Origin of the sequence: Allorhizocola rhizosphaerae (genome assembly GCF_003426775.1) — a bacterium.
GTDB classification, from domain to species: domain Bacteria; phylum Actinomycetota; class Actinomycetes; order Mycobacteriales; family Micromonosporaceae; genus Allorhizocola; species Allorhizocola rhizosphaerae.
The window spans coordinates 1-57543 of record NZ_QJUG01000011.1 but is presented as its reverse complement, the minus strand read 5'-3'; the positions used below and the strand labels follow the sequence as shown (position 1 = coordinate 57543).

Genomic DNA, 57543 nt, shown 5'->3' with positions numbered 1-57543 from the left:
GCAGCAGAGCCGCGCATGAGGCGGTGCTGCACAACATGTCGGGCAGCCGCCGCGCGGCGCTGAGCCGCCAGGTGGTCGAGTTGCTCGTCCCGGCCGGCGCCAGCGCCGACGACCTGGCTTCCTGGCTGACCACCGTGGAAAACCTTGACCCGATCGGCGATGTCGTGCCGCCGCAGCCGCAGCGGCGGGTGAGCGCGAGCCGTTTCGTGCCCGTCAGCGTGCTGGAGATGCTCGGCGACGGCTCCGACTGCCATCCCGACTTCGCCGGGGCGGGCAGCACCCGCCGGCACTGGCAGATCGCCTCCGAGCAGTCGGGCATCGTCGAGCCGCGTTCCCTGTGGCATGCGACGGAGACCGTTGCCGCGCTGGAGGAGCAGATCGCCGGCCTGCCTCCGGATGCGTGCTTCGCCGTTGCCGATCTGCGGACACGCCTGTTGTCCATCTGCTGCGAATACCCGACCCTGCTGCCGTCGGCGCTGGCGCGGGTGCAGACCGACAGCTCGCGGCTGAGCACATATTCGCCGCGCTTTGCCGCGGTGCACTCGCTCTGCCGGGTGTTGCGGGGGCACGATCGGCAAACGGCGCTCGTGGCCGCCTGGGATGCGCTGGCCGCGATGGAGCGGGCGCGGGACAATTCGCGCGCCGTGGTCAGCGCGCTGACCACGCTCCTGCACGAAAACCAGCTTGAGCCGGCCGAGTCGTGGTGCGAGCGCTTCGGCTCGATCGCCCGCGGGCAGGGCGACGTCCCCGCGGTGGCGGAGCTGCTGGCGTTCCAGGCACAGATCACCATGCGGCGTGGTGACATGTCCAGGGCGATCGAGCGGGCCGAGCGTGCGCTGGAGCTGATTACGCCGGAGCAGTGGGGCATTCGGCTCGGCATGCCACTGTCCACGCTTCTGTTGTGCACCACGGCCATCGGCGACCGCGAGGCGGGCGTGACCTATTTCCGGCACCGGCTGCCGGAGGCCATGTTCGACAGCCGCTACGGGCTGCACTACCTCTACGCGCGGGGGCACTTCTACCTTGCCGCAGGCGAGCACCTGTTCGCGCTCGCCGATTATCTGCGCTGTGGGCGCCTGATGACGCTGTGGCAAATCGACTCGCAGGAGCTGGACAGGTGGCGGCTCGGGGTGGCCGCTTCATACATGGCAATGAATAACTACGACAAGGCGGTCAGCACCATCGCCGAGGCGGTGCCGCGGATGCCCGACGATCCGCTCGGCGTCGAGCACACCCGCAAGCGCGAGTTTATCTTCGAGGCGCTGCTGGAGTCGTTGACTGACAAGCCCGCGTTGCTGCACACCATCGAGCACCTCTGCCGAAACGTGTTCGCCAGGACGGCAACCGAGCCGGCCGCCAGATACAAGATCGTCGACCGGTATGCAGATTGCCTTGACCAGCTCACGCTGGCCGAGCGTCAGGTTGCCCTGTTGGCTGCGAAGGGTTCGACAAACCGGGCCATCGCTCGCGAGCTGTCGATCACCGTGAGCACCGTGGAGCAACATCTGACTCGCGCATATCGCAAGCTGCGAGTGACGGGCCGCAACGAGTTGCGGGTCAAGCTCGGCTGACCCGCCGGGGCGATGGCTGTCCGTCCCGTGCTGGTCCACCGATCTCGATTGATCTATGCGGCGGGGCCGCGTACGGCGGTCAAGCCCTCGACCGGTCCGCGGTGGGCTGGCGGGACACCGCCCGCCCACCGCCGGTTATCAGTCCGCGACCGCGATGCGGGTGCGGTGGTGCTGCGGGTTTTCGATTTCGTCGACGATGGCGACCGCGAGGTCGGCATAGGACAGGTGGCTCGTGCCGTCCTCCTTGGCCAGCAGCTGGTCGCCGCCGGTGCGATAGGTCCCCGTGCGAGCGGCGAGGTCCAGCACCATGGGCGGGGTCAGCACGACCCAGTCGAGCTCCGTCTCGGCCGCGCGCAGCGTGTCCAATCCCGCCGTGTGGCCCTGGGCGAACTCGCGGTATGCCTCCGGGAAGTCGGGCGTGTCCAGCATCCGCAGCCCTGGTGCAACCTCCAGATTGGACACCATGCCGATGACGACGGCCCGGCCGACGCCCGCCTTGGGCAGGCCCTCCAGGAACGCCTTGGCCGCGCCGACAAAGAAGTCGGCCGGCGCGCTCTGCGGGTCGTATGCGGCGTTGACGGCGGCGTCGTGGCCGGTCGCCAGGCTCGCCACCGAGGAGGCGTCGCAGACGTCGCCCGCGACGACTGTGACACCGAGATCCTCATACTTGGACGGGTCGCGCACGACCGCCGTCACGTCGTGGCCGCGGTTGACCGCCTCACTGATCACGGCGCGGCCCGCCTTGCCGCCCGCACCAAACACGATAATCCTGCTCATATTTTTACAGACCTTCCTTTTACCATCAGCGGATCCGGTCTTGCCGCGAAAGTCTAGAACGGAAGGTACTTGTTACCGCAACGGTACCTAAGTACCGTCAGGATAGTGAGTATGCCTTTGGATCCCAACATGTTTGATCCGGCTTGCCCTTCCAGCGCCATGCCGATCCGGATAGGCGACAAGTGGGCCGGGCTGATTATCTGTTGTCTTGAGCACGGCCCGCGACGGTTCACGGAGATTCAGGTTCCGCTGCGCGGGATCACCCCGAAGGTGCTGTCGCAGACATTGCGTGGCCTCGAGCGAGACGGGATGATAACCCGCACGATCTACCCCGAGATCCCACCACGGGTGGAATACGAGCTGACCGACCTCGGCCGGACGCTGCTGGCCCCGATCGCCGCCTGCCGGGTCTGGGCCAAGGAACACCTGCCGACCGTGCTCGCCGCCCGGGAGGAGTGGGAAAAGGCCGCAGCCAACGCGGGCAAGGCGATCTGACACCGCAGGCAAGGCGGCGTGCAGACCGTCCTTTCTGGACGCTGGAAGCCTCCGGTAAACTTGGTCGCTCGGGTCTGGCCGTTTGCGCCGGACCTGACTGGCGCAACAGGCGACCGTGCGAGTGCGGCGGATGCTGCCCGGCGGAAGCCGGCTCGCCGCAACGACCGTCCCCCATCCGACTCAAGACAAGGCGACGATGCATCCCGCCACGCTTTACGCCATCAGCGATCTGCATGTGGGCTTTGCCGACAACCGTGCCCTCCTCGACGGGCTGCGGCCGGTTTCGCCGCGAGACTGGCTCATCGTCGCCGGCGATGTCGGTGAGATGTTCGCCGACATCATCGGCACGCTGGCCCTGCTGCGGGAGCGGTTTGCCCGGGTGATCTGGGCGCCGGGCAACCACGAGCTGTGGACGCCCGCCGACGATCCGGTGCGGTCCCGTGGCGAAGCCCGATATCTGGAGCTGGTGCGGCGGTGCCGCGAGCTCGATGTGCTGACGCCGGAGGACGACTATGCCGTGTGGCAGGGCACCGGCGGTCCGGTGACCATCGCGCCGCTGTTTTTGCTGTACGACTACTCGTTCCGGATGCCGGGCATGCTGACCAAGGCGATGGCACTGCGGCACGCCTACGACACCGGGGTGGTGTGCACCGACGAGACGCTGTTGCACCCGGACCCCTACCGCAGCCGGGAGGAGTGGTGCTGGGCTCGTGTCGCGTACACCCGGGAGCGGCTGGACGGTTGCGATCCAGCGCTGCCGACGGTCCTTGTCAACCACTATCCTTTGGTACGGCAGCCGACCGACGTGTTGCGTTATCCGCAGTTCGCGCAGTGGTGCGGCACCGAGCTGACCGCCGACTGGCACGTGCGCTACCGCGCCGCCGTGGCGATCTACGGGCACCTGCACATCCCGCGCCTCACGTGGTATGACGGTGTGCCGTTCCAAGAAGTTTCGCTGGGCTACCCGCGCGAGTGGAAGGCGAGGTCCGCCCCGCCGTCGCTGCTGCGCCCGGTGTTGCTGCAGGGGGTGGGCGCGTGATGGCGTCGCTGCTGCCGCCCACCGCCACGGTGGTGGAGGCGTTCGACGACACCGTGCCCGCGCCGCTGTTCGCGCAGGAGGAGGAGCAGGTGGCGCGGGCGGTGGACAAACGCCGCCGAGAGTTCGCCACCGGGCGCCGCTGTGCCCGTGAGGCGTTGGCGGCGCACGGGTTCGCGCCGGCGCCACTGCTGACCGGTGAGCGGGGGCAGCCGATGTGGCCCACCGGGATGGTGGGCAGCATCACGCACTGTTTGGGCTACCGTGCCGCCGTCGTGGCGCGCTCCTGCGATGTCGCGGCGGTCGGGATCGATGCCGAGCCGCATCAGCCGTTGCCCGACGGTGTGTTGGAAACGGTAGCCCTGCCTTCCGAGCTTGCCCGTCTGCGACGGCTGGCCGACACCGATCCGGGCATCTGCTGGGATCGGGTGTTGTTCAGCGCCAAGGAATCCGTCTACAAAGCGTGGTATCCGGTCGCCCGGCGCTGGCTCGATTTCGCCGAGGCCGACGTCGTCTTCGCACCGGCGCAGACGGGCTTCACCGCCACCGTGCTGATCGACGCTCCCAGGCACGGGGAGGGCGTGCTGTCCCGCTTCGACGGACGCTTCGCCGTCTCCGCCGGCCTCGTGTTGACCGCCGTGACCGTGCTGCCGCCGACGCCTGGTGCCAACCCCAATCCGTGACGGCGCCGCGGTCTCGCATGTCGCGCGAACCGATCGCCGTGGGCAAGCTGCGGCGGGACTGTGTCAGGGCAACTGCGCCTCGGCCGTGATGAGCTGCGACGGCTGGTGCTGCGGGTCAACGGTCTCGGTGGGCGGGCGCTGGTAGACCTCCATGAGGGCTGCCTTGTCGAGCCGCCCGGTGGGCTGGTCGAGCACGATCTGCCCGGCGCGAAGGCCGATGATGCGGTGCGCCCAGTCCAATGCCATGTCGACCTGGTGCAGGCTGCAGATGACAGTGAGGTTTTCTTCGGCGCAGATTCGTTTGAGGATCGTCATGACCTGCACCGAGGATTCCGGGTCCAGCGAGGCGACGGGCTCGTCGGCAAGCAGCAGCTTCGGTTGCTGCATAAGAGCTCTGGCGATGGCGACGCGTTGCTGTTCGCCGCCGGAGAGGGTGTCGGCGCGCTGGAACGCCTTGTGCCCCAGCCCCACCCGATCGAGGTGATCCAGTGCCTCGTGCCGCAGCGCTTTGGGATAGGTGCCGATTCCCAACCTGGGCATCCGTAGGCGGCCCAGCGCACCCGAGAGCACATTCTCCATGCAGCTTATCCGCCCGACGAGGTGGAACTGCTGGAAGATGAACCCGATCTGGCCGCGCAGGTGCCGCAGCGTCCTGCCCTTGGCCTGGGTGACCCCGGTGCCCAGGACCGTGATGTTGCCGCACGACGGCGCGTGCAACCCGTTGAGCAGCCGCAGCAATGTGGACTTGCCGGATCCGGAAAGGCCGATGATTGCCAGGAACTCTCCTGTGCTGAGGCTGAAGCTGACGTCGTCGACCGCGTGATGGTCGCCGAACGACTTTGACACGCCTTCGACGCAGACGGCGAGCTCGGTGGGCTGGTTGGGCGTGGTCACAGGATCCTCTTTCTGATCGTGTCAGCGGCGCGCTCCACGCAGAAGACGGTGGTGAAGATGACGATCAGGACCGCGGTGGTCGTCTGGAATTGCAGGGTGTGCACGGACTGATAGGTGATGAAGCCGATTCCGCCCGCACCGACGACGCCGACGATGGTGGAGGAGCGGATGGTGCTGTCGAGCGTGAACAGCACCGTGGAGACAAAGGAGGGAGCGACCTGCGGTATGACGGCGGCCGCGTTTTGCTGCGGCCGGGTGGCTCCGACGGCCCGCAAGGCGGTGGCCGGGCCGGAGTCGAGGTGCTCGATCGCGTCCGCCATGAGCTTCGCGGTCATGCCGATCGTAGCCAGGCCCAGGGCGATGGCGCCGGCGAACGGACCCAACCCGAACGCGGACACGAAGATCAGCGCCAGGAGCAACGGCGGCAGGCCGCGGCACAGCACGATGAGCATACGTGCGGCGTGGTACAGCGCCGGATGCGGCGCGATGGTGCGGGCGGCGAACGCCGCGATGGGCACGCTGAGCAATGTGGCCATGGCGGTCGCGGTGATGGCGATGCTCAGGGTTTCGGTCATCGCCGCGGGCAGCAGATCGGCCACCGACGCAAAATCCGGTGGCCAGAAGTCGGCGAGGCCGACGAACAGCGCGGGAACGGCGGCCGCGAGGGTAAGCGGGCTGATCTCCAGGCCGGCGAAGCTCGCGATGATGACCGCGCCCGCGACGATGATGGCGATCTGACGCAGCACACGGGTCCTGGTCCAGGGTGCGCTCAGCCGCCGTTGGCCCCGGCTGGTGGGCCCGCCGGCGGATGGGCTGTCGTGATGGGTCGTCAGGCGGCTGCGCACGACGGCCGAGAGCCGTTCCACGGTGATGACCAGCGCGATGATGATCAGGGCGATACCGAGCCCCTTTTGGTACTGCAGGGTCCGCAGGGTGGTGTAGAGCTCGAACCCGATGCCGCCCGCACCGACGAATCCCAGCACCGCCGAGGCGGTGACGTTCATGTCGAGCCGGTAAAGCGACACCGACACCAGCGACGGCGAGACCTGGGGCAGGACACCGGTGGTGATGATCTGCAGGCGGCGGGCGCCCACCGCCTTGAGCGCCTGGCTGGTGCCGGGGTCGGTTTCCTCAATGGCGTCGGCGAACAGCTTGCCGACCATGCCGGTGGAGTAGACGGCGATGGCCAGCACCCCGGGCAGGATGCCCACGCCCAGCACGCGCACGAAGATCAGCGCGTAGATCAGGTCGGGGATGGAACGGGCGCCGAGGATGACCGCGCGGGCAACCGCGCGCGCCGCGGGGTGAGGCGAGGTGTTGGCCGCGGCCAGAAACGCCAACGGGACCGAGGCGACCACGGCCAGCGCGGTGCCCGCCACGGCCATCATAAGCGTGTCCAGCAGCGGCTTCGCCAGCTGTGCGAGGTTGGGCGCCTCGATCGGGGTCATGCGCTCCAGCAGGTTGCCCATGTCCTGCCAGCCGTCGATGAGCCGGTCCGGCTCCACACCCACCTGCAGCGCCGCAACGACAACGAGGCCGAGGGAGCCGGCCGCGGCGATCCACGCGATCACGCGGCGCGGTGTCCACGGTGGGCTCAGCCGCCGTCCGCCGCCGGCGGGAGCCGAGCCGGGCGGCGAGGCGGGAAGGGTTGCGCTGCTAGTGGGTGCGGGCAACGCCGCCATCCTTTCTGTTACCGGTCTGCGGGTCTCACTTGCCGATAGGTCCGCAGGCGTCGATGCGGGTGGCCTTGCACGCATCCCAGACCACTTGGTAATAGGTGGCCTCTACGGGGATGTAGCCGAAGTCGCCACTGGCGGAGATCAGGCACTTGTCGCCCTTGCAGTAGCCATTCTGCTCCAGCCACTCGGCGTTGATCTTGTTTATCGCGGTCTTCAGTTTGTCGCGCAGGTCTTGCGGCAGTTGGGTTCTGACGGCCAGAGGCGAGCCCGGCGCCTGGACCTGCCACACGACCTTGAGGTCGTCCTTTTTGACGTCGCCCTGGCGGATGGCGTTTTCGAGCTGGGCTTGCGACGCCATCCCGAGGTCGCAGTCGCCCTTGACGATGGTGCGGGGGATGGTCGACCCGGCCGGCACGGTCAGGCGCTTGAAATCCTTGTCCGGCTGCATGTTTACCTTGGAGAACTCGAACAGCGGGATCAGCGTGGTGGTGGAGGCCGGGTCGGGCAGGCAGACGGTCTTGCCCTTGATGTCTTGCAGTCCCGCGATGGTGGACGACGACTTGACCAAGCCGTAGATGGTGTAGCCGGCCTTGTCGCCCTTGAGATGGATGCGCACTCCCGACGGTTCCAGTTTGGCGCCGTTTTGCACGCCCAGGGCGTAGGAGAACGCGCCAAGTTGGGCGATGTCCACCTTGTCGGAGATCATTCCTTCGATGACGGCGGCGTAGTCGGCTGCCAGGAACGTTTCGATTTTGATGCCGACCTCTTTGGACAGTGCCGCGACGAACGGCCCGAAGTCGTCGTTGAAGGTGCGGGCTTCGCCGGAGGGTGTCGCCGCGAAGACAATCTTTTCAGGCCATTTGGTATCCGATGAGGGTGCGCCGGGCTCGTCGGAGCCGCACGCCGCGGTAGCCCATGCGGCGAGCGTGACGGTGAGCAGGATGGAAAGGCGAGCTGGTAAACGCATCGAGATGGGTGCTCCGTTTCGCGTAATGTGCGAGGGTCGGTCGGGGCCGGCTGCGGCGGCACCGGCCTCCGCGGCTAGTTGGCCAGCGGTCCGCAGGCGGTGACTTTGGTGGCTTTGCAGGCGTCCCAGATGATCTGGTAGTAGGAATGCTCGACCGGCAGGTAGCCGAAATCGCGGTTGGACGAGATCAGGCACTTGTCACCGGTGCAGACGCCTTTTGCGGCAAGGTAGTCGGCGTTGATTTTGACCGCGGCAGTCTTGATCTTCTCGCGCAGATCCTGCGGCAGGGCGGTGCGGGTCGCGATGGGCGAGCCGGGCGCCTGCATGGTCCAGAACACCTTCAGGTCGCCCGCGCCGATGTCACCGGCCTTGGTGGCCGACTCCATCTGCACGTCGGCGGCGAGCCCCACCTCACAGTCGCCCTTCTTCACGGTGCGCGGGATCGCGGTGCCGGCCGGGACGGTCAGTCGCTTGAAGTCCTTGTCCGGCACCATGTTGGCCTTGGCGAACTCGAACAGCGGGAGCAACGTGGTGGTGGAGGCCGGGTCGGGAAAACACACGGTCTTGCCGCGGAACCCCTCCAACGAGCTGACTGGCGATGCCGCCGGCGCGATGCCCTGAATCACGTAACCGGGCTTGTCGCCCTTGCGGTGATGCAGCACGCCGGACGGCTCGACGTTGGCACCGTTTTGGACGGCCAGGGCGTAGGAGAACGCGCCGAGCTGTGCGATGTCGACCTTGTCGGCGATCAGTGCTTCGATGACCCCGGCGTAGTCGGCCGCCAGGAACGTCTCAATCTTGATCCCGAGCTCCTCGGACAATGCATTGATGAACAGGCCGTAGTGCGCCTCGAACGTCTTGGCCTCGCCACTGGGCACAGCGGCGAAGACCAGCTTGTCCGGCCAGCCCGTGCCGCTCGACGCAGGGCCGGAATCGCCTTTGCCGCAAGCGGTCACGCTTGCGGCGGCGAGAAGGGCGGCAGCCATCGCCGCCCGGACCTTAAGCCGGCTCCGGGAAGTCACGACTCCTGCTCCTATATGGACCGTTGTTTGCGGATTGATGAGGTAATACGCCAGCTCGGCGACGCTGCTATCCGAAGACGTCGGCCGCCGGGGCGAGCACCGGCTCGCTGGTGAATCGGACGGCCTCGGTTTCGGTGGGCACCCGCTGGGTCACCACGGGATAGCCGTCGACCACGGTCAGCGGCAGCGGGCACGATTCCTTGAGCAGCCACAGCGCAACCACCACGTCCGGGAACTCCTCGGGGTGATCGTTGCTGAGCATTCTGGTGCGCATCGGGGTGCCGGGAAGGCCCGCGAACACGGCCTCGGCATCGCGTTGCTCCTCGGCGCTTTTCACGTAGACCACGATGCCCTTCATGTCGTCGGGCAGGGCCGACCGGCGGCTCTCCTCCCAGGGCAGCGCGGTGTTGGCAAGCGGGTGCGCCGGGTCGATCGGCCGGTGGTCGCAGCCCAGGTATTCCTCGTTGACGATCAGCTGACCGAAGGCGAACTCGACCGGGCGATGCCAATCGTCGCCACCCGCCGCGAAAACCCAGTGTTTCTCGGCGACCTGGGTGTGCGCGCCGTAGACGGGCCGACCGGGCCCACCCTGCTTGACCGTGCGCCAGCCCCTGCCCTCCACCATCGACGGTATGGCGTCGAACCGGTTTCGGGTCACGGTGTCTTCGCGGCGCATGTCGATGCCGAAGTGGTCCACGAACGGGCGCGGCAGGGTGACCGCCCCGCGGATGAGATCGTCCTGCGCCACCGGGAACGACGAGAAGATGATGTTGATCCCACCGAGCAGGCGGTATTTGACATAGCCCGGCGCCTTCCACCGCTCCAACTGGCCCCGAGCACCGAGCTCCGAGTGTGGGAGGTCGGCCAGGTCTTCCACCTTGACGTGCACGTGAAGCGATTCCGCTGCGGCCACGGCCGGGGCCAGTTCATATTCGGAGCCGATGAGCGTCAGGACCTGGTCCGGCTCGCGGCGGCCCAGCAGCTGCCTGCCGGTCAGGTATTCCAGCTGTGATTCTACTTGCGCGACATCGAAGACCATAATCTTCAGCCCCTCCTGGGAAAGTCGCGGCGCCCGCCCACCCACGAATACGGTCATTATCAACAATTTTTGATGTTATTGATTTTGGTTGAGGCTAGTGGTCGCCGGGCGAGGCGGGCAAGCCCGGCGAGCCAATCCAACCGAACAATGTGGTGTCGGATGCCCGTCACCATTGCCGGGCAACCTCTACGAAAGTGTCCTGATAGGACGAGCCGCCCGCTTCGGTCAGCTCGTCACCGGTGAGCAGATTCAGGCACGGCCCGCAGCCGGGCCCGTCACCGTTGCTCCAGGCGCCGAAGACGGCTGAGGCAACGCCCGGCGGGACGGTGCACGTGAGGCGTGCCTGAAAGGTGAGGCTGCCGTGCTGGTTGTGCACGGAAACCGGGTCGCCTTGTCCGATGGAGCGTGGTGCGGCGTCATCGGGATGCAGGTCGATCCAGGGTCCACCGCGCCGCTGCGCCCGGCCGGTGTCGGCGTAGGTGGAGTTGATCGAATGCAGACCCTTGACGCTGAGCAGCCGCAACGGAAACCGGTTGTCGGATGGGCCGGTGGGCGTCGTGGTGGCGGCGGCAGCCGCACCGGCGCTGAGCCGGGCACGCCCATCGGGTGTGGGAAAGCCGTTGGCGAAGGGGATCCATGGTTGCGGCAGCCGCAGTCGCTGCCAGCCTTGCGCCCGCAGGCTTTCGACCGTGATGCCGGCGAGGTATGGGTGGTCGGAGTCCAGGGCGGTCGCCAGCAGCTGCTCGTCGGTGTCGGCGAAACACGGCTCGGTGAAGCCCATGCGTGCGGCCAGCTGACGGAACAGCTCGGTGACACCGATGCAGCCCGGCGGTGGCGCGACCGCGGGAAGATTGAGGGTCAGATCGATGTGCCCCCACGACTTCATGATGTCGAGGTGTTCCACCTGGGTGGTTGCGGGCAGAACGATGTCCGCGTAGCGGGCGGTATCGGTGAGCACGTGCTCGTGCACCACCGTGTAAAGGTCGTCGCGCTGCAGACCCTGGCGCACGAGCGGTTGGCGGGGCACGATCACCGCGGGGTTGGAACCGTGCACGAACAAGGCCTTCACCGGCGGGTCCAGGTCGGGGTCGACCAGCGCCTGACCCAACCGCACCATGTTGATCTGCCGGCGCGGGCCCGGGGCCAGGTGGGGCATCTTCAGCCCGTCCATGTTGAAGGCGTTCATGAAATGCGGTGAGGTGTGGTATGCGATCCCGCCGCCGTGATGGCGCCAGGCGCCGGTCAGCGACGGCAGGCAGGCGATCGCGGAATACGCCGCGGCGCCGTGTGCCTGATGCTCCATGCCCACCAGCAGCCGGATCAGCGAGGGCGTGACCGTCCCATACTCCAGGGCCAGCGTTTCGATGTCCTGCTCGCGGAGCCCGGTGATCTGCGCGGTGCGGCAGACGGTGAACTCCTGCACGGCCTCGGCCAGTTCGGCGTAGCCGGTGGTGTGTTGCGAAATCCACTCCGCGTCGGTGAGGCCCTTGGCGATCAAGACATGGGCGATGCACAGGGCCAGCGCGGCGTCGGTGCCCGGCCGGGGGGCCAGGTGCCAGTCGGCCGCGTTCGCGGTGCGGGTGGCCACGGGGTCGATGACGACGATCTTCGCGCCCCGGGCGCGGGCCTTGAGCATCACCGGCCACAGGTGCTGGGTGGTGACCACCGGGTTGGCGCCCCACACCACGACATAGCGGGAATGGATCGCGTCTTCGGGCAGCACGCCCACGCTGGTCCCGTTGACCGCATTGATTCCCTTGCCACCGGTCGGCCCGCAGATCGTCTTGCCCAACTCGGTGGCGCCCAACCGGGCAAAGAAGCGCTCGCTCATCGACTTTGACTGCAGCAGCCCTTGTGTGCCCTCGTAACTGAACGGAACGATCGCCTCCGGGCCGTATTGCGCCGCCACCGCGCCCAACCGGTCGGCGACCTCGTCCAGAGCCTCGGCCAACCCGATCGGGGTGAACTGCCCGGACCCTTTGGGGCCACAGCGTTTGAGCGCCGTGGTCAGCCGATGGCGGCTGTACACCCGATCGTCCAAATAGCCTGCCACCTTGCCGCACAGCCGCCCGGCGGTCAGTGGATGATTCGCATTGCCCTGCAAGGCGATCGCCTTGCCTGTTTCTTCCTCCACCGTGACCACCCAACTGCACCGATCCGGACAGTCGTGCGGGCACGCACCAATAACCTTACGCAGCAAGGTTTCCCCCATTGATCGTCCGCTCATCCCCAGGCGGAACCGCGACCGCAGCGGGGCATTACGCACCCCGGGCCGGGAACAAAATTCGGCGAGGTGTCTACTCCGGCAGCAGACTCGGCGCCGGACCGTAGGTCTTGCCATTGGTCAGGCGCACCAGCTCGTCGAAGGTCGGCAGCCGGTGCGAGACCACCGGATGTCCATCCACGACGGTCAGCGGCAGCGGCCAGGAGCCCATGTGCGCGGCCACCTTTGCCACCACCTCGGGCAGGCCTGCGTCGGAATCGGTCAGTTGGCGGGTGCGCATCCGGCAGCAGTCCGGCGGGTTGTCCAGCCGGTCGAAAGTGGACAGAGCCTGCGTGCTCTCCGCGGTGTCGTTGACATAAACGATGAGTCCCTTGGACTCGTCGGCCGGCGCCTCGCACGCCTGCGACGCATCGGTCGACACTGCGGACACGGCCGCATCGGCCGGAGCGCAATCGGATGGCTTGCATCCGGCGGACACATCGGTGACTTGCAGTGAAAACTGTGGCGTGCTCATGCGGGCTCCCCCGGTCAGGCCAGAATCAGGCGGGAAACGACAAAGTTGCATCTATGCAGCATCAAGAGACGCTGATGTTAGCAAGACTGCCCGATGCTATCCGCCGCCCGCAAGGCGAATAAGTGCATCAACCAATTACCTACAGTAACGGCGGCAGGCCATATGCGATTGTCGGCTTTTCGTCGATCGCCTTGGGCATGCATGAGGTGCGCGCGAGGGGACTGTCAGCTTTCGGCAGGCTCTTGCGGGCAGGTGCACGCGGGGCCATAGGGACTGGTCATCGAGATCAGGCACTGCGTAAGGCACGACAGGGGGTCGATCTGAATCTCGTAGACGTTGCTGCGCCCTCGGGCGACGCTGGTGACAACGCCCTGCTCGCGCAGCAGCCGTAGGTGATGGCTCACCAGCGCCTGGTTGTGCCCCAGTGCCTCTTGCAGTTCTTTGACACTGCGTGGGCGCTGCGCCAGAAGCAGGGTAATCTCCAGGCGCACCGGGTCGCCCAGGGCCTTGAACACCGGCGCCCATTGCTCTGCGGTCTGGGAAGGGGAGGCTAGCACGTCCACCCGCACCACATCGGTCATATGCTCATTCAACCAGATCGCGGCGGCTCATAACAACAACATTCGCTGATAATACAAGTCATGGAAAATGATATTGACATCGGCTATTGAAAGCTGCGGCTGCGAGTGTCAAGATGTGGTTATGACCTCTCCGCAGGAGCTCGTCACGGCTTTCGATGTGCACGCCGTGCGCCGCGACTTTCCCACCGTCTCCGACGCGGTGGCCTACTTTGACAGCGTCGCATCCTCGCTGACGCCACTATCGGTCATCGAAGCGATGACCGACTATTACACCAGCTTCCGCGCCAACGTGCACCGCGGATCCTACGACCTGTCGATGCGGGCTTCCCAGCGTTTCGACGACTCGCTGACCACGATCGCACGGTTCCTCAACGCGTCGCCTGAGGAGATCGTGCTGACGTCCAACACCACCACGGCGATCAATCTGGTGGCCGCGACGCTCGACTTCGAGCCCGGTGACGAAATCGTGCTGTCCAATCTGGAGCACACCTCCAACATGGCGCCGTGGATGCGGCTGTCCAACAAGCACGGTGTGAAGGTGCGGTGGTTCAACGCAACCCGAGACGGCGAGTTCAACCTCGACACGTTCCGCAGCCTGCTTTCCGAGCGCACCAAGCTGGTGACCCTTGCCCACGTGACCAACATCCTGGGCAACCGGGCCCCGGTGGAGCAGATCGGCCAGATCTGCCGCGAGCGCGGCATCCTGTTCCTCATCGACGCCGCTCAGTCCGCGCCGCACCTGCGCCTCGATGTCACCAAGCTCAACTGCGACTTCCTGGCCTTCTCCGGTCACAAGATGCTCGGCCCCACCGGCATCGGCGTGCTCTACATCCGCCGCGAGCACGCCATCAGCCTGGTGCCGGGCGTGCTGGGCGGGGGCACCATCGACACCACCGCTTGCGCCGCACCGACTCTCGACGGGTGTGTGCTGTCGGACTGCTCGTTCACCACCCTGCCCGACAAGTGGCAGGCGGGCACCCCGCCGATCGCCGAAGCTCTGGGCCTGGCCGCCGCCATCGATTACCTCAACGGCATCGGGCTGGACAACATCGCCGCCCACGAGCACCAGCTGATGCAGCAGTTGCTCTCCGGCCTGTCGGCCATCGACGGCGTCGAGGTCTACGGGCCGGCCGATCCGGCCGACCGGGTCGCGGTGGTCTCGTTCAATATCGTGGGGCGCGATTTCGCCGAGGTCGGGCAGCTGCTCAACGACCGCTACGGTGTGGCCGTGCGCGCCGGGCAGCACTGCGCGCTGAACTACTTCTTCAACGAGCTGCACGAGGAAGACAACCGCGCCGGCAACGTGCGCGCCAGCCTCTATGTCTACAACACCGCCGAAGAGGTCAGCCGACTGCTCGACGCCGTGGCCGAGTTGGCCGCCGAGACGAAGGGACAACGATGAGCAGCCAGCCAACCGCGCAATCCCTGGCGCCGCTTGAATTTTTCCGCAGCGAGGGTTTCATCTCCGCTGACGAGCAGGCGCTGATCGCCTCGCTGTTCGAGCCCGGATTTGTGTTCGCCGATGCCCTGAGCATCGCCGAGTCGATTCACGTCCAAATCAAGTGCGACGACGTGACCGCCTTGCCGGTGGCCAAGATCGCCGCCCAGGGCGTCACCAGCCAGCGCACCATGAAGAACTTCCACAAGTTCTCCTTCCCGGGCGGCCTCGGGGTGATCTTCACCAGCGGCCCGATCGCCGAGGAAGACCTCATTCCCGGTGCCGTCACACGCGATCTGCCGTTCGTCGACCACCTGGGCATCGATCTGCGTGAGGACAGCGAGCACAGCCGCGCCATCTATGACGCATTGCCGGGCAAGGGGACCGCGGCCGGATGGCGGCATGTGCGCCAGGGCGGGCCTAATGAGCCGGTGCGCGGCTGCTCATGCGAGGTGCCGGAAAAGAGCTGGCTCTATCCGCCCGACGGGCCGGATGGTTTCGGCAGGCCGATCGAGTTCGCCTTCGGCGAGTTGGAGGTCGTCGCCGAGGACAACGGCTGCGACTACCGGCCCATCGATCCCGTGCACCCCTTGGCCAGGCTGGTGCCCAAGGTCAACGCGACCCGTGCCCCACAGCTGATCACCCTCTCGACCCGGCCGTAGTAGCGGCCGCCGGGAGTTCCGAGCCACGACAACATCGCCTGCAGCACCGGCGGCACCGCGCTGCCGCCGGGCGCGAGCATGCCCCGCAAACCAGGAGCCACCTGTGCAGTTCACCGTGTACGACATCACCTCCGCCACCGCCGACGGTGCCTCCGCGTGGCGGCCCGTGGACGGCAAATACCCGCATTCGGCCGCCTACCAGCACACCTTGGAGCAGGCACAGCTCGCCGACCAGGTCGGGCTGGACACCTACTTTCTGACCGAGCATCACTTCAATGCCGGCTTCCAGCTCGTGCCCTCGCCCCACCTGATGATCGCTGCCATGTCGCAACTGACCAGCCGTATCCGGCTCGGCGCGATGACCCTCAATCTCCCGCTGTATCACCCGGTGCGGGTGGCCGAGGAGATTCGCATGCTCGACGTGCTCACCGGTGGGCGCCTGGAGATCGGGCTCGGCCGCGGGCTGGCCGGGCACGAGCAGGCCGGGTTCGGCGTGCAGCGTGCCGAGAGCGAAATCCTGTTCGACCAGAGCTTCGCGCTGGTCCGCCAGCTGCTTGCCGAGGGCGGCGCCAGTGAGTACTCGACCGGACCGTGGCACGGCGAGGGGGTCGCGCTGATCCCGGAGGCCACTCAGCTTCCGCATCCTCCGATTTGGATGGCGGGCATCAGCGAGAAGTCCATCCGCAAGGCCGCCCGGCTTGGCGTCAACCTGTGCACGGCCTTCCTGGACACCGCCGACACGACCCGCACGGCGGCCATCTATCGCGAAGAATGGGCCTCCGCCCACCCCGACCGGCCGTGCGGCAAATACGGGACCTTGCAGCACATCTTCGTCGCCGAAACGGAGGAGGAGGCGCGCACCTACGGACAGGCTCACCTGGAGGCGTGGCTCAACGCCGGCCATGAGGCGTCCGTGATGATCAGCAGCAGCACACAGGTGGACAAGGGATACGAGGACCACAAGGCGTGGTTCGACAAAATCACCCGGCTGCCGTTCGACGCCGCGGTCGATGCGGGGCGGATCATCTTCGGCACCCCGCAGCAGTGCACCGAGCAGCTCCTGGACAAGGCCAAGGCCGGAGTCGACATGTTCCAGGGCTGGTTCCAGTTCGGCGGTCTTGACTTCGACGCGAGCAACCGGTCCATGCGCTTGTTCGGTGAACACGTCGCGCCGGCTGTCAAGGCGGCACTCCAGCCCAGCGCCACGTCCTGATCCACAGACATCAAAATCACCACCGAAGCAAGGAGTTTCGCGTCCATGTCCACCGTCACCCTGTGGTTCGACCCAGCTTGCTACTGGTCCTGGCGTGCCTCCCGCTGGCTGCTGGATGCGGCCGGTCAGCGTGGGTTCACCGTCGCCTGGCGCCCGTTCAGCCTCAAAGTCTTGTACGGCAAGGACATCAACCCCGACTGGGCGGACATGCTGGACAACTCACATCGGGGTCTACGGGTGGCCAGCGCGCTGGCGCAGGTCGACGCCACCAGTGAGCTCACCGGCTTCTGGACCGCCATCGGCACCGCCGCACACGAGCAGGGCCAGCCGATGAGCCGTGCCCTGATCGAAACCGCCGCCGAAACCGCCGGTGCCAAGAAGTATTTCGCCGCATTCGATGACGAGTCCTACGACGAGTACATCAAAGAGCAAACCCAATATGCGATCGGCTCCGCCGGTCCCGACATCGGCACGCCCGTCATCGAATTCCCCGGCGCCGCACGCGGTGTCCAGGGCCCCGTGCTGGCCGAGGTCCCCCCGCAGCAGGAGGCGGGCGAGCTGTATGACGCCATCAGCCGCCTGGCCGCCGCACCCTACTTCTACGAAGTCACCCGCGGCCGCGCCTGAGAAGGCCAACCCGTCAAGGAACCGTCATGTCCTCAACGCCTGCGGCCGGCAGCTTTCGGGATCTGCTGGCCCACTTTCCCACTGGGGTAGTAGCCATCACCGCTCTGTCGGCCGGGCAGCCCGTCGGTCTGGCCGCAGGCTCGTTCTTCTCCGTGTCGCTGGAGCCGCCGCTGATCGGCTTCGGCGTGGCACACACCTCCACCAGTTGGCCGCACATCGCCGCCGCGCCCGGGTTCGCCGTGAGCATTCTCGCCGCCGATCAGGCCCACATCAGCAAGATCCTGGCCACACCCGGCCCGGCCAAGTTCTCCAATGTGGACTGGCGCCTGTCCCCGGGCGGATCACCCATCATCAGCGGAGCCGTGGCATACCTGGACTGCGCCCATCATGGCAGCCACCCGGCCGGAGACCACGAGCTGATCATCGGGCGCGTGCTGCGGTACGACACCTTGCAAGGTGGCGCACCGCTGGTGTTCCACCGGCGCGACTACTGGTCCACGGGCGAGCAACCGGTCACCGCGAGACCGGTGTGAGACGATCGACTGAGCAAGGTGGACACCTGTTGCAGCCGTTGCGGGATCGCCCGGTAATAGACCCAGGTGCCCTGCCTGCGTCCGTCGATGAGGCCCGCCTCGCGCAGCAGCTTCAAGTGGTGTGAGATGGTCGCTGCGGTCAGGTAGAAGGCGGGTTTCAGATCGCACACGGTGACCTCGCCCCCGGCAGCCGATGCGATCATGGACAGGAGCTGTAGCCTGGCCGGGTCGCCGAGGGCCTTGAAGACCAGCGCAAGGTCGGCGACGGTGAGCGGTTCGGTTGGCGGGGCGGTGCCGGTGGGCTCGGCGAGTGCGGTCACGGTGTCGTTCTCCTGTCGGTACGGTGCGGTGAGCCACCCCAGGCGCGATAGCGCTGAGGTGGCCGTGCGGTTGGCCGGAGTCAGCCGAGTGCTGGGGTGACGGCGAGCAGTGCCGCCAGAACTGCAAGGCGTTCGCGTCTGGGCCGGTAGTAAACCCAGGTGCCGCGGCGTTGCCCGTCGATGAGGCCCGCTTCGCGCAGCAACCTGAGGTGGTGGGAAATGGTCGGCCCGGTCAGGTCGAACCCTGGACGCATGTCGCAGACGCAAACCTCGCCACCGTCGGCGGAGGTGATGCGGGACAGTATCTGAAGCCGAACAGGGTCGCCGAGAGCCTTGAACGCCTGGGCGAGGTCGCCGGCGGTGGCAGAGTCCAAAGGCCGTTGCGACAGTGGGGGTATGGTCTGGTCAACCATGACGGCCGCCCAGCAGATGGATGGCTGGCAAACGACATGTTTGCATCCCTAGTTCCCGCCAGTCATGATAGGAAGCATGGCGCAGGTGAAGAGCCAGTTGATACTCGCGGAGCCGTGCGGCACCACGCCGTTGGCGGCGGATGCGATGACCCCGGCCGAAGCCACGGACATGGCTAGGGTCTTCAAGGCGCTGTCTGATCCGGTCCGGTTGCGGCTGCTGTCGCTGATCGCCTCCCATGGGGTCGGCGAGGTCTGTGTTTGCGATCTGACCGAAAAGTTTGACGTCACCGCGCCCACGATCTCGTTTCACCTCAAGGTTTTGCGTGAGGCCGGCCTGGTCGAGTCGCAGCGGCGGGCGACGTGGGTCTATTACCGGGTCAGTCAGCCCATGCTGGCCAATCTGAGCTGCTTCTTCGCCACCCCGGCCCTGAGCGCCGCGCGTTGACGAAAGCCCACTTGCTTCACGATGCCGCGCAGCACGCCCTGCGCCAGTCTGGTTGAGATCGGGTTGAAAGATCACCATTCCTGCCCCCAATACACCCCGCACATCTTTCGGCACCCAAGGTTAGTTAGATAGCGACAAATTTTTGCCATCATCTAATTTGTTGCCTGGGTCAGTCAATCCCCGTCATGGCCAGATCATGGGCTTTTGTGCCCCGCTGGAGCGTCCTTCGTGGATGCTGTCGCCCTAAGTCGCCTTCGCGTCATTGGCATCGCAGAGCTTTGTATCATCAATGTATCTTCATGATCTGAGTGAACATTGTTGAATCGTTGGAGGCTCGGCATGACATCAAAGCTGGAAATCGTTCCCGCCTCAGGCGCCTGCGCCGTATCCGGGGCCTGAGATGGTTGCGCGGGTGCTTGCGGCGCTGGCCCTGGTGGCGGCCGTGTCCGGCTGTGGGAAAGAGACCGCGGCCACGACTTCGAGCGGCTGGCCGGAAAAGATCATTTTCGCCGCGGTGCCGGCGGGGGAGGCCAACAGCTTCCAGTCCCACTACGGGCTGTTCGTTCGGGCACTGTCCGAAGAGGTCGGGATCAAGGTGGAGACGTTCCAGGCCGCCGACTATGCGGGCGTGATCGAGGCCCTGATCAGTGGCACCGTGGACATGGCACAGCTCGGTGCGTTCTCCTACGCGCTCGCCGTGCAGAACGGTGCGAAGATCGAGCCGGCCGGACTGCTGCAGCACCAAAAGGGCGACCCACCCGGTTACACCATTCTCGGCATCGCCCCTGCTTCGGCAAACGCCACCGGTGGCATCGACTACTTCCGCGGCAAGACGGTTTGCTTCCCCGACCCGGCCTCCACCTCGACGTTGCTGCCGCTTTTCGAATTCGAAAAGGCGGGGCTGAAACTCGACCGGGACTACAAGCGGCTGACCGTGCCGGCCGGCAACACCATCCCGCGCACCGTCGTCAAAGGAGACTGCCAGGTCGGCCTCGTCGCCGACGCCCAGCTCGACAACGCCGTGCGCACCGGCGATGTCACCCGCGACCAGCTGACCAGCTTCTGGAAGATGCAGGCACCGCACTCGCCGGTGGTGATGCGCAGCAAACTGCCGCAGGACCTGCGGGACAAAATCCGTACCGCCACCTTGAAAATCAACGCCGAATACTTGGCCGCCAAGGGTTGGTGCACGGGCGACGCCTGCCTGATCTCGTCCAATCGCGACTACGGTTACCTGCCGGTCGAGCACTCCTATTACCAGGTGATCTGGGACGCCTGCAAAGCCGCGAAAGTCGAGGCTTGCGGCCCGATCGGGAAATAGCACGCACGAGGCGTTGCCCTGTCGAAGGATCCTTCGGCAGGGCAACGCTTCACGCCGAAGCGGCGCGGTGTTCAGCAACATCCGCTCGGCCCGCAAGCTACCGGGGCCGGCAGGCCTAGCCCGGAGGCGTCGGTCAGCTGGACGTAATCGCGGTAGGCGCCGGTGAGGACCGCTGCGAGATCGGTTCCTCCCAGCCGGACCGGTAGCCCCCGGGGAAGTTCCAGTCCGGTGTCTATCCGGGCCCGGGCGAACGGGCCGAGATAGGTGGCCGTGATCGCGCCGTCCAACGGCGGCGGCGCAGCGGGCTTGTGCGCCTCGATGGTGACCGATCGGAACGTCACCTCACCGACCGTCTCCCATGGCCGGTCCTCCCGCTTGAGGACCCGCAGCCCGGTCAGCCCGGCGTTGAGGAAACCGGCGAAGAACTCGTCCTCCCGCATGGCGCCCGAGTAGCAGCCCGACCACAGGTGCGGGTCGGCGCGCATCGCTTGCGGCACATCGACGTCTGCGACGATATCGCTGATGACCGCGCGGCCGCCGGGGCGCAGCACGCGGGCCAGTTCGGCGAACATATCGCGTTTGCGTTCCGTGGTCACGAGGTTGAGGACGCAATTGGAGATCACCACGTCGATGCTCGCGTCCGGGATCAGCGGGGAATCGCGGCGCATCCGATCTGTCAGCTCGGCCAGATCGTCCAGCGCCGTGCTGCTGCCCACCGGGTGCCGGGCCAGGTGCCGGTCGAGGAATTCCAGATCCAAGGCCAGATCCTCGATGCGGCTCTTCACGAACTCGACGTTCCCGTAGCCGAGCGCGGCGGCCACCGGAGCCCGTGCAGAGCGGGCAAGTGCCAGCATGTCGTCATTGACGTCGACACCGATCACCGAGCCGGTCGCTCCGACGATCTGCGCGGCGATGAAACAGACCTTGCCCGCGCCGCTGCCGAGGTCGAGCACCCGCTCGCCCGGACGCACATGCGACACCGGATCACCGCAGCCGTAGTCGCGTTCGAGCACCTCCTGTGGGATCGCCCGCAGGAATTGCGGGTCGTAGTCCACCGGGCAGCACAGGCCCGGCTCGAACTCCTGCGAGGCGGCGGTGTAGCGGTCGCGGACCGCACGGTCGAGATTGGGTGCCGTCATGACGACTCCGCGGCAACGAGAATCCGGTGGGTGGGGTTAGGCTGGCCGGGCTTGAACGAACTCCGGTCGTCGCACCGCTCGGCCTGCAGGCCCCGGCTGCTTTCCGCGACCGCCTCGGCGACCAGCCGTTCGAGGTCGGCGGGCTCGCATTGCACCCGGGCGTTGACCACGGCCCGTGCGGCCTCGACCCGAATGGTGAGGTCGAGGTCCACGATCGGCGGCCGGTCCGCGTCGATCAGGCTGGCCTTCGCCAGCGGCTGATCACCGTTCATCATCATGATTTTGACGTGGCCGACGACGTATCCGGCCGCGCGGCACCGCGCAGCGAGCGCGTGCAGCACGTCGCGGGCCCAAGCGGCGGGGCGGAAACCGGCCGCCGTGCGCACGTCGTGGGTTTGGTTGAGCCAGGCCAGTTTCGCCTCGGCGACCCCGTAGCGCCCGTAGTCGACGTCGAGGTCCACGCCGGTGTCGATGTGCTCGGCCGACCAGGCGCCCAGCAGACCCGACACGTCCCCGCGCCCGGCTGCGTAGGGGACGACGGTGGCCCGGGGATAGCGGTCGCGCAGCGAGCGGAGGATCTCGGCAACCTCGTCGGGCTCCAGCAGATCGGTCTTGTTCAGCCCGATCACTGCCGCGTCTTCGAGCTGCCGGCCGAACAGGTAGGCCAGATCGGTGCCCGCCGGGCCGCGCTCAAGGTCTGGAAGCAACCGCAGATAGCGCAGCGGGTCAACCACTGTCGTGAGTGGAGCGACCCGGAACCGCTCACCGTACAACTCGGCCATCGGGCGGATCACGGTCGCCGTCAGATCGGTGCACGAGCCCACGGACTCGGCGATGACCACGTCGGCGTCGTGTTCGGCGACGAGCCGGTTGGTGACCGCATAGAGGTCTTCGAACCGACAACAGAAGCATCCGCCCGTCACCTCGCCGGCGCCGGGTCCGGCCATGGCCGTGTCGACGAGGTCATCGCTTTGATCGTTGGTGATCACCACCACCCGGTGGCCGCGCTCGCGCAGCTGTTGAGCGGCGGTGGTCATGGTTGTGGTCTTGCCGGCGCCGAGAAATCCGGAAAGTGCGATGAACCGGATCACGTGACACCCCCGGGCTTGTCGGCGTGCACGACCGCGCTGGCGAACCGCTCCAAAATGGCGTTGACGGTCTCCGCCGGCTCCAGGGTGGCGTAGTCGGGCAGGCCCGACGGGAACAGGTCGCTCGCGGTGTGCCCGCGCAGCACGTCGACCCGGGCGCCCGTGAAACCCTGGGCGGTAAGCATCGCCAGATATTCCACATCGGACAGTGCGCCCGCGACGCAACTGCCCCAGGCGTAGAGGTCCTGGCGCAACGCGTCGGAGAACGGCGAATTCTCCGGCAAGCCGCCGCGGATCACGACGTCGGCGACCGCGAACTTGCCACCCGGTTTGAGCACACGCCATGCCTCGGCGATCACGTTGCGCTTGTCCGCGGCCAGGTTGATCACACAGTTGGAGATCACCACGTCGACGCACGCGTCCGGCATGGGCACGTGTTCGATGTCGCCCTTGAGGAACGACACGTTGCCCACCCCGGCCTCGGCGGCGTTGCGCCAGGCCAGCGATAGCATCTCGTCGGTCATGTCCACTCCATACACCTGGCCGGACGGGCCAACCCGCCGCGCGGCGAGCAGCGCGTCGAGACCCCCGCCCGAGCCGAGGTCCAGGACGATCTGGCCGGGCTGCAGCTCGGCCACCGCGGTCGGGTTGGCGCAACCCAGCCTGGCCAGCGCGGCCTTCAGCGGTACACCATCAAGGGTTTCAAGGTCGTAGAGGTCTTCAGAGAAGGCATTCACGCCGGTGGGCCGGGGCGCGCAGCAAGACGTGTCGGTTCCGCAACACGCGGCCGCGGCCGGTTCGTCCAGGGCGACCTGGGCCGCGGCCCGGCCGCCGTAGCGGAGCTGAATCGCGGCGCGCAGGTCGCTGGCGGGCGGAGTCGCGGCTGTCACAGTGACACCCGCATCTTCGACTCGTCGAGACCCTCGGCAACCCGGCTGGGTGAGATCTCGGCGTAGCAGGCGCAGTCCACGCCGCAGCCCTCATCGGCATCGGCCTCGGTCACCACATAGATTTCCCACCGGTTGCCATCGGGGTCACCGACCCAGATTTTTGTTTGTACCGCGTAGCAGCACGGTGTCGCGACCTCTTCATCGGTCAGGAATCCGGCGGCGGTGAACCGCTCCTTCATGGCCATCACGATGTCGGTGCTTTTCACCTGGACGCCCATGTGGTTGACGGCGCCACCGGCGGTGGGCTTGCGGTCGGGGTTGAACGAAATGATCAGTGGCGGCTCAAGGACCTCGAACTTGGCGTAGTCGGGCAGGTGTTTGGTGGGCGGCTGGCCGAAGAACACCTCGTAGAATTTCACCGATTCGTTGAGGTCGCTGACGAACATGCTGATGTGCATCCGGCTGGCGGTGGGGAAGTCCACGGCCGAGTCCGCCCGGTCGACGAGTCCCGCGGCGGCCTGCACCCCGTTGGTGAGGTAGTCGTGGAAATGCTGCGCGGTGGGCAGTTCGCCCGACAGCACGGGCTTCTCGTCGACTACGGTCAGCGGCATGGTGCCCGATCGCTTGATGCGCATCACTTGCAGCACGACGGCGGGAATGCCGTCGAGTTCGGCGCCGTAGAGGTTCACCGCCCGGATCGAGGAGCCGTCCGGCACGGTCGTCGTGCCGATCAGGTCGAGGATCTGCTGGCGGTCGGTGTCATTGCTTACGTACACGACGATGTCCATGCTCATTCCTTCAGCAGCAGTTGGTGGCGCAGCAGGCGTCGGGTTTCAAGGCGGGGCCGGGTTGCTCGACGATCGCCGGGGCGTCGCCGGGCGTGGGAAGCCAGCCCTGGGTGCGGATCTGGCCGTCGACAACGAGCGCGGGCAATGCGGATGACCCGCTGGATTCGATGGCCAGGAACAATGCGGGTGGCAACGGCAGCAGGCCCTCGGGCTTGGCCATGTCGAAGGCGCGGACGTCGGCGTCCGGATAGCGGCTGCTCAACGCGGCGACCAGACCCTCGGACGGGCTGACGTTGCAGGAGCATTCCTCGAACACGTACACCTTGGTCGGCTGCACGACCGTACTGGCGACTGTCGCCATGGTGGCAAGCGGATGCGCGGGGTCGATCGGGCGATAGTCGCAGCCGAGGTAGACATCGGACTGCTTGAGCTCGCCGAAGGCGAACTCGATCGGCCGGCGGTTGCCCGTGGGGCCTTCCGGCGGGTAGACCCAGTGCTTGGGTCCCATTTCGACGTGGCAGCACCGAACCGGACCTTCCTGGGCGACGTGACGCCAGCCCGCCTTCGCTGCGGCGGCTGGAATCGCGTCGAAGATCGCCTTGGTGGCGTCGGTCTCGTCGCGCAGGTCGATGCCGACGTGATCCACGTAGGGCTTCTGGCGCGTGACCGCGCCGGGGATGAATTCGTCTTGTGCCGTCGGGTCGAGCGCGAAAATGACGTTGAGGCCGGAGTCGAAAATGAATTTGCGCTCCCGGTCGTCACCATGCGACTCGCGGCAGGCGGCCCGCAGCGCGTCTTCGCCCGGCAGACCCTCGATCTGCTCGGCGTTGACGTGCACGTGGATGGACTCAGCGTTGCCCATCGCGGCCGCGAAGGCGAAATTGTCGGTGACCATCTCTTGAACCTGCGCGGCCTCGTGCTGGGTGAGAAGGCCGTGAGTGGTGAAGAGCCGCAGGTCACGCTCGATGGTTTGCGGTTGGAAACTCATGGTCCAGGTCTCCTCGATGGGATGGTGGGATCCACAAAAGAGCCGTACTTAGATGTGGCTCAAATTTTATGGTCGTCTAATTGACCGAGCGCGTCAAGGCTGTACGAGGGAATGACAATTGATGTTGGCCTAATTAGATACTTACCCAAACAGGGTGCCGGCGAAGGGGGCATCGGTGTTCCCATCAAGATTTTTGCTGTGGGCCGAGCACCGAGTGCCGCCATGGCCGGTGGTTCGACGGGCTTCTAATTCAGCGTACTTCCAACCAGAATTCTCGCAGGCCGGCGCTGGGGTACAAAAAGCTGGACGGCAGTCAATCTTGACTGGCTTACGTTTGACTGAACACTGAGTGGATGACTATCGTCATTCTGATCATGCTGGTGGGGCTGGCGATTGCCAACGGGGCCAATGACGTTTCCAAAGGCGTGGCCACCCTGGCCGGCGCAGGCGTGACCGCTTACCGCACCGCGATCCTGTGGGGAACGGTCACCACCGCTGTCGGCGCTCTGCTGTCGATCCAATTAGGACGGAGCATGGGCAAGCTCTTTTCTTCGGGCATCTTCACGGGCAAGCCCACCAACGCGTTTGCACTGGCTGTCCTCATCGGAGCGACGTCCTGGGTCACGCTCGCAACGATCACGAAGCTGCCCGTGTCGACCACCCACGCCGTAGTGGGTTCCTTGGTCGGCGCCGGACTCGTCATCGACGCGTCGGCGGTGCAATGGCAGGGGCTCATTCAGAAGGTCCTCACCCCGCTGCTTGTCTCCGTATTCGTCGCCTACCTCATTTCTCTGGCCCTGGCTTATGCGATCAGGCCGCTGGCAAGGCGTGGGGCCGCCCGCGCCGCCAACGGCAATGGCAAACGGAAGATAATTGATGTGCTGCACTGGATTTCCTCCGGCGCCACGAGCGGTGCCCGCGGCCTCAACGACACGCCAAAGATCGCCGCGATCGGCGGATTCGCTCTCATACCCGCCGGATATTCGGCCGAGACCGTCAGCCTTCTCGTCGCCATCGCCATGACCGCGGGATCGCTGCTCGGCATCCGCGTCGCCCGGCGCCTCGGGGACAACGTCATCAAGCTGAGCCACTACGACGGGTTTACCGCCAACCTCACCACCGCGTCCCTCGTCGGCCTCGGTGGCCTTTATGCCCTGCCCATGACCACGACCCAGGTGTCCACCGGCAGCATTGCCGGCACGGCGGGATTCAACTTCAGTCGCCTGTCCGGAAAGACGTTGCGGGACTTCGCCATCGCCTGGCTCGTCACCCCATTCTGGGGCGCCGCCGTCGCAGCTGCGGCCATGTGGATTGCCAAGTAGTCACGACAACCGTCGGCATCGGCACGGGGCGCGAGGTGTGCGCCCGAGTGGATGGGCGGCACGTTCAAGTACTTCGCGAGCGCAGCCTGACGTTATGATGAGTAGGCCGCGACGGCCAAGCCGCCGCGGTCGTTATTAAATCCGGTAGATCCTTCACGGGCCGCCCCTATAAGCACCTGATTTGAGAAGTTTCAAAATAAGCCGACATCCGAAGGAGACGCGACCATGAGCACCTCAGGACTTCCCGTCGCGGTGATCGGCGCAGGCCCGGTCGGCATGGCCGGTGCAGCCCAGCTGGCAGCCCGTGCCATGCCGTTCGTGGTGGTCGAAGCCGGTGACACGGTCGCCGCCTCCATTCGGCAGTGGGCACATGTGCGGCTGTTCACTCCCTGGCGGCTCGACACCGACCCGGCCGCCCGCGCTCTGCTCGAGGCCACCGGTTGGGCCGAGCCCGATCCCGATGACCTACCCAGCGGTCGGGAGCTCATCGACGGTTACCTCGCCCCACTCGCGGCGCATCCATCGATTGCACCGCATATTCGTTACCGCACAAGGGTTATCGCCGTCGCGCGGGCAGGCTTCGACAGGGTGCGCACCGCAGGACGTGAGCACGCGCCCTTCGTCCTGCGTCTGTCGGACGGCACGGAGTTGCTCGCCGGCGCGGTCATCGACGCCTCAGGCACCTGGCGCAGTCCCAACCCGGTGGGCGGCAACGGCCTACCGGCATATGGCGAGACCGAGGCGCGGCATAGCGGGCGGATATTCGACGGCATGCCGGATGTCCAAGGCAACCTGCGGGCGCACTTCGCCGGCAAGACGGTCGCTGTCGTCGGCGCGGGACACTCGGCCATAGGCACGCTGCTTTCCCTGGCCGACCTCGCCGATGAAACCGCCGACACCGCGGTGCAGTGGGTGTTGCGGGCACTCGATCCGTCCCGGGCATACGGCGATGGCGCGTCCGACGCCCTGCCCGCGCGCGGCTCGATCGGTACCGCCGCAAAAAAGCTTGTGGAGGAAGGAAAGATCGCCGTCCACACCGGATTCTTCGTCGACAGAATCACCGATGAAGGGCTTGTCTCCAGCGATGGGCGCACGGTGAAGGCAGATGTCATCGTCAACGCGACTGGAGCACGACCCCACCACGCCATCGCAGACGAGCTGCGCCTCGACATCGACCCGATCCTGGGCTCCACCCGCGCATTGGCACCGCTGATCGACCCCAACGTGCACTCCTGCCAAACCGTGCCGCGGCACGGCGTCGACGAGCTCGCCCATCCCGAGCAAGGCTTCTACATCATCGGTGCCAAGTCTTATGGTCGCGCCCGGACGTTCCTGCTCGCCACCGGATACGAGCAGGCCCGCTCGGTGGTCGCCGCGCTCGACGGTGACTGGGAAGCCGCCCGCGCCATCCAGGTCGACCTCACCGCCGGCGCCTCCTCATCCAGCGATAGCGTCTGCGGGCCGGCAAGCGAAGCCGCTGACGTGGGCTGTGGTGCTCCCGCATCCGTCGCGAGCGAGGCCGACGGCAGCAAGGCCAACAGCGTCTGTGGGCCGGCCGCCGTCTCCTTCGTCGAGATCGGGTCGTCACCACGCGACAGTCGCGGCGGCTGCAACTGACGCGCCGGATCGCTTGTGGGATAGAGCAGTGCGGGCCGGCCCAGTGCGCCGGCCCGCATGCGATCGATTTTGCGACCGTCCTATGTGGAGAGCAGCTCGAAGACGGTGGGCACGGTGTCCGCGAAGCCGCCTCCGGGGACTGCGGACCATGCGCTGCCGTTCCAGCGGGCTATGTTGGCGACTGTCTGGCCGCCCGCATTACTGAAGAAGCCCCCGGCAAACAGGAAGCCCCAGTGCGAAGCGACCGCGAAGACGTCGCCGTTGGTGCCCACGCCGGATGGTCCGGACAACGCCGACCATGTGCTGCCGTTCCACGTGGCTATGCGGTTGACCGTCGTGGTGCCGATGGTCTGGTATTGGCCACCGGCCACCAATAGGCCGTTGTGGATGGTCATGTCTCGGACATTGCCGTTGAAGGTGTCGCCCAGCGCCGACCACACGCCCGAGTCACGCCAGGCCACATCGTTGACGTTGAAGTTGTCCACGACATAGGAGCGGCCCGCGACCACCCTGCCGTTGTAGTTTTCCACCGACAGGATGGTGAGGTCCTGCAGGGCCGGTTGGTCCAATGACGACCACGTGGTGCCGTTCCACGCGGCGATGCTGTTGGCCGGCACGCCACCGGCCGTGTCGAACCGGCCCGCGACGATCAGCTGACCATCGACGAGGGTCATGTCCCACACGACGGCACCGACGTCACTGCCGCCCTGTAGGACACCGGTGCCCGACGGGCCGGTCACGGGCAGCCAGTCGGTCCCGTTCCACTTCGCGATGTTGTTGACATCCTGGCCGCCGCCACGGGGGAAGGCCCCGCCGGCGTACAGCTCTCCATTGAAGACCTCAAGGTCGGAGACAAAGCCCAGCGGCAGGATCGCCAGTCCGATCGCGCCGTTCGAGCTGACCAGTGGCTCCCAATCCGTGCCGTCCCAGCTCGCGACGCCGCTGACGATTTCGCCGCCGGCCTCGAGAAACGAGCCGCCGACGATGAGCTCGCCCTGGAACATGGTCATGGCAGTGACCTGGCTGTCGGCCCCCTCACCGTTGGGCCCGACCAGTGCCGACCAGTCGACCCCGTTCCAGGCGGCGATGTTTGTCGCCGTGCTCCCGCCGGCCTGCGTGAATGTGCCTCCGGCGAACAATTTTCCGCCGGGAACAGCGTCGGCATGAGCGGCGTCCGCGAGTGCCACCATCCCGGTCACCGAGATGAGAAGCGCGGCCAGGGACCGCGCCATCATTCTCGGTAGCCGGGCGCGGCGATTCGTCTCGGATTTCGTTGACAGTTCCATTCAAAGCTCCCGTTCCCTGAATGAATCCGGTCGATCAGTGCAGATCAGGGATAGCCACAGCGTCCGCGTCCAAGTGATCGCGAGCAGTCAAAGATCTACATGCGGCGAAATACCCCCGGCGAAAGTCAAACAAGTACCACAACACCTGTCAACCCCGGAACCCGAGTACTTAAGGGCAAAACTGCGCTAACAGGCGACAAACTCGTGGAGTCGGAACGCACCTCCACGACACGAGTCTTCGCCGGCACCGGGACGGTCGAGCAATACGCGCAGCCGCCGCCGGGCCGGCGCCCAAGGGGAGTGGTCCACATTGGATCCCGCGCTCACCGCGCAGCCCGACGGGTTGCTCGCTCCGCGGGCGTCCACGGTGGACCTTGCGTGGCTGGAGATGGCGCACCGCTTCGGGCTGTTCGACCGCGAGACGGCACGCGGCCGGCTTGCCCCGCCCGAGCCCGAGTCCTGAGTCAGGCCGCTGAGTCGAGGCGGTTGCGTTGGTGGGCGGTCAGGGTGAGGCTGACCCCGGCGAGGGCATCGTCTAGTTGGGCCGTGGTGCTCACGCCGACGACGGGGGTGGCCTTCGGCTCCCCGCCGGTCAACCAGGCCAGCACCACGCGGTTGCGGTCGCTGCCCGTCTCCGCGGCGATCTCGTCGAGCACGGCGAGGCGGCGGGTGGTGCCCGGGTGGTGGTACTCCTCCGGAAGCGGCCTGTCCGCGCGAGCGTACCGGCCGGAAAGCAAAGGGGTGTAAGCCCAGATCTCCATCTCTGGATGGCTCTGCACGTAGTCGACGACTTCGTCGGTGATGGCGCCGAAGCGGTGTACGACGGTCGGGCGCGTGCCGGGGCGCGGCTGGAGGTAGGTGAGGTGCTGTTGCACGGCGGTGTATCCGGCAACGCCGGATTCGCGGGCGAGCCGGCGGGCCCGCTCCAGCCGCCACACGGCGTGGTTCGAGGCGCCGAGCCGGCCAACGACGCCCGCCGACACCAGCTCACCGAAGGCGCCGACCGTCTCCTCAAGCGGTGTCCGCCGGTCTTCCATATGCGCCCAGTAAAGGTCGATGTGGTCCGTGCCGAGCCGGCGCAGGCTGCCCTCGACAGCTTTGCGAATCGTGCCGGCGGACAGGCCCTCGGCGGTCTCCGGGAACCGGCCGGCCTCGGTGGGCTCGCACCCGACCTTGGTGCTGATCGTGACCCGGTCGCGGACGCCGGGGCGGCGGGCGAGCCAACGGCCCAGCACGAGCTCGCTCTGCCCACCGAAACCGCTGGGGTGTTCCCAAAACGCGTAGCAGTTGGCGGTGTCGATCCACGTGCCGCCCGCGTCCACGAAGCGGTCGAGGATGTCGAAGGCGCGGCGTTCGTCGAGCACCGTGCCGAACAGCATCGCGCCGAGAACCAGGTTGTTCGTCATGACGACGACGCTATCCCGGTTTCGGATAGGCAGTACGCTCCAATATCGTGGCGGAATCCCAGACCAATTTCGCGTGGGCGACACTGCTCGAAGTCGAGCCTGGCAACGGGCCGAGGCACGTGCGCCTGGCGCGGGCGTTGCGCGCCGCGATCCGCGACGGGCGGCTGGCAGAGGGCGATGCCGTGCCGCCGAGCAGGACGCTCGCCGAGGAACTGGGGTGTTCCCGGTGGGTGGTCACGGAGGCATACTCCCAACTGGTTGCCGAGGGCTATCTCGCGGCGCAGGTCGGCTCCGCGACCCGGGTCGCCTGGACTACCGACGGTGCCGTGGCGCAACGGCGTGAAGCCCGTGCGCGGTCGCAACCGGTGCGATATGACCTTGCGCCGGGTCTGCCCGATCTGCGGGCCTTTCCCCGTCGCCGGTGGACCGAGACCGTGCGTGCCGCGATCAGCGAGGCCGTGCGCCACGATCTGGGCCTGCCCGATCCCGCCGGGCATCATGCTTTGCGCCAAATCCTTTCCGAGTACCTGAAACGCTCCCGCGCCGCCGATCTGCGCGCGGCGACCGTGACCGTGTGCGCGGGCATCACGGATGGGCTCGTGCGCGTGTGCCGAGCCCTGCGGTCCACCGGGATCACCGATCTGGCGGTTGAGGATCCGGGCTGGTCACGGCTGCGCGAGGCCGCGCGGAGCGCCGGACTGCGCGTCCATCCCGTCCCGGTCGACGCCGACGGCCTGCGGGTCGGCGAGCTACCGAGCCGCGGCCCGGTGCGGGCGACCGTGGTCGGTGCGGCACACCAGTTTCCGACGGGCACGGTGCTGTCGCCCGCGCGCCGCAACGAGCTCGTGCGCTGGGCCCGTACGGTGGACGGGTATGTCATCGAGGACGACTACGACGCCGAGTTCCGCTACGACTCCCGGCCCGTCGCGGTCATGCAGGGCATGGATCCGGGCCGGGTGTTCCTTCTCGGCTCGGTGAGCAAGACGTTGTCGCCCGCGCTCGGGCTTGGCTGGCTGATCGCGCCCGGCGCGATGTCCGCCGCCGTGCGGTCGGCCAATCCCGTCGCGTCCGCGCCGCCCGTGCTCGATCAGCTCGCGCTGGCCTCGTTCATCGACCGTGGTTGGTACGACAGGCACCTGCGGGCGGCGCGGCGGCGGTTCCGGGTACGCCGCGATCTGCTCGTCGAAACGCTTGCCCGCCGGTTTCCGCAGGGGCACATCGCCGGTACCGCCGCGGGACTTCACCTGTTGCTCCACCTGCCGGCCGGCACCGACACGGCGTCCGCCGTCAGGTTCGCCGCTGCCCGGGGCCTGCGCCTGATGGACCTTTCGGCGTACCAATGGAAAGGTCACGCCACATCAACACTTGTGATTGGGTATGGCAACATCGCGGACGCGGACATCCCCGCCGCGGTCGACCTATTGCGCACCGCGGTGGAGCTGCGGCCCAGCCGCGCGTGATGCGCGGGCGAGACGATCCTGTCCCCGTCGACGAGCACGCTCAACGAACCCACCGACGAGACCGGTGAAAAGTGCATCCGCCCGCAACAGCCGCATGGCGGCAACAGTTGCCAGCCGCCCTCCGAGATTGCCCATGGCGAAACCGATCGGCGGGATTTGGCAAGAAACCCGCGATCTGGCTACGCCTTGGCCCTCGGAGGGCGAAGCGGCCTGCCATGCCACTGTCGAAAAATAAGATTTGTGTGTACCAGTGCCACCTCCGGCCGCGCGGTGAGTTCGTTGAGCACGAACCGCTGCAGGTCCGCCGGGTCCACGGCGGCCACGTGGATGATGTAGTCATCGGGCCCCGTCAGGTGCCACAGCATGCGGGTCTCCGGCTGGGCGAGCACGTGCTCGACTGTCGGTCGGCCTGGAGGATGTCGACGATCTTTGGTACGACCTCGACCAGGGTCTGCCAAAGTGCTTGTAGGACAACGGAAAGCGGAAAGTCACGGATGACAACGGGCTGATCGAGGCCCTGCACGTGTCCGGCCCGGCCGCGGAACACGCCGACAAGCTCATGCTGTTCGGCCGGTTCGTGGGGTCGTGGGCCGTGCGGTGGTCGGGCACCGACAGCGCCGGGCAACCGCTGGAGGTGGAGGGAGAGCTGCACTTCGGCTGGGTCCTGGGCGGGCGGGCGGGCGGTGCAGGACACGTGGATCGTGCCCGGCCGCGACCAACCGTGCGACTCCCGGATGCGCGCCTTCCACGGCACCACCGTCCGCTTCTACGACCCGGCCATGGACGCCTGGCGTTCGACCTGGATCGAGCCGATCAACGCGCGGGTGCGCCGGTTCATCGGCAGACCCGTCGACGGGCAGATCGTCCTGCAAAGCGACGAGGAGGAGCCGTGGCTGCGCTGGCGGTTCACCGACATCACGGCCGGATCGGCGCTGTGGATAGGCGAGATTTCGCACGATCGCGGTGCCACCTGGATCGAGGAGGAGCAGATGCGCCTCACCCGGCGGGCTCCTGCTTGAGGCGCGCGCTGAACGGCCGCCGTCGCGTATGGATCTGCCGATGTCTGGGTACTCGTAGATGGACAATGCAGTCGATTCGAATGAGGAGGCAGGTGCGAATGGACGCGCTGGACCCTCAGGAGCCCCGATATCAGACGCCGGGCCCGATCGCCGGTGCCGGGACGGGTAACACCTTCGACCCGTGGAGCTATCGGGACGAGGTGGCGGTGAACGGTGCCAGCCTGACCGGCTACAAGGTCGAGGCCGTCGACGGAGGTATCGGCAAGGTCGATGATGCCAGCCACGAGGTCGGCGCCCAGTGCCTGGTCGTCGACACCGGTCCGTGGGTCTTCGGCAAGAAGGTGCTGCTTCCGGCCGGTACCGTCAACCATATAGACCGTGAGGAACGCAAGGTCTATGTGGACCGGACGAAGGATCAGATCAAGTCTGCTCCCGAGTTTGATCCGGACACCTTCACCGATCCCGTGTATCGCGACAAGGTCGGCAGCTACTACGGCGACAACTACCACGCGCCGGGTGGGCCTATCCCTCCGACGCAACGCTAGCAAGCAACACGTCGGCTGACACCACGCCGGCCGGTACGGCGCGCCGCACCGGCCGGCGTGGTTTTTATTGACATATTGCAATCAGCGGCGTAGCTAGAGGTATGGCACATGTATCACAGGACTCGGCGACCATCCGGGGACTGCGCGTCGGCGTGGGCGCCATCGGCATCGCGCTACCGTTTGTCGTGACCATTGGCCACGCCCTGCAGGTGGGCCGGCCGGAGCTGCTGAGCTCGATCAGCGGCGCCTACCACACCGGCATGCGCGACATCTTCGTGGGAAGCCTTTGCGCCGTGGGCGTCTTCCTCATCTTCTACCGCTACACGAGGCTTGACGACATCCTGGGTACCATCGCCGGCCTCGCCGCGATCTGCGTCGCCATGTTCCCGACGTCGGTGCCGGGCCAGCAGCTTCTGGTGACCGCGGCGGGCGGCCCGGTCGGGGCGATCCACGGGATCGCCGCCGCGGTGCTGTTCCTCTGCATGGTCTGCTTCTGCTTCTTCCTGTTTCCCCGGTCGGTGCTTCCGCACGCGATGACCGAGCAGAAGAAGACCCGCAACGTCATCTATTACGTGTGCGGCGCGGCCATCCTGCTCGGCCTCGGCTTGGCCGCGCTGGGACACGCCTTCCTGCCCGACGACGTGATCGGCCGGGTGCGGCCGATGCTGTGGGGTGAGTCGGTGGCGGTACTGGCTTTCGGTGTGGCGTGGTTGTTCAAGAGCAACACGATCTTCCGCGGGGCGGAGTCCTAGCCGGGCGCCTGCGGGCGGCCGCCGCGCGATGGTGCCAAAGTGAGCTCATGAGACGCTCTTACGTGGTTACCGGGGGTGGCCGTGGTGTCGGGCGAGCAATCGCGGAGCGCCTGCTCGACGACGGCCACACCGTGGTGGTCATTGACCTCGACCCGGCGGCCCTGACCTGGACAACGAGCCACCACGCCGGCGCCCGGGTCGTGCCGGCCGTTGGCAGCGCGGCGGAGCAAACCGTGACCGAACAGGCCGCGGATCTGGCGCAGGCTGCCGGAACTCTCACCGGGTGGGTCAACAACGCCGCCGTCTTCCGTGACGCCGCACTCGATTCCACACCGGCTCGCGATGTTCTCGATCTGATCGCTCTCAACCTCGAGCCCGTCGTCGTCGGCTGCGCTACCGCCATCCGCCGGTTCCTTTCCGCCGCCACACCTGGCGCCATCGTCAACATCTCGTCCCACCAGGCGCAGCGGCCGGTGCGGGGCGCGCTGCCCTACGCGACGGCCAAGGCAGCCACTGAAGGTCTCACCCGGGCACTGGCCGTGGACTACGGACCCCGGGGCATCCGCACCAACGCACTTGCGCTCGGATCCATCGCGACTGAACGGTACGAAGCCTTCCTGGCACAGCAGACGCACGAAGCCATGACGCGGATTGAGGCCGACATGGCGCGACTCCATCCCCTTGGCCGCCTCGGACAACCGCACGAAGTGGCCTCGGCCGTCGCCTACCTGCTATCTGACGCGGCCGGCTTCATCAACGGCGCGGTCCTTCCCATCGATGGCGGACGCGCCGCGTTCGGACAGGACCCGGAAGAGGCTTGACCCGAAACGCGTTCGGGCGACCGTGCTCAGGTGAGCGCCTGGGCCGGATTGCGAGTCCGCTTCGGGTCTATCGCCAGTCGGTGTTCGAAGCGGGCTTCCGGCCGAGGGCCATTCGCACGACGACCGCTGTGTATGCGCAGAGCACGGCGAGCCCGGCCCACCACGGGAGCGGGAAATACCCGGCCGATGGCGCGTAATGTGCGGTCACCTGCGGATACTCCACGGCCGTCTGCCGGACGGCGAAGCCGGCGGCCGGGGTGATCCGCAGCAGCCACTCAGTGAACGTGTCGGGCAGCAGCGGGACGGCCGTGACCATGTAGGGCAGAGCGATCAGCGACAGGCCGATGACGTTGGCCGCCCAGCCGCGGCGCAGCCACACACCGAGCCCGTAGGTGAGCACGGCGCACAGCGCGATCACCATCGCGAGGCCGACGACCACGCGGGCGGTGGTCAGCGCCGGCAGCGGCGGCACCGTGGCGCCGTTGCCCGCCAGAATCGCCGCGCCCACCGGCAGGACGATGCCGACGGCCACCACCGTGGTGAGGAACGTGGCCGCCCCGAGCACGACCGCACGGGCGGCAATCGTCGGCCGGGCGGTCGTCTCGCGTGCCGTACCGGCGCCGTAGCGGGCCGAGACGACAATCACGATGATCAACGCGACGATCAACCCGAGCAGACGCATGTCGACGCCAGCGGCACCTTCGCCGATCGGCCCGATGTCTCCACTGCCGCTGACCGTGATGACCCCGTCGTTCTCTACAGCTCCGGACGCATGGTGGTACTTCTCCCAATCGGTGTGGTTCATCTCGCCGACCGAATCGCTATGCCACGCACCCGCAGCGCCGCCCTCGACGGTGACGTTGTCGAAGGTACCGACGGCTTGGGTGAACCGGACCTGTTCGATCGCGCCGCCGAGGCCGGTCCTCTGGAGTGTGAGGTCGCCCGGGGAGGTGGCGAAGAGGCCGACCTGCACGACCTCCGGCAGCCCGTGCAGCGTCACCGTTCCCACGGCGCTCCACTGATTGCCGTCAAACGATTCGGAGGCGGTGATGGTGTCGCCCGAGCGGTTCAAGCGTAGCCAGCGTGGGGACTGCTCGGAGACGCCGCCGGCCGTGCCGGCGATGTCGTGCCGGTAGTTGTACTGCAGACGCACGCCGTGGCTTCCGGTCATCAGGAGCGCCGCATACGGCGAGCCTTGCCGCATGCCGTCCTTGATGATGATTCCCGCTTTGGCCCATGGCACGAGCCCCGGCACGATCTCGTCGTGATCCGGTGGAGGGTAGGTGATCGTACCCGTCATCGAAGTCATCCGCGCCGTGATGCTCCCTTCGCGACCCAGGTCGCGATGCAGGAACCAGAACCCGTCGCTGACGATCGTGCCGTCGTCCGCCACGGGGGTCGGCGGGCATGGGCCGGGGCATTCGGCGCGGACGCCCGCGGAGGACAGCAGGCCCAGTGCGATGACGGCGGCGGCTGCGGCGGCGAGGGCGATCAGGCGTCCCGGGCGGCGGAAGGCCGCGCACTCCCGCCGGAGGAGTTTGATGGTAAACATGCCGATGGTTGTACGTGTCAGCGCCTAACACGGAGCGAACCGACCTTGTCATGCTGCTGTTATGCGACGCCGGGCATGCTGGACGGGTGATCAGCCTGCGCAACGGGACCGTCGGGACCCGCTTCACGGTCCTGTACGCCCTCGTCTTTCTCGTTTCCGGTACCGGACTGCTCGGTCTGACCTTTCTGCTTGCCGGCGGCAATGTGAATAGCACCGTTCCCGCGACGAATCCGCCTGTCCAGGGTGAACTGGGTAAAGCGCAGCAGCGCATCCGCCTGTTGGAGGACCAGCTGGCAGCGGTGCACGCGCAGCAGACCCGCCAGCTTCTTGCCGCCTCGCTCGTGGCGCTGGTCCTGATGGCATTGATCTCGCTGGTACTCGGCCGCGTGCTGGCCCGACGCGTGCTGCGGCCGCTGCGGCACATCACGGCCGCCACGCGACGCATTTCCTCGGACAGCCTGGATCTACGGCTGGGCGTCGCCGGCCCGGCCGACGAGGTGAAAGAACTCGCAGACACCATCGACGACCTGCTCGAACGGCTGGAGGCGTCGTTCGCCGCGCAGCGCCGCTTCGTCGCCAACGCCTCGCATGAGTTACGCACCCCGCTGGCCACCATGCGGGCTTCGCTGGACGTCGCGGTCGCCAAGCCCGACCCGGCCGCCTCCACCGTCGCGCTCGCAGACCGGCTACGTACGCAGCTGGACCGGGTTGATCACCTGCTCGACGGGTTTCTCGTGCTGGCCCGCGCCCAGCACGGATCGTTCGCCGACATCGCCCCGGTCAACCTCGGCGACCTCGTGCGGGAAGCGCTACACGACCGGCACACGGACGCGGCGGCGAAGGGCCTGCGCGTAACCGTGGACGTGCCGCAGGCGATGGTGGTGCGGGGCAGCCCCGCGCTCCTCGCGCGGCTGGTGGGCAACGTCGTCGACAACGCGGTGGCACACAACGAGAATGGCGGATCGATTGAGATCATGGGATTGGTGACCGGACAGGAGGCGGTGCTGCTGGTCCAGACCGGCGGGCGCCTGCTCGACCAGCGGGAGGTCGACCGGCTGGCGCAGCCCTTCGAGCGACTCGGCGTCGAGCGCACCGGCTCCTCCGGGCTCGGTCTGTCCATTGTGGCCGCCGTCGCCGCCGCGCATGGCGGCCGGCTCGCCCTGCTCGCCCGGCCCACGGGCGGCCTATGCGCGTCGATCACACTCCCGGCCAGGCTTGAGGAGCCGGACGACGCGACACCGCCGGCGGCGAAGGCCCGAGTTCCGGCGTGAGCCCAGCCGAGCCGGATCCGGTGCGCCGCGGCTGGTGTGCCGCACCACCACCCGGCCACCCATTGTCCAATTCGGATGCTCAATGCACGGTGCCAATGCGGGCGACAATGATTCTGAATCACTGGTAGCGAAAGGCTAGTGGGATGACCTCGTCGTATCGAGGCCGGCCGCCGAGGCGACCCGGCCGCCGTAAACTGTGGTGGTTCGCCGGCGCGGCGGTCGTGTCGACGGTCGTTGTGGCGGCCGCAGCGCTGATCTTTACCACTGCCACCGCGACGGTCTGCCCGGCGTGTTTCGGGCTCGTTGAGGCGCAGCCGCAGCTGTATGTGGAGCGGGGCGTCTCCGCCGAGCAGCGCCAGCAGGCCGCCAGCGTCTTCGACCAGGCCAGCCGGCGCGTAACCGACTTCTACGGTGGCCGGCACAGCTCACCACGGGTCCTGGTCTGCTTTACCAGCCGGTGTTACGAGCGCATAGGCGGAGGTGGTGAGCGTGGCCAGGCCATTGCCGACCGCGCAATCGTGCTGTCGCCGCGCGGCGTCGACGTAGTGATCGCCTCGCATGAGCTGGCGCATATCGAGCTCCACAAGCGCCTTCTGCCCGGATCCGATGTCCCACAATGGTTCGACGAAGGGCTTGCTGTGCTGGTCTCCGACGACCGCCGCTACCTACTGCCCGACACCGTCACCGATCGCTGCCGGGCTGAGCCGGGCCAGACACTGCCGGAAACCCTGGCGCAGTGGCGCGCTGCCCGTACCGGCGAGCAGTTGTACGCTGAGAGTGCCTGCCGGGTGAGCCGATGGGCCGAAAAGCACGGTGGACCGGCGGCAGTGCTGGAACTGATCGACCGCCTGAACCGGGGCGAGAGCTTCGCGGCCATCTTCACCTGATCGGGCCGAGCTGGACCGTGTCACCGCCGGTGGGCAACCTCGTGGCCGTTGCTACCCGCAGGGCGTCCGGTGCAGGTGGCCCGGCCCCAGGAATACCAACCCGCGCAGGCGTTGCGGGGCCGGCAAGCTCGGATCGAATTGTCGCAAGTGGGCGGTGGACGGTTCTACCGGGCTGTCGACGAGGCGCACGGCGACCTCGTCGGCGGGCGAGAGACCTGCCCGTCCCGGAAGGCATCGGCATATTCTCGAAGGCTCCCGCGTCTCACACGCCCTGATGCGGTGTGGCCGCTCCCGATCGCGAGAGCGGCCACACCGCCGTGGTTACAGCGCTGTACAGGTCACCACGGGAACGGGATTGTTCTGATTGTTCCAGGTCCCGTTGAATCCGTAGTTGGTGTGGTTGCCTGGATTGATGGTGGCGTTCCAGGATTCGTTGACCACGGTGACGTCCGGGCCGGTCTGGCTGTGAATGCCGCTCCAGCCGTACGAGATGGTCTGTCCGGCGCCGAACGTCCAGTTCAGCCGCCAGCCGGCGGTGCCTGCCGTGCCGGTGTTCGTCACCTTGACCTCCGCCTGGAAGCCGCCCGACCATTGGTTGACAATGGTGTAGCTGGCCTGGCACGCCTTACCCGGCTGGGGCGACGGCGAGCTGGTTGCCGACGGGCTCGGGCTGGGCGACGTGACCCCATCCACACTGCCGGTCACCACGAGGGCGTAGTCGGCGTCCGTGGCTGCGGTCTCGACATGGCCGTCGGCGCCGAGCAGGTCGGCGGACACCTGGATGGTCCAGGTGCCGGCCGCCGGGTTCTGGATGAACACGTTCTCGACGGTGTCGACGGTGTTCGGCGAGCCGCCGGGAACCGACCAGTTGCCCGCGTTGAGCCCGTTGTTGCCCCAGTAGGCCGTGGTCCCGTTCGGGGCGGTCACCTTGAGCGTCAGGTCATTGACCTGCGCCTTGGATGCGCTGGACGAACCGGCCGGGTCCGTCCAGACCAGGGTCGCCTTCAGCGGCTGGGTGCCGTCGGTGGTGAGGGTGTAGGTCTTGGTCGCGCCCACGGTCAGCAGATCGGTCTCGTTGACCAGGATCGGCAGCTGCCAGCCGTTGGCCGCCGCCTGGTTGTAGAGGTTGCCGACGCTCGCCGAACCCCAGCCCTGGTGGACGCGGGTCAGATCGTGCGTGGTTCCCGTGAACGGGTGCTGCTGGGCCTGATTGAGCATCAGGGCCTTGGCCGTGGCCGCGTGCGGCCGGGAGTCGAACACATCGCGACCGAGTCCCGGGCCGCCGCTGAAGACGCCGTCGGCCCACATCTGGTACAGCAGCCCGAAGCTGCCACAGGTGATCGGCGTTGCGGCACTGGTGCCGCCGAAGTCCGACCGGTAGGCGGTATTGCTGAAATCGGTGGTCGTGTTGACGGAATCGTAGTAGTTGGACAGATCGGGTTTGATGCGGCCGTCGGCGGCCGGCCCGATCGATGCCCCGCCGCTCCAGGCGTCGTCGCCGCGGTTCAGCGTGTTCTGGTGGTAGTACCCGCCGACCGCGACCACGTTCTTGGCCCATGCCTCGGGCCGCGAATCCTGGGTGCCCCAGTTGCTCTGCGACTGGCAGATGAGAATGTCGTGGTCGAACACGATCTCATCCATCTCCGCGGAGAAGTTGTTGTAGGCGGTCGTCAACCCGCTGCCCCAGCTGTTGCTCTGAAACACCGCCCGGTAGGGGCCGCTCGGGTTCACCAGTTCGGCGGTGTGCGCGTAGCGGTCGGTGTAGGCGTAGTAGCTGGCGAAGATGCCTTGGGCTTCGGGAAGCAGGCCCCGGTAGGCGGACTGCACGCCGGAGGAGAAGATCTGGCCGTACGTGGCCGTGCCGTGCCCGGTGTCGGTGTTGTTGGCCGTGTGCAGCAGCGGCGGGCGTGCCTGGAACTCCTGATGGGTGGTCAGCAGTCCGCCGTCCATGACCTCGGCTCGCACGCCCTGGCCGCGGTAGCCCCGCGCCGTCTCGATCAGATTGGCGCCGCTTGCCTCCCGCGCGATGTCCATGTCGGCCTGCGGCGCCGACCACCGGTCCAGCGACAGCACCTCGTCGAGGGCCGCGACCGCCGCGAATTGCGCCGCGTCCAACGTGGCCTCGATGAGGGCGTTGTTGACCGATGCCAGGTGAACGACGCCACCCAGCCCCTCGATGCGGTCCTTGACTGCCTTCTGGTCGTGGCGATCCGGTTCTACAAGCCATATTTGGTACCGGAAAGAGCCCTCGCCGGGCCGTTGGGCTGGGTCGAACTTGTCCTGCGGCTCATAGGGGCCCACCCAGCGGATGTAGGGCAGCGCCGCGACCTTGTCACGGACCGCCGCCGGCATGCGCACCACATAGGCCGCGTCCGGCAGATATGCCCCGAGCCGAGCGCCCAGGGCGCGCAGCTGCTCTCGCTGGCTGTCCAGCGGCGCATGGGCGAACTGAACAATGTAGACATTGCCGCGCTGTTGGCGCTGCCGCGCGGCCGGCGCGGTGAGCGGATCGAAGCTGCCCCGCCGCAGATGCAGCTTTTCAGGCCGGGGAAGCTGACGGCTCCAGGTGCGGCCACCGTCGGCACTGATCTGATAGGTGCTGCTGCCAGGCCCGGCCCGCAGCTGCTCACTGACTTGCGGCGTCGTTCCTCCTTGCGCACCAACGCCGAGCACGACGGCGCCGGTGAAGGTGGCCAAACCCGCGCCCGCGGCAATGGCCACACGATGCAATGATCTCAACGGTCTGCCCTTTCGTTGAGGGGTATTTCGCTTTGCACGGACCGCGTTGTCCGGGCATCGCAGCGGCCGACACTACCCTCCAATTTCGACATACCGGTGAGCCGGACACGAACCGTAGGCATCGGGCACGGGAGCGCTCCCATGCCGTCGCAGGTCGCGCCGACAACGACATTCACACATTCAGCATCGATGATGTCCCACAACGTGGGAGAGGGCCGGAACGGCCTCGCCGTGGGTACTCATCGGCCGGCGACAAGCCGTTCGACGTCATCACTGTCGAGATAGGACAAGCCCTGTCGCGCTCACGCGCGCCGGCGGTAGTGCCGGCAGTGTCCAGTTGCTGCGTTCCGTGCTGTCCGACGAGGACGCGTCGGGCCGGCGATTCCTCGCCGACCTGGGGGTGGAGCCTGGAGTGGTGGAAGACGAGCTGTGCAGGCTCGCTGTCTCGTGACTTGGTGACGCCACGGCGCTCGGCGCGAGCACCGGCCGTGACCGTCTACCCCAGTCCAAGGACACCCCGCGAGAGCGCCTAAGGCGGCGTGCCCGGCGGCGGCGAATCCAGGTCTGACAAATCGCGCTAATAACGCTATCGTCTTCGGCGTGCCCGGGGATTGATGTTTCGGGTGCGCTAGGCGGAGTGCTTTGTAGTGGGCATTGCCCCGGGCAAGGGGAGAACCTGGAATGCAACCATGGGGCAGCAACGATCTGCAGCTGGCGAGTCTGGACTTCATGGGAGATCCAGAGCAGCTGCGAGCCAGGGCGCTGGACAAGCTGCACGCGATGGGCGGGAAGGTGCAGCTGCGGGAGCAGTATGAAGGCAGCGACCCGTCGGGGTCGATAGTGGTCACTGTCGACGCGAAGGGGTTCGTGCGCGACGTCGACATCCGCAAGGACTGGCAGAGCTCGGTCGCGGCCGACGGTTTCGCCGCAGCGCTGTTCGACGCCTACACGGCCGGTGTGCAGCAGATTTTGGAGACTACCGCCTTGGCGGAGCTGGCCAGGCAGGAGCAGGAGCGTCGGGCCGAGTCGGAGCGCAGGGAGGCCGAGCGCGAGGCGGCCCGGCGTGGGGAGCAGCCTGCGCCTGTGCCGCGGGCCGCCGAGGCGGAGGGTGCCCTGCCTCCAGAGGACGATCGCGAGTTCCACGCCTGGGTGCTGGACTCGCTGTACCGCATCGGCGACGAGATGTACCGGGTGGAGAAGGTCGAGCGGGAGCTCGCGTCGCCGCCGCAGGAAAGCACGATAACCGGACCGCGCGGTTATCTGAAGGTCCGGCACCAGAAGGAAACCATCCTCGGGGTCACCGGCGACGGCACCCGCATCAGGATGGCCGAGGCGCAGCAGCTTCGGTCGGAGGCGCTTGAGGTCTTCCGCGAAGCGCAGCACGGAGGGGACAGATAGTGAGCGACGAAGTCAAGGTCATCACCGATTGCGTCCGCCTGGAAGCCAAGAAGTGGCGGGAGCTGTCGGACGCGATGGAGCCGATCAAGAGCAGCGTCAATGATTTGGTCCTTGGACCGACCGCCTTTTTCATTGGCAAGTTCCCGGAGTTTCTGGTCCAGCACGGGGCGTACCAGAAGTTTCAGTCCCAGATGAACACCGCCGTGGCCGGCGCCGTCACGGAGTTCGACCAGCTCGCCGGAGCATGCGACAAGATGGCCAACGAATACGACCGTACCGACCAGATCAGCAGGCTGGATCTCGACAAGATCTACACCGCGTAGGCGCTGGGAAAGGACCTCAGGACATGACTCATCCGGCCCCTACCGGATCGGCCGAACAGTTCACCTCCGAGATCGACAAGTTCATGAAGGAGATCAGGGAGGGCTGGGAAAAGGCGGTCAACGCCTTCAACGACTGCGTCGAGAAGATCAAGGACAAGTGGTGGCTCATCGCCGGCGGGTTGGCCGGTGCGGGTCTCGCCTGGCTGATCAACTCGAAGCTGAACGAGCTGGGCGAGGGCATGAAGCGCATCGCCGAGATCATCAGGACCGCGCTTGAGCGGCACACCCCCGTGGTCTCGCTCATCATCGCCAGTTTCAGGTGGACCACCGACGTCAAGGCGAACGTGTCCAATCTGTCGTCGCGGGCGTCCAACCCGGCAAGCGAAAACCTTGCCAACTGGACCGGACCGGCAGCCTCCCGGTACAAGGAGAAGGTAGCCGAGCAGAAGGCCGCCATCGATGAGACGACGGCGCGGGCGGAGTTCATCAGCGGCTGGCTGTTCAAGGCGGCCAAGTCCAATGTGGCGTTCGCGAAGAAGCTGGCCGAGATTGTGACCGCGCTCGTCGGCAAGGTCGTTGACGCCGCGACCGAGGCCGGCACGGTCATCGGTCTCGCGGTCGTGGCCAACACCCTGGGTGACGCCGCAGGCAAGATCACCGAGTCGGCCCTGAACGTGCTCCTGCAGATCGGCGAGGACCTCATCAACGCGCTCGGCGAGGTCCGCGACCTGTGGGGTGTGGTCATGGACAACACCAAGATGCCCAACGGGCAGTGGCCGCAGGCGGTCAAGGGCTAGCCTCCCGCCGGTTTGAACGCCGCCACCCTTTGACCCGGGTGGCGGCGTTTCCGTGTCGGCTAGCTGGTCTTCCACTCTTCGGAGACGGTCGCCAGCGTCGTGCGCATCAGCTTGATCATCTTGTCCTTGAGTGAGTCCTTCGGGGTGAAAGCGTTGCCGCCCACCGAAATCCACACCTTGAGCGTCATGTTGCCCGCGCGCATGTGGATCATGTATTCGGACTGCTTGAACCCCGGCTCCGAATCCTGCGTCCGGCCCTCGGCCTGATCGCCCAGCCCGGGGATGTCGCCATCGCCGCGCATTGCGCTGACGTCCTGCTGGCCCTTGAAGGCCGCTTGCGCCGCGTCGACCGAGCCTTGAGTCACGGCCTCCACGCGCAGCGACGCCATGTGCCCGCTGGCGGATTTCATCTTCCACAGGCAGGCCGAGCCCGGCCCGGACGGGGGCGGTTCGGGGTTGGTGGACTCCACCTTGAGCGACAGCTCCGTGAGCGGCGCCAGATCGGTGCGCTGGCACAGGTCCAGCGGTTTCGAGCGGTATGCCTGAGCCGGGCCGCCGGTCGCCGTGGGGCCGGCGCCAGGGCCGGTGCTGGGCGGGGTCGAGGCGGGCGTCTCCTCGGTGCACGCCGAGGCCGTGATGAGCACGAACAATGCGATGATCACACGCAGCTTGGTCACACGAGGAAAACTATCTGCTCGGTAAGGTATCCGCATGCCGGAAATCGAGACCGCCGAGACGATCGCCAACCTCCGGACCGTCACGGCCGGGGCCGTGCTGGAAAACCGGGCGGACCTACGCTCCTATCCATATCGATACCTGGCCATCCACTCATATTCAATGATGCGAGGGCACGGCGTGCGGGCGGTGATGGCGGCGGCTGAGGTCGTCGAGCAGTGGGGCTGGCAGATGGTCAACATCATGGAGACCGACAAGCAGATCTATGCCTTCATGCGCCGCGTTGCCTAGCCCTCCATGGAAGGTGCGAACGCGCTGGTCGCCGTGGCCTGGCCAATGCCAGGTCGTGCGCGCCGGGTAGCGCCGCGGGCGTCGACGGCGGTCCGCAACGTCCGAACCCGACAGTGCTATCTGGACACGACCGCGCGGGGCGCCGTTCATGCTGACAAATGTCACTTCTGATCGGCGAATGCAGGTGTTCGCGGGCCTCTTTGGTCGTGCGCGGGTGGATCGGGCGGTACCATGCCGGTGTCGAGTCGCTGTCGACGATCGACGTCCCGCCGGTTGCGCGTCCCCGACTCCGGCTCGCCGGTGTCAGTGGCATGTTAGGGCGATCATCGATGTAGTGTATAAGCGGTCTGTGCGCACCGACGAGGCTCCGGAAGGGGTACGGGATGGGAGCTGACCGCGAATCGCTCGTCCAGGATCTGACGCGGGCGGCCGTCCGGGTGGAGATCCTGCATTCCAGCGAACGCGCCCGGGTGAGCCGGTTGTATCTGCCTGGCGGCAGCGTGATTCGCAAGGAGCCGCTGGGGCCGGGGCGGGACGAGCGACTGCGGCACGAGAGCGCGGTTCTTGAGCGGCTCTCCGGGGTTCCCGGCGTGGTCGCACTGGCGGACTCTCCTCCGTGCCCGGATTCGCTCGTGCTGGCCGATCTGGGCGGCACCACCCTGGCGGCTACGCGCATGCCGGTCGATGCCTCTGAGTTGCTGCGGCTGGCGCTGGAGCTGGCGGCTGTGCTGACGGAGATGCATCGGCGAGGCGTGGTGCACCGGGACATCAACCCGGCCAACATCGTGCTCAGCGAGGATGGACGCAAACCCCGCCTGATTGATTTCGCGTTGGCGACGACCTTTGCCGGCCTGCGCCCAGAGTTCATTCATCACAATAAAATCGTTGGAACACTGCCGTACCTGGCGCCGGAGTCCACCGGGCGCACCGGCCGGCCCGTGGATCAGCGCGTCGACCTGTATGCGCTCGGCGCCACGCTGTACGAGCTGGCCACCGGCGTGCCGCCGTTTGGCACCGGCGACCCGCTGCGGCTCGTTCACGACCTGTTGACCCGGGTACCGCTCCCGCCGGATCGGGTCAATCGGGCCGTGCCCGCCGACCTGTCACAGATCATCATGCACTTGCTGGAGAAGGAACCGGACAACCGATATCAAACGGCTGAAGGGTTGCTGCATGACCTGATCCAGGTCCGCGACGGATTTGCGGTACGGGTGGGCGAGCACGATTTCCCGGCGCGTCTGCGGGCCCCGACCCGGCTGGTCGGCCGGAGCGACGAGATCGCCGGCCTGCGGTCGGCCTTCGCCGCCGCGATGGTCGGCAAGTGCCGCGGAGTGCTGGTGAGCGGGGCAGCCGGTGTCGGCAAGACCGCCCTGATCAACGAGCTTCGGCCGGTGGTCACCGCCGCGGGCGGTTGGTTCGTGACGGGCAAGTTCGACCAGTACCGCCGGGATCTGGAGTTCGACGCGGTGGCGCAGGCGTTCCGGGCGCTGGGGCGGCTGCTGCTGGCCGAACCCGAGCCGGAGCTGGACAAGGTCCGGGTGCGGATTCTGTCCGCGCTGGGACCGAACGCCGGGCTGGCCGCGGCGGTCCTGCCGGAACTCGCCACCCTGCTGCAGGTGCCGCCGGATCCGGGCGATCCGATGACCGCGGAGGTGCGTGCGCAGACCATCGCCGTCGAGATTCTGCGCGCGGTGGCCTCCCGTGAGCGGCCGGTGGTGTTCGTGGTCGACGACCTGCAGTGGGCCGCCCGCACTCCGTTGGGCTTCATCGATGCCGTGCTGAGCGGGCAGGAGGAGGTGGAAGGGCTGCTGTTGGTCGGCGCGCATCGGTCGCAGGGAGTCGATGCCATCCACCCGCTGGCGGGCATGCTCTCGCATTGGGGGCAGCAGGGCGACGCGGTGAGGTTCGTGCGACTGGAAAGCCTGCCGGTGTCTGGAGTGGCCGCCCTCGTGGCGGACATGCTGCGACTGGACGGCAAGCGGGCCGAAGAGCTGGCGGCGGCCATCATCCCGCACACCGCGGGCAATCCCTACGAGACGGTGGAGCTGCTCAACGCCCTACGCGACGACGGTGTGCTGAAGCCGGGCGCCGGTGGCTGGCGATGGTCGCCGGCCCTGCTCCAGCAACGGCTGAACCAAGGTGACGGGGTGGGACTCATGGACCGGGCCGACGCCATCCCGTCGGCAACCCGGGCGGTGGTGGAGGCCATGGCCTGCCTCGGGGGCGAGGTGGAGCTCGACGTGCTGGGCGTGGCGTTTGACCGGTCTGCCGCGGACCTGGAGTCCCAGCTGGCCCCTGCGCTGGACGGCGGCCTGCTGGCGCGGGAGACGGCGACCCGCCAAGTGGTGCGATTCAGCCACGACCGGGCGCGGGAAGCCGTGCTCGCCCACATGGAACGCCAGCGGCAGCGCGCCCTGCGCTTGGGGATGGCCCGACGGCTCGCGACCCGGCCCGACCTGTTCGCCGCCGCGGCCGAACAGTACCTGGCGGTGCTCGACGCCGATGCGGAGGCACTTCACGATCCGGCACTTCACGATCCGGCTGAACGGCGGCGGGTCGTCGAGCTGCTGCGGCGCGCCGCCGAGCAGGCCAACCTTTTGAGCAACCACCCGGTGGTCGAGCGGTGCCTGACGGCCGCCGGGCGACTGGCGGACCCGACCGACACCGCCACGCTCATCAAAGTGCACACCGGCCGCCACGCCGCACTGTATGGGCTGGGCCGGCTGGAGGAGGCCGACGAGGTCTACCAACTGGTCGACCGGCTCTGCAAGGACCCGCTGCAGCGGGTCGACGCGACGTCGGTCCAGGTGATCAGCCTGACCAACCGCAGCCGCCCCCGAGAGGCCGTTGACCTCGGTCTTGAACTGTTGCGGCAGCTGGGCGTCACGGCACCGCCACCTGGGCAGCTCGGCGCCGAGATCGAGGACGGGCTCGACGCGCTGTACCGCTGGGTGGAGGACAGCGACGCCGACGATGACCTGCGCCGCCCGGACATCACCGATCCGACGCTGCTCGCCGTCGGGACGTTGATGAGCCGCATCATGCCGGCGGCATTCTTCTGTGATCACGACGTGATGGCATGGCTGATCCTGACGGCGACCCGGATCTGGGCCGAACACGGCCCCGCCCGGACACTGCTGAGTCCGATCAGCCACATCATGGTCGTCACGGTCGCACGGCGGCAGGATTACCGCACCGGCTACCGGTTGATGCGGCGGATCCTCAACGTGGCCGACAAGCGGGGCCACGAGCCGGACGCCTCCCGGGCCCGTTTCCTCTACGTGATGACCGCCGGCCACTGGTTCGAACCACTCGAAGATCTCCTGCCGATGTTCGAGCACGCCCGCGAGGGTCTCATCCGAGGCGGAGACCTGCAGAACGCCGGCTATATCGTCGATGTCGCGGCGCGGCTGCTCATCGACTGCGCCCCATCGCTGGACAGCTACATCGCCGGCGGCCAGGCCGCTTTGGCCGTGGCCCAGCGAACCGGAAACGACCAGAGCGCTCAGGTCGTCTCGGCCTTCCAGCGGCTGGTGGACCTGCTGCGCGGCGAAGGCGGCAGCCTGGCGGCCGATCAGTTGGGGGCGGCCGCGGAGATGCACAGCAATGACCCGTTCGTCATGGCGATCATCCAGACAAACGGCGCGCTCGCCGTCGCCCTGCTCGGCGATCAGGCGCAACTGCAGCACAGGACTGCGGCGTTGATGCCGACGCTGCCCGCGCTGGTGACGCTCTACCACATGGTGTGGGGCTACCTGCTGCAGGCGTTGGCTCTGGCCGGCCAGGCCCGGTCCACGGTCGCCGAAGAGCGGGGGGCGGTGCTGGCCGAGTTGGATACCACCATCGAATGGATCGCCGCCCGCGCCGCCGACGCACCGGTCAACTTCCTTCACCTGCTGCGGCTGGTCGAGGCGGAGCGTGCCTGGGCCCTGGGAGACTTCCGAACGGCCGCACAGGGTTTCGACGCCGCACAACGAGAAGCCCTTCTGCGGCAACGCCCCTGGCACCGGGCGCTGATCCTGGAACGAGCCGCGCGGTTCCATCTCGCGCACGGCATGGAATATCTCGGCACGTCACTGCTCAGTCAGGCGCGACGCGAATACCTGGCCTGGGGAGCGACGGGAAAGGTGCGCCAGCTCGACCGGGCCTACCCGACACTGCGTGCTGGACGACACCTCCCGGCGCAGGCAGCCGACGAGACATCGGGTGGCCCGCCTGCCCGGCAGTCCACCCCGACGCCCGGCGCCGTGGACCTGCTCGGAATCCTTGCCGCCTCACGGGCGCTCAGCTCGGAGACCAGCATCACGAGGCTGCGGGCGCGGGTAACGGAGGTGCTGTCGGCCATGACCGGCGCCACCGGCATCCACCTCCTGTTGCGCAGCGACGACCAGCATCGCTGGATGCTTGCCACGGCCGAAACTGCGGACAGCGGGCTGGTACCGCTCGACGAGGCCGGCCAGGCGGGCGATCTCCCGCTTTCGGTGGTCCGATACGCCGAGCGGACCCGCGAACCGCTGCTGGTCGCCGACGCCACCCGCGAGGACCGCTTCGCCAGGGACCCCTACTTCGCGGGCCTCGAATGCTGCTCGCTGCTCGCGGTGCCGATCCTCAACCGCGGCATCCTGCAGGCGTTGCTGCTACTGGAAAACCGCCTGATCCACGGAGCGTTCTCCACCGAGCGCCTTGACGGCGTCATGCTCATCGCCGGGCAGCTGGCCGTCTCACTGGACAACGCCCTGGTCTACGCATCGCTGGAACGCAAGGTCGCCGAGCGGTCACAGCAACTCGCGGTGGCCAACTCACGACTGGAACTGCTCAGCGTCACCGACCCTCTGACCGGGCTGGCGAACCGGCGCCGGCTCGACGACACGCTCGAAGCCGAATGGCGGCGCGCGCAACAGTCCGGCACGACGCTCGGGTTGGCCATGGTGGACATCGACCACTTCAAACTCTACAACGACCACTATGGACACCCGGCCGGCGACAGATGCATCCAGCGCATCGCGGCCGAACTGAAGCGGCACGTCCGCAACACCGATCTGGCCGCCCGATACGGCGGCGAGGAGTTCGCCGTCGTGATGCCCAAGACGGACGCCGACTCCGCACGCCAGACCGCCGAACGCCTGCGCACCGCCGTTGTGGCGCTCGCGGAGCCACACATCCTGGTGCCTGGCCGGGTCGTCACGGTGAGCATCGGTGTCGCGGCGATACTCCCGGCGGCACAAGACACCGCCCGCCAACTCGTCGAAACGGCAGACGTGGAGCTGTACCGAGCCAAACGCGGTGGTCGCAACCAGGTCCGGGCGGCTCCATAACGTACCGGTGGTTGCGGACTGTCCAATCGCGATGACCGGCGGGTGACGGCCGGTCCCGGGGATCAGCGCCGGGATCGGTTGAGGCGCTTGTAGATCGGGCTCAGTCGCCGGTGCAGGTCCTTGTAGACGTCGAACACTTCATCGTAGGTCGCGCGATTGGCCGGGTTCGGTTCGAAGAGGTGATCCTGGCGCATCAGCCCGGGGATTTCGGCGAACGTGATGTGGCCCGCGCCGACGGCGCCGATCCAGCCCGCGCCTCGGGCGTTGACCGCGACCGGCTTGGCGTCCCGGCGGATCTGGATGCCGAGCACGTCGGCGAAAATCTGGCACCACGCGTCGGACTGGGCGCCGCCGCCCGTGATGACCATCGACGTCACGGGTGCGCCGAGGAAGCGATCCACCGCCTTGGCCAGCCAGCGGGTGTTGAGCGCGACTCCCTCGAACACCGCGCGCAGCAGGTCGGATCGGTTGGTGTGCAACGAGATGTTGAAGAAGCCCGCCCTCAGGTGTGGATCGTCCACGGGTGCGCGCTCCCCGTAGAGCCACGGCGTGTACAGCACACCGTTGGCGCCCGGTGGGACGTTCCGGAGCATCAGGTCGAAGGCGTCGTAGATGCTTCCTTCGTCGCGGGTCACGTGTCCGGCCCCGACCAACGGATCGTCATATTCGACTACCTTGTCCCGCAACCAGGTCAGGTTCGCTCCGGCCGTGGCCTGCAGCGCGGTCATCAGATAGCGGCCGGGAATCGCGCACGGCACAGCGGCGATCTGCGCGACCGGGTCGGTCTTTTTGCGGGCGACGTGCGCGGCGATCCACGAAGAGGTACCCAGATAGAGATGGGGTTTATTGTCTTCGATCGTGCCGGCGCCGATCGCCGCGGCGGTGTTGTCGATGGCGCCGGCGACGACCTGAACCGATTCGGGCAGCCCGAGATGCGCGGCGGCGTCGCGGGAAAGCGTGCCGATCACATCCGTGCAGGCGACAATGGTCGGAAGCTTGTCGCGGTCGATGCCGCAGCCGGCGACGAGCGCCTCGGAGTAGCGAATCCGCGCGGCATCCCGGTTGTCGGTGACCCACGAGGTGAGGATCGAGTCGACGGTGGCCACTGTGTGACCGGTCAGCCTGAGGTTGATCCAATCCAGAACATTGAGGAATTTAGCGGTACGGTCATAGACCCCCGGCATCTCGTCGCGCACATAGAGCATGTGCGCGGCCGGGTCCTTGCCCGTCAGCGACGGCATGCCGCCGGTCAGGCGAAGCCAGCGCACGATGCGGCGCACCGAGATCCCGTCATACGCCGGGAACCCGCCGAACTGCCGGCGCAGGTTGGCGGCCCCGCGCATGTCGAGCCAGCTGATGCACTGGGTCAGCGGGTTCCCGTCGGCATCGACCGCGATCGTGCCCTCGCCCTGCGTCGACGAGCACACGGTCGTGACCGCGCGCAGGTGCTCGGGATGGTCCCGGCCGAGGTCCGCCACGACCTCGCGCAGCGCGTCCCACCAGGCGACCGGGTCCTGTTCGGCGCCGCCACCGGGCAGCACCTGCAGCGGCACGGGCCGCTCGGCCCACCCGGTGATCGTGCCGTCGGCCGCCACCAGGGCGGCCTTCATGCCCGAGGTGCCCAGGTCGATCGCGAGCACCTGCGGCGGGACGCCTGCCATCCGGATCAGACCCCTTCGACTTGAGCGAACACCCGGTCGAACCGCGCCAGCGCCTCGTCGATGACCTCGTCGGTGTCGGCCATCGAGGTGTACATCCGGGAGCCGGCCAGCGTGATGATCCCATGAGCCGCATATGCCGCGCCCATCTGCTCCATCAGCCGCTTGCGCGGCTTGTTCTCCTTGAGCAGCTTGAGCGGGCTGCGCATGTCCATGAGCATCACGCCGCTGCATTCTAGGTGCACGATGGAGCCCTGGTTGTAGGCGACGTACGGCAGGCCGTACTTGTCGAGCAGGCGTTGCAGCCCGCGCGTGAGCCGGTCACCGGCCCGTCCGGCGATGACGGGCGCGTTCGTGCGGGCCATCTCCTGGATCGCGAAGTATCCGGCCGCGCAGGACAGTGGGTTGGCCGACAGCGTGCCGCCGACCTGAATGTGCGCGCCGCTCTTGCCGTCCAGGCCGGAGCCGAAGGTCGCCATGATCTCTGCGCGGCCACCGACGCCGCCCGCCATCGGATAACCACCCGACACCGCCTTGCCGAAGACGGTCAGGTCAGGGGTCACGCCGAAATAGCCGGCCGCCCCGCCCATGCCGACCCGGAATCCGGTGACGACCTCATCGAAGATGAGCAACGCCCCGAACTCGTCGCACAGCCGGCGCACCTGCGCGTTGAAGTCCCTGGGCACCGGACGCGTGCCCGACTCGGGGCCGAGCGGCTCGACGATGACCGCCGCCGTGCCGCCCCGCAGGAACCGGTTTTCGATGAGCTTGCGCCGCAACTGCCCGAGGGCGTGCGGGAACGTTTCGCGGGTGCTGTTGGTGGCGCCGAACGGGATTCCCTTGGCGTTCATGCGATAGGTGCCGGGCACGCGCAGCCCGTAGACCATCGTGTCGGACCAGCCGTGGTAGGCCCCGCCCACCTTGATGACCATCTTCTTGCCCGTGAAGGCGCGTGCCCCGCGCACGGCGGCCATGACTGCCTCGGTGCCCGAGCCAAGTGAGCGATACATCTCGATGTGCGGCATGTACTGGTGGATGATCTCGGCCAGCCTGAGCTCGTACTCGTGGAACAGCCCCGTCACCGGGCCCGACTCGCGGATCACGGCCGCCACCTGTTCGTTGACCGGGCCGTAGTTGCTGCCGAGGATCGTGGGGCCGCCCGCCTGCAGGAAGTCGATGTAGGTGTTGCCGTCGCGGTCGGTCAGGTAGGCCCCCTCCGCCCTGTCGATCGCGAGTGGGAACGGATGGTTGAACGCCAGATTGTGTTGCACCCCACCGGGAATCCGCCGCTTCGCCCGATCGGTGATCTCCTTGCTCGCCCGGCACTTCGTCTCGAAGTAGTTGAGCACATCCAGCATCGCGTCGTGCCGCAGGCCGCGCACGGGCTGCGCCACGAGCGCCTTGAGCCGGCGCATGGTGTCGTCCACGTCCAGATAGCTGCTGATGGCATAGCCTGGTTTGGCTTGCGCGGCAGGCTCGGCGGCCACCGCGTCCGCGCTCGGCAAAACCTCTTCATCCGATACCCGCAACGGTTCCACAGCCTCCGTTATCTGCGCGGCGATCCGCTTCTCGTCCTTGCGCAGCTTCGCGAAGGCGATCTCGCGGATCGCGGCCGGTATGGTGTAGACCCTGCCCGCCTCACTGGTCAACGCCAGCAGGTACGCGATGGAAACCTTCTCCAGCAACGCCATGTTGAACACGGCCCGATCCGGGTCGGTCCCGAGCGCGACGATCCCGTGGTTGGCGATGATGAACGCGTTGTCGCCCCCGGACACCTTCTTCTGCACGTTCTTGGCCAGGAAGCCGGTGCCAGACGGGGCGTAGTCGATGATCGCCACCTGCCTGCCGAGGAAGCGCACCTGCTCGTCGGTGAGCGCGGGGATCGGCTTGCGCAGGAATGCAAGCGCGGATGCGTACGGCTGATGGGTGTGCACGATCGCGTTGACGTCAGGCCGCTCGCGATAGATGTTGGCGTGCATCCCGCACTCGATGGACGGCGCGAGGCCCACTCCCGTGTCGTCGGGCACGTGCTTGCCGTCGAAGTCGACGATGCAGACGTCCTCGGCGCGCATCCGGTCATAGTCGTAGTTGCTCGGGGTCACGGCGTAGAGCCGGTGCCCGGGGATGCGGACCGAGACGTTGCCCTCGGTCGCCTTGAGATAGCCACGCTCGAGCATCGTCCGGCACATCTCTACGACATGCTGGCGGGAAGTCCGGTACCGCATGGAAGTATCGTCTCTCCGCCCGCGAGACACATCATCGTTCCAAAACCAGCGGGAATCGGGACGCGATTTATCACCGCGTGACAAGATGACGTCCGTGAGCGCGCCCCCGGTGTCCCCGACCCCCTGGGAGAGCATCCCCGCGGACCTCTCGGCGGCGATGCGGCCCCGCCTGCAGGCGACCGTGCGGGCGGTGGCCGACGCGGTCACCGAGGCGACACCGGCCTTCGCCACAATCGAGGGCTCCAAGGTCCAACGCGACCTGCGCACCGCCGTCGAGGTGGCGCTTGAGCGCTTCCTCGACCTCGTGGGCACCGGCGAACCGGCGCTGCCGCTGCGCTTCCGAGAGGTCTTCGTCGCCCTCGGGGCCGCGGAGGCGCGCGAGGATCGTGGCCCCGAGGCGCTGCTGACCGCGTTCCGGACGGCGTCGCGCCTGATGTTCCGCGTGGCGTCCGAGTCGCTGGCCCACGTGCGCCCGGTGGACACGCAGATGCTCATCGACTTGTCGGACGCGATCAGCGCATACGTCGACGAGCTGGCCGCGGCGAGCACCGACGGGTTCACCCGCCAGCTGCGTGAGCAGGCCGGCGAGGGCGACCGGCGCCGGCGGCAGCTCGCGGAGCTCCTGCTGCGCGGCAGCGCACCGCACAGCGTCGTGGCCGCGGCCGCGGCCGGGATCGGCTGGCAGTCGCTCGATGCGGTGGTGCCCGTCCTGCTTCCGGCAGACCTTGCACGAGACGCGCGATTTCGTTACAGCGCCGATGGTGTCGTCGCCGAACGCGGACGCGATGCGGTCCTCCTGCTGCGGGCTGGCCCGCGCACGACCCGGACGCAGCTTGCCGAGGGGCTGAAGGGACGGGTGGCGGTCGTGGGCCCGACGCTGGGCTGGGCCCAGGTGCCCGAGGCCGTGCGGCTGGCCGAGCTCATGGGCCTGGCTCCCGGCCCCGTTTTCGTTGACGACCACCTCGGCACGCTGGCCTTGCGCGGCGACCCGGGTGCGCTGGCCGTGCTTTCCGCGCGACGGCTGGCGCCGCTGGCCCATCTGCGCGCCGCGCGACGGGAGAGCCTGCTCGTGACCCTGCGCAGTTGGCTGCGGCACTGGGGCTCCCGTGCCGCGGTGTCGGCGGAGTTGTTCGTCCACCCGCAGACCGTCAGCTACCGCCTCAACAGCCTGCGCGAGCTGCTCGGCGACGACCTCGACGATCCGACGGCGCGGTTCGAGCTGCTGCTGGTCCTGGAAGCCCGATAAAGCCGTTACGTGGCAACCTCTTTGGCCGAGGGTGCCCGAGCGGGCAGGCGAGCCGCCAGCACGATCCCGGGCACCGCTACCGCCGACATGGCGGCCAAAGCCAGATACGGGTTGCCGAGCAGCACCTGCACGAGCAGCACGAGCACGACCCCACCGAGATTGCCGACGAGCATCAGAAACCCGGCCGCGGTGCCCGCGCGCGTCGGCCCTGCGTCCAATTCGGACCAGTCCAGCGCGATCGGCAACCCGGCGAGGAGCACGAACCCCTCGACGGCCAGGGCGAAACCGGTGAAAAGCACGTTGTCGACGAGCGCTATCGAGACGAAAACGAGCGCGGTGATGACGGTTGTGCACACGAGCATGCCTCGGCGCAGGTTGCGCCTGGCGGCTATGCCTGGCAGCACGGCCGCTCCCGCGATCCCGGCCACCGTGGCCACGGCGATGAGCGTGCCCGCGACGCCCGGCCGCCCGATGCCGGTGAGAATGGTGTCCAACCAGGTGGCCAGCGCGTTGAATACGCCGACGCCGATGAACAGCAGGCCGGCCAGGCGCCACATCAGCGGATCGCGGCGCAACCATCCGAGGGACGTGGCGGTCGCCTCGGTGGCGAACGCCGGTGGCACGCGCAACGCAAACACGACGGCCAACGCGGCCACCACGGCGACGCCGGCGTGGCAGGCTAGCACCAGCTGCAGCCCACCGGCTTCCAGCAGTGGCGCACCGGTCATCGCGGCGACGAGGATGCCCACGAACTGCGCGGCGCTGGCCACAGAAATCGCCGCCGTGCGCTCCGCGGGCGGAAAATAGCGGGCGGCGACCTTCGTGCTGGCATTGAGCACGAGCGGCTGCCCGGCGGACAGGACGAATTGCCCGGCCAGCATCCACGCATACGACGACGGGTCCACCAGGCGCAGGGAGGCTCCCAGCGCCGTGAGAAGAGCCCCGGTCGCCAGCGCGGCACCGAACCGCCGGTCCGTCCAGCGACCGGCAGGGATCGCCAGCAGGACGAACATCAGCGGGTTGATGACGGCCAGGTCGCCGATGGCGCCTTCGGAAACCCCGAGAGCCTCGTGTGCCTGCGAGGTGATCGGCGCGAACGACAGCCAGAGAATCTGGCTGCCCGCCACGAGCGTGCCAAACGCGGCCAGCATCAACCAGCGACCGCGCCGGACCGTTTGGGCCATGTCGATTCCTCACTCGAGCGCCGGCACGTGTGGGCTGGGTCTTCAGCAGCGGCTATGGTCGGGCCACTTCGTGGCCGGACCTTAGCCGCGCCCGAGCGGACGGCTTCGACTGAAGGAACCAACCCGTCATGGCACACGATCGGCATTGACCGCCATCCTCATCCGCGAGGCATGACAAATCACTGTCTCATCGGCAGCAGGTATCAGCGCTCGATTTATCATCCCGTGATAGATGCACACCCTTGCCTCTCGACAGTGCTGGCGGAGACTGTGTAACGAACGGTGTTTCCGGCACCGACACGCTGAGTGAGGACTCGGCGGGAAAGGTGCCGTGATGACCACCACCACGACGCTGCGTGAGGCCACACTGGATGTTGTGGCATCGAAGAAGCGACCTGTGTCCAGCC

General features: G+C 67.3%; 52 protein-coding genes (1 of these 52 only partly in view). 27 read left to right on the top strand and 25 right to left on the bottom strand.

From position 1 onward, the window contains the following. Positions 1-1571, top strand: partial view of a LuxR C-terminal-related transcriptional regulator gene (locus DM816_RS03805; protein WP_117208643.1) — the 3' portion only. Its footprint begins 889 nt before the window's first position; 1571 of the gene's 2460 nt are visible here — the last part of the coding sequence; the start codon falls outside the window, past its left edge; its stop codon occupies positions 1569-1571. 138 nt (positions 1572-1709) lie between these two features. On the opposite strand, the gene DM816_RS03800 is transcribed toward DM816_RS03805, so the two are convergent. Beyond that, positions 1710-2348 (bottom strand): NAD(P)-dependent oxidoreductase, encoded by a 639-nt coding sequence (locus tag DM816_RS03800; RefSeq protein WP_170318771.1) that lies wholly within the window; start codon positions 2346-2348, stop codon positions 1710-1712. Between the two features lie 111 nt (positions 2349-2459). On the opposite strand from DM816_RS03800, the gene DM816_RS03795 reads away from it, so the two are divergent. The 3 genes from DM816_RS03795 to DM816_RS03785 all read left to right on the top strand — a co-directional run bounded on the left by DM816_RS03795 (position 2460) and on the right by DM816_RS03785 (position 4562). Next, positions 2460-2843 carry a winged helix-turn-helix transcriptional regulator gene (locus DM816_RS03795; protein WP_246001516.1) on the top strand — a complete coding sequence of 128 codons (384 nt, stop codon included), beginning with the start codon at positions 2460-2462 and terminating at the stop codon, positions 2841-2843. Between the two features lie 196 nt (positions 2844-3039). Further along, the gene (locus DM816_RS03790) at positions 3040-3882 is read left to right on the top strand and encodes a metallophosphoesterase family protein (protein ID WP_117208641.1); all 843 of its coding nucleotides are present in this window, start codon (positions 3040-3042) and stop codon (positions 3880-3882) included. Further along, positions 3882-4562 carry a 4'-phosphopantetheinyl transferase superfamily protein gene (locus DM816_RS03785; protein WP_170318773.1) on the top strand — a complete coding sequence of 227 codons (681 nt, stop codon included), beginning with the start codon at positions 3882-3884 and terminating at the stop codon, positions 4560-4562. Before DM816_RS03790 ends, DM816_RS03785 begins: the two co-directional genes overlap by 1 nt. 63 nt (positions 4563-4625) lie before the next feature. Here the strand turns inward: DM816_RS03785 and phnC are convergent, their stop codons facing one another. The 8 genes from phnC to DM816_RS03745 form a co-directional block, all read right to left on the bottom strand. After that, positions 4626-5456, bottom strand: a complete 831-nt coding sequence (gene phnC / locus DM816_RS03780; RefSeq protein WP_211588534.1) for a phosphonate ABC transporter ATP-binding protein — start codon at positions 5454-5456, stop codon at positions 4626-4628. Further along, the gene (gene phnE / locus DM816_RS03775) at positions 5453-7129 is read right to left on the bottom strand and encodes a phosphonate ABC transporter, permease protein PhnE (protein WP_162907076.1); all 1677 of its coding nucleotides are present in this window, start codon (positions 7127-7129) and stop codon (positions 5453-5455) included. Before phnE ends, phnC begins: the two co-directional genes overlap by 4 nt. Positions 7130-7163: 34 nt before the next feature. After that, positions 7164-8102: a phosphate/phosphite/phosphonate ABC transporter substrate-binding protein gene (gene phnD, locus DM816_RS03770; RefSeq protein WP_117208638.1), complete on the bottom strand. Its 939-nt coding sequence runs from the start codon at positions 8100-8102 to the stop codon at positions 7164-7166. A 74-nt stretch (positions 8103-8176) separates the two neighbouring features. After that, positions 8177-9088: a phosphate/phosphite/phosphonate ABC transporter substrate-binding protein gene (gene phnD / locus DM816_RS03765; RefSeq protein WP_117208637.1), complete on the bottom strand. Its 912-nt coding sequence runs from the start codon at positions 9086-9088 to the stop codon at positions 8177-8179. 103 nt (positions 9089-9191) lie between these two features. After that, positions 9192-10220 (bottom strand): hypothetical protein, encoded by a 1029-nt coding sequence (locus tag DM816_RS03760; RefSeq protein WP_117208636.1) that lies wholly within the window; start codon positions 10218-10220, stop codon positions 9192-9194. A 109-nt stretch (positions 10221-10329) separates the two neighbouring features. Next, a complete protein-coding gene (locus DM816_RS03755) occupies positions 10330-12375 on the bottom strand; it encodes a molybdopterin-containing oxidoreductase family protein (RefSeq protein WP_281274288.1) in 2046 nt (681 codons plus the stop codon). Positions 12376-12460: 85 nt separating this feature from the next. Then, positions 12461-12901 (bottom strand): hypothetical protein, encoded by a 441-nt coding sequence (locus tag DM816_RS03750; RefSeq protein ID WP_117208634.1) that lies wholly within the window; start codon positions 12899-12901, stop codon positions 12461-12463. 224 nt (positions 12902-13125) lie between these two features. Continuing rightward, on the bottom strand, positions 13126-13482 hold the full coding sequence (locus DM816_RS03745; RefSeq protein ID WP_117208633.1) for an ArsR/SmtB family transcription factor: 357 nt from the start codon (positions 13480-13482) through the stop codon (positions 13126-13128). Between the two features lie 121 nt (positions 13483-13603). Here DM816_RS03745 and DM816_RS03740 point away from each other — a divergent pair, with 121 nt between their 5' ends. The 5 genes from DM816_RS03740 (at position 13604) to DM816_RS03720 (ending at position 17955) form a co-directional block, all read left to right on the top strand. After that, positions 13604-14884 (top strand): aminotransferase class V-fold PLP-dependent enzyme, encoded by a 1281-nt coding sequence (locus tag DM816_RS03740; protein WP_162907073.1) that lies wholly within the window; start codon positions 13604-13606, stop codon positions 14882-14884. Then, positions 14881-15582: a hypothetical protein gene (locus DM816_RS03735; RefSeq protein WP_117208631.1), complete on the top strand. Its 702-nt coding sequence runs from the start codon at positions 14881-14883 to the stop codon at positions 15580-15582. The genes DM816_RS03740 and DM816_RS03735 overlap by 4 nt, the downstream gene beginning before the upstream one ends. A gap of 103 nt (positions 15583-15685) precedes the next feature. After that, positions 15686-16795 carry an LLM class flavin-dependent oxidoreductase gene (locus tag DM816_RS03730; RefSeq protein ID WP_117208630.1) on the top strand — a complete coding sequence of 370 codons (1110 nt, stop codon included), beginning with the start codon at positions 15686-15688 and terminating at the stop codon, positions 16793-16795. A 45-nt stretch (positions 16796-16840) separates the two neighbouring features. Next, entirely contained in the window at positions 16841-17422 is a 582-nt protein-coding gene (locus DM816_RS03725) for a mycothiol-dependent nitroreductase Rv2466c family protein (RefSeq protein WP_117208629.1), read from the top strand. A 26-nt stretch (positions 17423-17448) separates the two neighbouring features. Continuing rightward, complete coding sequence (locus DM816_RS03720) at positions 17449-17955, top strand: flavin reductase family protein (RefSeq protein WP_117208628.1); 507 nt, start codon at positions 17449-17451, stop codon at positions 17953-17955. Here DM816_RS03720 and DM816_RS03715 read toward each other — a convergent pair. Together DM816_RS03715 and DM816_RS03710 are read right to left on the bottom strand one after the other, a co-directional pair. Continuing rightward, positions 17910-18275, bottom strand: a complete 366-nt coding sequence (locus DM816_RS03715; RefSeq protein WP_117208627.1) for an ArsR/SmtB family transcription factor — start codon at positions 18273-18275, stop codon at positions 17910-17912. The two genes, DM816_RS03720 and DM816_RS03715, sit on opposite strands and share 46 nt — an antisense overlap. Positions 18276-18355: 80 nt before the next feature. After that, a complete protein-coding gene (locus DM816_RS03710) occupies positions 18356-18688 on the bottom strand; it encodes an ArsR/SmtB family transcription factor (RefSeq protein WP_117208626.1) in 333 nt (110 codons plus the stop codon). A gap of 76 nt (positions 18689-18764) precedes the next feature. On the opposite strand from DM816_RS03710, the gene DM816_RS03705 reads away from it, so the two are divergent. Both DM816_RS03705 and phnD (DM816_RS03700) read left to right on the top strand, forming a co-directional pair. Beyond that, on the top strand, positions 18765-19133 hold the full coding sequence (locus DM816_RS03705; protein ID WP_117208625.1) for a metalloregulator ArsR/SmtB family transcription factor: 369 nt from the start codon (positions 18765-18767) through the stop codon (positions 19131-19133). A gap of 412 nt (positions 19134-19545) precedes the next feature. Beyond that, positions 19546-20454 (top strand): phosphate/phosphite/phosphonate ABC transporter substrate-binding protein, encoded by a 909-nt coding sequence (gene phnD, locus DM816_RS03700; RefSeq protein ID WP_162907072.1) that lies wholly within the window; start codon positions 19546-19548, stop codon positions 20452-20454. A gap of 71 nt (positions 20455-20525) precedes the next feature. Here the strand turns inward: phnD (DM816_RS03700) and DM816_RS03695 are convergent, their stop codons facing one another. From DM816_RS03695 to DM816_RS03675, 5 genes are read right to left on the bottom strand one after another with little or no spacing between them, the layout of a single operon-like run. After that, complete coding sequence (locus tag DM816_RS03695) at positions 20526-21593, bottom strand: methyltransferase domain-containing protein (RefSeq protein ID WP_117208623.1); 1068 nt, start codon at positions 21591-21593, stop codon at positions 20526-20528. Next, a complete protein-coding gene (locus DM816_RS03690) occupies positions 21590-22684 on the bottom strand; it encodes a GTP-binding protein (RefSeq protein WP_211588533.1) in 1095 nt (364 codons plus the stop codon). The genes DM816_RS03695 and DM816_RS03690 overlap by 4 nt, the downstream gene beginning before the upstream one ends. Beyond that, positions 22681-23571 (bottom strand): arsenite methyltransferase, encoded by an 891-nt coding sequence (arsM, locus tag DM816_RS03685; RefSeq protein WP_117208622.1) that lies wholly within the window; start codon positions 23569-23571, stop codon positions 22681-22683. Before arsM ends, DM816_RS03690 begins: the two co-directional genes overlap by 4 nt. Then, a complete protein-coding gene (locus tag DM816_RS03680) occupies positions 23568-24359 on the bottom strand; it encodes an ArsI/CadI family heavy metal resistance metalloenzyme (RefSeq protein WP_162907071.1) in 792 nt (263 codons plus the stop codon). The genes arsM and DM816_RS03680 overlap by 4 nt, the downstream gene beginning before the upstream one ends. 10 nt (positions 24360-24369) lie before the next feature. Further along, a complete protein-coding gene (locus DM816_RS03675) occupies positions 24370-25347 on the bottom strand; it encodes a hypothetical protein (RefSeq protein WP_117208620.1) in 978 nt (325 codons plus the stop codon). A gap of 353 nt (positions 25348-25700) precedes the next feature. On the opposite strand from DM816_RS03675, the gene DM816_RS03670 reads away from it, so the two are divergent. Together DM816_RS03670 and DM816_RS03665 are read left to right on the top strand one after the other, a co-directional pair. Beyond that, on the top strand, positions 25701-26669 hold the full coding sequence (locus DM816_RS03670) for an inorganic phosphate transporter (protein WP_117208619.1): 969 nt from the start codon (positions 25701-25703) through the stop codon (positions 26667-26669). 225 nt (positions 26670-26894) lie between these two features. Next, the gene (locus tag DM816_RS03665; protein ID WP_117208618.1) at positions 26895-28286 is read left to right on the top strand and encodes an FAD-dependent oxidoreductase; all 1392 of its coding nucleotides are present in this window, start codon (positions 26895-26897) and stop codon (positions 28284-28286) included. Between the two features lie 80 nt (positions 28287-28366). Here DM816_RS03665 and DM816_RS03660 read toward each other — a convergent pair whose 3' ends face one another. Continuing rightward, on the bottom strand, positions 28367-29521 hold the full coding sequence (locus DM816_RS03660) for a hypothetical protein (protein WP_117208617.1): 1155 nt from the start codon (positions 29519-29521) through the stop codon (positions 28367-28369). A gap of 361 nt (positions 29522-29882) precedes the next feature. Here DM816_RS03660 and DM816_RS42130 point away from each other — a divergent pair, with 361 nt between their 5' ends. Next, a complete protein-coding gene (locus tag DM816_RS42130; protein ID WP_162907070.1) occupies positions 29883-30035 on the top strand; it encodes a hypothetical protein in 153 nt (50 codons plus the stop codon). 1 nt (position 30036) lies between these two features. On the opposite strand, the gene DM816_RS03655 is transcribed toward DM816_RS42130, so the two are convergent. After that, complete coding sequence (locus tag DM816_RS03655; protein WP_117208616.1) at positions 30037-30978, bottom strand: aldo/keto reductase; 942 nt, start codon at positions 30976-30978, stop codon at positions 30037-30039. A gap of 47 nt (positions 30979-31025) precedes the next feature. Here DM816_RS03655 and pdxR point away from each other — a divergent pair, with 47 nt between their 5' ends. After that, positions 31026-32438 carry a MocR-like pyridoxine biosynthesis transcription factor PdxR gene (gene pdxR, locus DM816_RS03650; RefSeq protein WP_117208615.1) on the top strand — a complete coding sequence of 471 codons (1413 nt, stop codon included), beginning with the start codon at positions 31026-31028 and terminating at the stop codon, positions 32436-32438. Between the two features lie 179 nt (positions 32439-32617). Here the strand turns inward: pdxR and DM816_RS03645 are convergent, their stop codons facing one another. Then, a complete protein-coding gene (locus tag DM816_RS03645) occupies positions 32618-32827 on the bottom strand; it encodes an Lrp/AsnC ligand binding domain-containing protein (RefSeq protein ID WP_211588532.1) in 210 nt (69 codons plus the stop codon). Between the two features lie 294 nt (positions 32828-33121). Between DM816_RS03645 and DM816_RS03635 the strand changes: the two genes are divergently transcribed. The 4 genes from DM816_RS03635 (at position 33122) to DM816_RS03620 (ending at position 35575) form a co-directional block, all read left to right on the top strand. Beyond that, the gene (locus DM816_RS03635) at positions 33122-33457 is read left to right on the top strand and encodes a hypothetical protein (RefSeq protein WP_162907069.1); all 336 of its coding nucleotides are present in this window, start codon (positions 33122-33124) and stop codon (positions 33455-33457) included. A gap of 98 nt (positions 33458-33555) precedes the next feature. Continuing rightward, positions 33556-34002, top strand: coding sequence for a PRC-barrel domain-containing protein (locus DM816_RS03630; RefSeq protein ID WP_170318770.1), 447 nt, complete (start codon positions 33556-33558; stop codon positions 34000-34002). A gap of 101 nt (positions 34003-34103) precedes the next feature. Next, complete coding sequence (locus tag DM816_RS03625; RefSeq protein ID WP_117208613.1) at positions 34104-34754, top strand: DUF998 domain-containing protein; 651 nt, start codon at positions 34104-34106, stop codon at positions 34752-34754. Positions 34755-34816: 62 nt separating this feature from the next. Continuing rightward, positions 34817-35575 (top strand): SDR family NAD(P)-dependent oxidoreductase, encoded by a 759-nt coding sequence (locus DM816_RS03620; protein ID WP_342768663.1) that lies wholly within the window; start codon positions 34817-34819, stop codon positions 35573-35575. A gap of 67 nt (positions 35576-35642) precedes the next feature. Here the strand turns inward: DM816_RS03620 and DM816_RS03615 are convergent, their stop codons facing one another. After that, positions 35643-37127: a DUF1349 domain-containing protein gene (locus tag DM816_RS03615; protein ID WP_117208611.1), complete on the bottom strand. Its 1485-nt coding sequence runs from the start codon at positions 37125-37127 to the stop codon at positions 35643-35645. A gap of 50 nt (positions 37128-37177) precedes the next feature. Here DM816_RS03615 and DM816_RS03610 point away from each other — a divergent pair, with 50 nt between their 5' ends. Further along, entirely contained in the window at positions 37178-38398 is a 1221-nt protein-coding gene (locus DM816_RS03610) for a sensor histidine kinase (protein WP_117208610.1), read from the top strand. A gap of 236 nt (positions 38399-38634) precedes the next feature. Continuing rightward, a complete protein-coding gene (locus DM816_RS03605) occupies positions 38635-39285 on the top strand; it encodes a hypothetical protein (RefSeq protein WP_162907068.1) in 651 nt (216 codons plus the stop codon). A gap of 321 nt (positions 39286-39606) precedes the next feature. Here the strand turns inward: DM816_RS03605 and DM816_RS03600 are convergent, their stop codons facing one another. Beyond that, positions 39607-42006, bottom strand: a complete 2400-nt coding sequence (locus tag DM816_RS03600) for a cellulose binding domain-containing protein (RefSeq protein WP_162907067.1) — start codon at positions 42004-42006, stop codon at positions 39607-39609. Between the two features lie 747 nt (positions 42007-42753). On the opposite strand from DM816_RS03600, the gene DM816_RS03595 reads away from it, so the two are divergent. From DM816_RS03595 to DM816_RS03585, 3 genes are read left to right on the top strand one after another with little or no spacing between them, the layout of a single operon-like run. Beyond that, entirely contained in the window at positions 42754-43422 is a 669-nt protein-coding gene (locus DM816_RS03595) for a hypothetical protein (protein ID WP_162907066.1), read from the top strand. Beyond that, positions 43422-43745, top strand: coding sequence for a WXG100 family type VII secretion target (locus DM816_RS03590; protein ID WP_117208607.1), 324 nt, complete (start codon positions 43422-43424; stop codon positions 43743-43745). The genes DM816_RS03595 and DM816_RS03590 overlap by 1 nt, the downstream gene beginning before the upstream one ends. 23 nt (positions 43746-43768) lie before the next feature. Beyond that, positions 43769-44542, top strand: coding sequence for a hypothetical protein (locus tag DM816_RS03585; protein WP_117208606.1), 774 nt, complete (start codon positions 43769-43771; stop codon positions 44540-44542). 59 nt (positions 44543-44601) lie between these two features. Here the strand turns inward: DM816_RS03585 and DM816_RS03580 are convergent, their stop codons facing one another. After that, positions 44602-45219 (bottom strand): hypothetical protein, encoded by a 618-nt coding sequence (locus tag DM816_RS03580; RefSeq protein WP_117208605.1) that lies wholly within the window; start codon positions 45217-45219, stop codon positions 44602-44604. 34 nt (positions 45220-45253) lie between these two features. Between DM816_RS03580 and DM816_RS03575 the strand changes: the two genes are divergently transcribed. Both DM816_RS03575 and DM816_RS03570 read left to right on the top strand, forming a co-directional pair. After that, complete coding sequence (locus DM816_RS03575) at positions 45254-45508, top strand: transcriptional regulator (RefSeq protein WP_117208604.1); 255 nt, start codon at positions 45254-45256, stop codon at positions 45506-45508. Positions 45509-45891: 383 nt separating this feature from the next. Next, positions 45892-50823, top strand: a complete 4932-nt coding sequence (locus DM816_RS03570; protein ID WP_117208603.1) for a diguanylate cyclase — start codon at positions 45892-45894, stop codon at positions 50821-50823. Between the two features lie 62 nt (positions 50824-50885). Here the strand turns inward: DM816_RS03570 and DM816_RS03565 are convergent, their stop codons facing one another. Both DM816_RS03565 and DM816_RS03560 read right to left on the bottom strand, forming a co-directional pair. Beyond that, on the bottom strand, positions 50886-52484 hold the full coding sequence (locus DM816_RS03565; protein ID WP_117208602.1) for a xylulokinase: 1599 nt from the start codon (positions 52482-52484) through the stop codon (positions 50886-50888). 5 nt (positions 52485-52489) lie between these two features. Continuing rightward, the gene (locus DM816_RS03560; RefSeq protein ID WP_117208601.1) at positions 52490-54706 is read right to left on the bottom strand and encodes an aminotransferase class III-fold pyridoxal phosphate-dependent enzyme; all 2217 of its coding nucleotides are present in this window, start codon (positions 54704-54706) and stop codon (positions 52490-52492) included. Positions 54707-54800: 94 nt separating this feature from the next. Between DM816_RS03560 and DM816_RS03555 the strand changes: the two genes are divergently transcribed. After that, positions 54801-55952 carry a PucR family transcriptional regulator gene (locus DM816_RS03555; RefSeq protein ID WP_246001508.1) on the top strand — a complete coding sequence of 384 codons (1152 nt, stop codon included), beginning with the start codon at positions 54801-54803 and terminating at the stop codon, positions 55950-55952. 5 nt (positions 55953-55957) lie between these two features. Here the strand turns inward: DM816_RS03555 and DM816_RS03550 are convergent, their stop codons facing one another. Beyond that, positions 55958-57136: an MFS transporter gene (locus DM816_RS03550; RefSeq protein ID WP_117208599.1), complete on the bottom strand. Its 1179-nt coding sequence runs from the start codon at positions 57134-57136 to the stop codon at positions 55958-55960. Positions 57137-57543 lie beyond the last annotated feature (407 nt).

Bases quoted from the DNA above. Each gene is read 5' to 3' on its own strand.
- DM816_RS03705 (WP_117208625.1), top strand. From the start codon at position 18,765: ATGGCGCAGGTGAAGAGCCAGTTGATACTCGCGGAGCCGTGCGGCACC.
- DM816_RS03665 (WP_117208618.1), top strand. From the start codon at position 26,895: ATGAGCACCTCAGGACTTCCCGTCGCGGTGATCGGCGCAGGCCCGGTC.
- DM816_RS03790 (WP_117208641.1), top strand. From the start codon at position 3,040: ATGCATCCCGCCACGCTTTACGCCATCAGCGATCTGCATGTGGGCTTT.
- DM816_RS03755 (WP_281274288.1), bottom strand. From the start codon at position 12,375: ATGGGGGAAACCTTGCTGCGTAAGGTTATTGGTGCGTGCCCGCACGAC.
- DM816_RS03630 (WP_170318770.1), top strand. From the start codon at position 33,556: ATGGACGCGCTGGACCCTCAGGAGCCCCGATATCAGACGCCGGGCCCG.
- DM816_RS03710 (WP_117208626.1), bottom strand. From the start codon at position 18,688: ATGGTTGACCAGACCATACCCCCACTGTCGCAACGGCCTTTGGACTCT.
- DM816_RS03760 (WP_117208636.1), bottom strand. From the start codon at position 10,220: ATGACCGTATTCGTGGGTGGGCGGGCGCCGCGACTTTCCCAGGAGGGG.
- phnD (WP_117208638.1), bottom strand. From the start codon at position 8,102: ATGCGTTTACCAGCTCGCCTTTCCATCCTGCTCACCGTCACGCTCGCC.
- DM816_RS03785 (WP_170318773.1), top strand. From the start codon at position 3,882: ATGGCGTCGCTGCTGCCGCCCACCGCCACGGTGGTGGAGGCGTTCGAC.
- DM816_RS03570 (WP_117208603.1), top strand. From the start codon at position 45,892: ATGGGAGCTGACCGCGAATCGCTCGTCCAGGATCTGACGCGGGCGGCC.
- DM816_RS03565 (WP_117208602.1), bottom strand. From the start codon at position 52,484: ATGGCAGGCGTCCCGCCGCAGGTGCTCGCGATCGACCTGGGCACCTCG.
- DM816_RS03740 (WP_162907073.1), top strand. From the start codon at position 13,604: ATGACCTCTCCGCAGGAGCTCGTCACGGCTTTCGATGTGCACGCCGTG.
- DM816_RS03625 (WP_117208613.1), top strand. From the start codon at position 34,104: ATGGCACATGTATCACAGGACTCGGCGACCATCCGGGGACTGCGCGTC.
- DM816_RS03745 (WP_117208633.1), bottom strand. From the start codon at position 13,482: ATGACCGATGTGGTGCGGGTGGACGTGCTAGCCTCCCCTTCCCAGACC.
- DM816_RS03550 (WP_117208599.1), bottom strand. From the start codon at position 57,136: ATGGCCCAAACGGTCCGGCGCGGTCGCTGGTTGATGCTGGCCGCGTTT.
- DM816_RS03660 (WP_117208617.1), bottom strand. From the start codon at position 29,521: ATGATGGCGCGGTCCCTGGCCGCGCTTCTCATCTCGGTGACCGGGATG.
- DM816_RS03610 (WP_117208610.1), top strand. From the start codon at position 37,178: ATGCTGCTGTTATGCGACGCCGGGCATGCTGGACGGGTGATCAGCCTG.
- DM816_RS03585 (WP_117208606.1), top strand. From the start codon at position 43,769: ATGACTCATCCGGCCCCTACCGGATCGGCCGAACAGTTCACCTCCGAG.
- DM816_RS03575 (WP_117208604.1), top strand. From the start codon at position 45,254: ATGCCGGAAATCGAGACCGCCGAGACGATCGCCAACCTCCGGACCGTC.
- DM816_RS03750 (WP_117208634.1), bottom strand. From the start codon at position 12,901: ATGAGCACGCCACAGTTTTCACTGCAAGTCACCGATGTGTCCGCCGGA.
- DM816_RS03680 (WP_162907071.1), bottom strand. From the start codon at position 24,359: ATGGACATCGTCGTGTACGTAAGCAATGACACCGACCGCCAGCAGATC.
- DM816_RS03800 (WP_170318771.1), bottom strand. From the start codon at position 2,348: ATGAGCAGGATTATCGTGTTTGGTGCGGGCGGCAAGGCGGGCCGCGCC.
- DM816_RS03725 (WP_117208629.1), top strand. From the start codon at position 16,841: ATGTCCACCGTCACCCTGTGGTTCGACCCAGCTTGCTACTGGTCCTGG.
- DM816_RS03735 (WP_117208631.1), top strand. From the start codon at position 14,881: ATGAGCAGCCAGCCAACCGCGCAATCCCTGGCGCCGCTTGAATTTTTC.
- DM816_RS03695 (WP_117208623.1), bottom strand. From the start codon at position 21,593: ATGACGGCACCCAATCTCGACCGTGCGGTCCGCGACCGCTACACCGCC.
- DM816_RS03670 (WP_117208619.1), top strand. From the start codon at position 25,701: ATGACTATCGTCATTCTGATCATGCTGGTGGGGCTGGCGATTGCCAAC.
- DM816_RS03675 (WP_117208620.1), bottom strand. From the start codon at position 25,347: ATGAGTTTCCAACCGCAAACCATCGAGCGTGACCTGCGGCTCTTCACC.
- DM816_RS03560 (WP_117208601.1), bottom strand. From the start codon at position 54,706: ATGCGGTACCGGACTTCCCGCCAGCATGTCGTAGAGATGTGCCGGACG.
- phnD (WP_117208637.1), bottom strand. From the start codon at position 9,088: ATGGCTGCCGCCCTTCTCGCCGCCGCAAGCGTGACCGCTTGCGGCAAA.
- DM816_RS03720 (WP_117208628.1), top strand. From the start codon at position 17,449: ATGTCCTCAACGCCTGCGGCCGGCAGCTTTCGGGATCTGCTGGCCCAC.
- DM816_RS03595 (WP_162907066.1), top strand. From the start codon at position 42,754: ATGGGAGATCCAGAGCAGCTGCGAGCCAGGGCGCTGGACAAGCTGCAC.
- DM816_RS03795 (WP_246001516.1), top strand. From the start codon at position 2,460: ATGCCTTTGGATCCCAACATGTTTGATCCGGCTTGCCCTTCCAGCGCC.
- DM816_RS03655 (WP_117208616.1), bottom strand. From the start codon at position 30,978: ATGACGAACAACCTGGTTCTCGGCGCGATGCTGTTCGGCACGGTGCTC.
- DM816_RS03615 (WP_117208611.1), bottom strand. From the start codon at position 37,127: ATGTTTACCATCAAACTCCTCCGGCGGGAGTGCGCGGCCTTCCGCCGC.